Raw genomic sequence first — 43,075 nt, forward strand, 5'->3', positions numbered from 1 at the left:
CCCCCTCTCCCTCGGCCCCGAGCGGCATCACCCCCGTTGACCCGCTCGGGCCCGCGTCCCCGTCGGGGCACGTCCCCCGTCCCCCGACAGCCCCCTCGGGCCGCGTCCCCCGACAGCCCCTCGGCCGCCCCCGTCGGCCCCGGGCCACGTCAGGCCCCGGGCCACGTCAGGCCCCGGGCCACGTCACCCCCCGTCGGCCCCGTTTGGGCCACGGCCCCGTCCCCCGTCGGCCTCCTCAGGCCGTGTCACGCCAGTCAGCCCCCGTCAGCCCCCCTCGGGCCGCACCCCCGTGCGCCCCGTAAGGACCCCCGTCAGACCCTGCTCACGGGTGGTACAGCTTGACCACGGCAGTCGTGGCGGTGCGCTTGAAGTCGGCCAGCGGTGCCTGGTCGTAGCCGCCCATCTCGCCCCACGTCACGACGGTGACGGTCCGGCCGTCGCGGCCGACGCCGAAGAGGTGGATGCCGGGCTCCGAGTCCGGGTACGAGGTGTGGACGCCGTAGACATGGGCGCCGTCCTCGGCCGTCAGGGCGCCGTAGTCCCGCCATGAGGCGGTGCCCTCCGGGAACTGGCTCTCCCAGTCGGCGGCGCAGTTCCGGATCTTCTTCTCGGCCGCGGCGGCGAGCTTGCGGGCCGCCTCCACCGTGCCGGTCCTGACCACGATCTGGGTGGCGCCGGTGTCGTACTCGGTCCAGAAGGTGCGGTGGGTCGCCCCGGCCGACGGGAAGGTCTTCTCCACGCAGAACGGAGGGGTCTCGGGCAGGCCCTTGGTGACATCACTCGCGTACCAGTCGGAGCTCGGATGCGGCGGGAGCTCCCTCGGCACGAGGTGGCCGGGGGTGCGCTGGGGCACCGCCGCCTGGGTCTGGGCGTGGGCGTGGGCCTGGGCCTGGGCCTGCGGTGCATGGGCCAGGGCCGGACCGGTCCCGGCCACGGCCATGATCGCGGCCGCTGCCACGACGCCGGGCGCGGCGCCGCGGAATGAGTGCGTGGGCTTGCGCATGAGGTGTTTCCCCGTCTCTTCCCGATCTCAGGGTTTCAGCATGTCGCCGTCGCACCTGGAGGTCGCGGCGGCAGGACAAGCGTGTGCGCCACCTGGCCGTGGCGGCTACGACCGGCGGGGCATTCGGGACGCTGGAACGCCTGCACGTACGCTGACTTGGGGGTATGACAACACCCTGGAACGCGCTCGTGGGACGCCCACGGAACGACTCGCGGTGCCGGGGACGATATTGGGGGGTGGTGGGCGTGGGGAACGCCAAAGAGGTCGAGGATTTCGCCGAGAGACTGCGGGCGCTGAAGGAGCGCTCGGGCCGCAGTTACGGCTCGCTGGCCACACGACTGCACGTCAGCACGTCCACGCTGCACCGCTACTGCAACGGCGACGCGGTCCCGGCGGACTACGCCCCCGTCGAACGCTTCGCCCGGCTGTGCGGCGCCACCCCGGAGGAGCTGGTCGCCCTCCACCGCCGCTGGATCCTCGCGGACGCCGCGAAGCGCCGCGCGCGCGAGAGTGCGATGTCGGCTCCGCGCGGGGGCGAGGACGCGGCCGACGGCCCGGCCGCGGACAGCGCGGTGCGAGGGAGGAACGCCCGGTCCGGTGACGGTGCGCCGCGGCACTCGGCCGACGTACGAGGCACCGACGCCGCGTCGGACGCGTCCGGGACCACCACGGCGCCCGCCGCCTCGGGGCCCGCCGCGCCCTTGGCCGCCGACCGCCGGGAGGCGGGCGTCGCCACGTCCGGCTCGGGCCCGGTGACCGACCCTCACCCGGATGCGGCCACGACCACCGGCCCGGCCGGAGACAGCGGTAGCGGGCCGGAGGCCGGTGCGCGCTCGCGCGACGCTCAGCCGGGCGCGGCAGCCGATGAGCGACCAGAGGAGCGACACGACACCGCCAGCCCGGCCGACGCGTCGAGGGCCGCTCCGATGCCCGACGCCCACCCGGCCGCACAGCACGCGTCCGCCGTGGCCGACCCCGCACCGGGCCGCCCCGGAGGCGACACCGGCTCGGACCGGTCGGCACAGGCCCGTGACGCCACGCACCGCGGGTCGGCCGCGCACCAGGACGGCAACCCCCACCAGCACGGCGACGCCACCGACCAGGACGACGGCGACCGGACCGACGGCGACCGGGCCCAACCGCCCGGCGCGCTCACGGCCGAGGCCGGGTTAGCAGCCACGGCCAAATCCGCACCCACAGCCAAGGGCGAACGCACGGCCACCGGCAAGACCGGACCCACGCCCACAGGCAAAACCGACCCCCCGCCCGCCAAGCGGGCCCGTTTGCGGGCCGTGGCGGCAAGCGCCACGGACGCCGCCACCGCCACAGCCTCACGCGCACGGCGGCCGTGGGCGCTGCTCGCCGGGGCCGCCGCCGTTGTCGTGCTCGCCGTTACGGCGGTCGAGGTGCGGCCGCCCGGGGAGGACGGCCGTAAGGACACCGCGGCCGTGCCTCCCTCCGCCGCGCCCACCTCCACCCCGCCCGCCGGGCCGACCGCCCGAGGCCATCTGGACCGTCAGAAGACGGACGGCGACAAGGAGTCCGGCGCGCCGCGCGGCGACGACGGGAAGGGCGAACGCGGCGGTAAGGAGCAGAGGGCCAAGGGGGACGCCTCCGGCTCGCCGACGCCCGGCGCGACCAAGGGGACGGACCACGGCGGATCCACCCAGGTCCCGCTCACCCTCTCCACCCGTTCCCATGTCTGGGAGAACGGCTGCGGCCACCGCTATCTCATCGACCGGCCCCCGACCCAGGTCGCCCCGCCGCCCACCGAGCAGGACGCCCCGACATGGGCCGCCGCCCATGACGCGGTGCACGGCGGGACCACCAATGTGGAGGTCACGGTGCAGGGCCGGGCCTCGTCGGCCGTCGTCCTGCAAGCCCTGCACGTACGGGTCGTGGGCCGCCACACCCCGCTCGCGTGGTCGTCGTTCGCCATGGACAACGGCTGCGGGGGCTCCCTCACCCCGCGCGCCTTCGCGGTGAATCTGGACGCCGCCCGTCCGCTGGCCCGCCCCACGGACGGCAATGACGCGGGCAAGCCGATCCCCGCCGTCCACTTCCCCTACCGCGTCTCGGCCTCGGACCCGGAGGTGCTGCTGGTCAACGCCCGGACGGCGGGCTGCGACTGCAGCTGGTACCTGGAGCTGGACTGGTCGAGCGGCGGCCGCTCGGGGACGGTGCGGATCGACGACCACGGCTCGCCGTTCCGCACCAGCAGCGTCAAGGGGCGCCCGGCCTACGCCTACGACTACACCAACGGCACCTGGCACAAGAGCGACTGACCCCTGGGGCCCCGGGACCCCCGGACCCCAGGCCCCGGGGCCCCGCGACCCCCGGACCTCGGGCCTCCCACGCCCCCGCGCCCCCGGCCACACCGCCGTCTCACTCCACCGCCGTCGTCAGCCGCAGCGCCGCGTCCCGCACATCCGCGTGCGGATGGCCGCGCAGCGTGCGCAGCCGCTCCCGCCAGGGCTCCGCCCATTCCGTACGGGCCCCGGCCACCTCCGTAAGGGTCGCGGCGAACAGCCCGGAGGCGTGGCCGCCGTCCTCGTCGAGCTCCCGCGCGGCGCGCATCAGGGCCGCGTCGGAGCCCGGCCGCATGGCGGTGTTCAGCCGTCGGCGCAGGGCGTCGGCGGTACGGACGGCGAGCGCGGGGCGGGTGGTGTGCAGCCGGGCGAGACGGGCGAGGGCGGCGGTCAGCGGGCCGGGGCGGGAGTCCAGGTCGAGGGCGTTCACCAGCACATGGGCGGCCTCCTGGACGAACGTCTCGTATCCGGCGAGGAGTTCACCGGCGGCCCGCGCGGTGCGCCGGGTCACCCGGGGCCGCATCCGGGCCCGGGTGGCGAGCCGGTCGGCGAGGTGCCGGATGCGGCGGTGCGCGGGGCGGTCCCGGTCCGGTTCGGCGTCGGGGCCGCCGGGCCGGGCGTCGGCGGTGGCGAGCGCGGCGAGCGCCCAGGCCAAGGGGTTGTCACCGGGCGAACCGTCAGGCGCCGCGGCCATCAGGTCCAGCAGGGCGTCGGCGGCGGGCCGCCAGCTCGCCCGGTTGCCCAGGTCGGTGACGGCCGCCACCAGCACGGCCGCCGCGTCCGGCGCCCACGGCGACCAGCGGGCCAGCGCCCCGTACCCGGCCGCCGCCACCTCGGGGTCGTCGGTGTCGCAGACGGCGCGTATGAGCTGGGCGTAGCGGCCGCGGTGGGGCTCGGGGAGGTCCAGCGGGCGGGTGCGCAGCACGGCGTGGCGCAGCTCGCGCCGTCCGCTCGCGGCGGCGGTCAGCAGCTCCCAGGCGCGTTTGGTGTCGAGCAGCCCGGTGGCGAAGGCGACACAGGCGGCCTGCACATCGGGGTGCTGGCCGGGCAGTTCGAAGGCGTCGGCGAGCAGCGCGGCGGCGTCGGCCACCGGGAGCAGGGTGGCGGCGAGCCGGACGGCCTCCTTACGGCTGGTGACCTTCGCGGGGACGGGCGGTACGGCGGTGGCGACCCCGTCCGGGGCGAGCACCCCGCGCACCAGCCGTCCCAGCCGCGACGGCTCGACGTACCGGGACGCTCGGGTGGCCGCGTACATCGCCACCCGGGCCCGGTCGTCGCCCGCGTGGGCGAGCAGGGCGGGCAGGGCCTCGCCGGGGCGGTCGGTGCGGGCGAGGGCGGCGAGCGCGGCCTCGGCCAGGACCACATCGTCGGTGTCCGTCCAGGTCCGGACGGTGGCGGCGCCGTGGCCGGGGATCGGCGCGGCGTCGGCGACGGCGGTCGCCCGCTGCCCCGGCCGCAGGGAGGTGTCGGCGGCGGCCCGGTCCAGGACGCGGGCGGCGGCGGCCTGCTGACGGGGCAGCCAGCGGCCGGTGTCCCGCCCGGTGGGCGGGGTCCAGTGGGTGCCGGGGGTCAGAAAGCGCCCGTACGGCGGGGTGTCGCCGAGGACGAGGTCGAGCAGATCGGTGCGACGGCGGGTCAGCACCGCCAGGACGGGCGGCAGCACGGCCGCCGAGGGCTCGTGCGCGAGCAGCTCGGCCACGCGGGCGTCCCGCTCGGCCGGTGGTTCCAGCCACAGCCCGATGGCGGTGCGGGCCGTCGTGTCGCTGCCGAACGAGATGGCCTGCCAGAGGAGTTCCTGGAGCTCGGGGAGGGTGTGGGCGCGCCGTCCGAGGGAGCGGGCGAGGGCGAAGGTCAGCTCGTGGTCGACCCGCTCGGCGCCCGCCTCCAGCCAGGGCCGCAGCGCCTCCAACACCGCCTGCTCCTGGCCGCGCCGCAGCTGATGGTCGAGGCGGCCCAGGTCGGCGGGGCCGACACTGCCCGCGAGCCGGGTGAGGGTGCGCAGCGCCCAGCCCAGCAGCTGCCGCCGCCCGGTGACGGCGTGTTCGCGCAGCAGCGCCACGGCCAGCTGGCGCAGCGCCTGGCGGGTGGCGGCGGACGAGTCGCGGGCGGAGATCGCGTCGGCGGCGATCCGGTCCAGGTGCTCGGCGGCGTCGTCGGTGAACAGCGCGGGATGGGTGTGGGCGAGCGCGCCGAGCGCCGCGGAGCGCACCGGGTCCTGCTCGTTGCGCAGCCGCTCCAGCAGGCGCAGCAGCTCGGTGAGGGCGTCCGGGTCGGCGGAGCGGGCGACGCACCGGATCAGCAGCGGATGGGCCAGGGCGCGGTCCTCGGCCGAGGAGCGGCGCACGGCGGCCCCCAGCTCCTCGCGCGCCTCCTCGACCGGCAGATGGGCCACCGACTCCAGCACGGTGGTCCAGGGCGCGCCGCGCTCACGCGCCTGGGCGGCCATCCGGCGGGCCTCGGCCTGGCGGCGGGGGCGCGGCAGGACCTCGAGCACGGCGGGCTCGATGACGGCGTGGGCGGCGTGGGCGGCGTAGGCGGCGTCGCGTCCGCCGGTGGCCTGGTCGTGGGCGGCCTGGCCGTACGCGGCCTGGCCGTACGCGGCCTGGCCGTACGCGGCCTGGCCGTACGCGGCCTGATCGTCGGTGGCCCGGTCGCCGGTGGGCTGGCCGTACGTGGCCGGGTCGTACGTGGCCCGGTCGCCAGTGGCCTGGCCGTACATGGCCCGATCGCCGATGGCCCGATCACCGGTGGCCTGGCCGTACGTCGCCCCATCGCCGGTGGCCCGATCGCCAGTGGCCCGGCCGTACGTGGCCTGATCGCCGGTGGCCCGGCCGTACGTGGCCCGATCGCCGATGACCCCATCGCCGATGGCCCGATCGGCGGTGGCCCGATCGGCGGTGGCCTGGCCGTACGTGGCCCGGTCACCGGTGGCCCGGTTGCCAGTGGCCTGGTCGTACGTGGCCCCATCGCCGGTGGCCCGATCGCCAGTGGCCTGGCCGTACATGGCCCGATCGCCGGTCGCCCCATCGCCGATGGCCCGATCACCGGTGGCCTGGCCGTACGTCGCCCCATCGCCGATGGCCCGATCGCCAGTGGCCTGGCCGTATATGGCCCGATCGCCGGTCGCCCCATCGCCGATGGCCCGATCGCCAGTGGCCCGGCCGTACGTGGCCTGATCGCCGGTAGCCCGGCCGTACGTGGCCCCATCGCCGGTGGCCCCATCGCCGGTGACCCGGTCGCCAGTGGCCCGGCCGTACGTGGCCCGATCGCCGCTGGACTGGTCGTACGTGGCCTGATCGTAGAACGCTGAGCGGCGGGCGGGCGGCAGTGCGGCCAGCAGGCGGGCGAGGGCGTCGGGGTCCGCGTCGTGCCGCAGGGCCCGGCCCAGTTCGGCGAGCTCGGGCGGGTCGGCGCGGACGATCCGGCGCAGCACGGCCCGGTCCAGCCGCCGCCGGGTGCCGCTGTGCTCGGGGGCCAGCAGCAGCCGCAGCGTACCGCTCGGATCGGCGGCCACCAGCGCGGACAGCCGGGCCCGTACGGGGGTCGGCAGCGGGCCCTGGACGTAGTCCTCCAGCAGCTCCAGCACCCGCTCGGGCTCGACGGGCGCGGCGAGCGCGACACAGGGCGCGTAGCGGGTCCACCAGTCGGCGCGCAGCGGCGCGGGCAGCGCGGCGAGCTGACGCGCCGCCTCGTCCAGGACGGCGAGGGGATGCCGGGAGACGAGGGACCGCCAGCCGCGGACGGCGTGGAACAGCCCCGGCAGCAGCCGCACCACGGTCTCGGCGCCGCATCCGGGAAGCAGTCGGGCGGCCTCGCCGTCGCCCCAGCGCTCCCGGAACGGCTCGATCAGCCGGTCCGCGAGCGCGGTGCGCCGCCCGGCCACGACGGTGCGCGCCAGTTCGCGCCGTACGGTGGCGGGCGCGTCCTCGAAGGCCGCCTCCAGCGCGTCGTCCGGGACCGCGCCGGGGCCGCCGCGGCGTGCGGTGTCGAGGGCGCGGTGCCGCACCACGGGGTCCGGGTCGGCGAGCCGCGCCGCGAGATGACCGGTGCGCCCGCCGGCGGCCGCGGCCACGGCCGCCAGCCGCCGCTCGTACGTCCCGCGCCGCTCCAACTCCTCGATCAGCGCGCCCAGCCGCCCCTGGGCACTGGCCGCCCGCGCCCGCCCGGCCAGCTCGCGCATCCGGCGCGGAAAGGGCAGCGGATCGAGGGCGGCGAGCAGCTCGTCGGCGAGGGCCCGGCGGGGATCGGGGACACCGTGGGCTTCGGAGCCGCCGTCGGCTTCGGGAGCCCCGTCGGCTTCGGGAGCCCCGTCGGCTTCGGGAGCCCCGTCGGCTTCGGGAGCCCCGTCGGCTTGGGGAGCGCGGGGAGGCTCGGGGCCGCTGTGGGCTTCGGGGCCGCGGTGGGCTTCGGACGCGTTGACCATGCCAGGGATTGTGCCGCTCACACGTCCGGTCACACGTCCCGCCGCAAGAAGGTTTCCCGGGACACCCATCGCCCCGGCCCCTCGCGCCCGGCCGCGCTCGCTCGCGTCCCACCGCGCCCGCTCGCATCCCCACCCCACCCCACCCCACCCCACCCCACCCCCTCGCGTCCCCGCCACGCCCACGCCCACCCGCACCCCACCGCGCCCGCGCCCTCCCCACGCCGTGCGAGGGGGACCGGCGCCGCTTACGCTCGGTGTGTGGGCCGGACGGGTGCGTCGATGGATCCACTCGGGACCGTCCCTGTCGTCCGAGCCCGGAGGAACCCATGCCGGAGCTGTTCATCGGCGGCCACTGGACGACCGCCCTCGACGGACACAGCCGCGAGATCCGCTGCCCGGCGGACGGCTCGCTGGTCGCGGTGGTCGACGAGGCGGGGCCGAATGACGCCGCCGCGGCGGTGGCGGCCGCCCGGGACGCCTTCGACCGCGGATCGTGGCCCGGTACCCCGGCCGGTGACCGGGGCGGGGTGCTGCTGCGGGTGGCCGAGCTGCTGGAGCGCGAGAAGCCGACGCTCGCCCGCGCCGAGTCCCTGGACACCGGGAAGCGGCTGGTCGAGAGCGAGTACGACCTCGACGACATCGCGAACTGCTTCCGCTACTTCGGCACCCTCGCCTCCTCCGGGAGCGGCGGCCGCGTGGTGGAGGTGGGCAGTCCGGAGATCGACAGCAGGGTGGTGCACGAGCCGGTCGGGGTGTGTGTGCTGATCACGCCGTGGAACTACCCGCTGTTGCAGACGGCCTGGAAGGTGGCGCCCGCGCTGGCGGCCGGGAACACCTTCGTCCTCAAGCCCAGCGAACTGACCCCGCACACCGCGATCCATCTGATGCGGCTGCTGACCGAGGCCGGGCTGCCGGGCGGGGCCGCCAATCTGATCCTGGGCTCGGGGGCCACCGCGGGCGCGCCGCTGGTCACGGACGAACGCGTGGACATGGTGTCCTTCACCGGCGGAGTGGTCACCGGCCGCTGGATCATGTCGGCCGTCGCGCCCACGGTGAAGAGGCTGGCCCTGGAGCTGGGCGGCAAGAACCCCAATATCGTCTTCACCGACTGCGATTTCGACACCGCGGTGGACTACGCGCTCACGGCGGTGTTCCTGCACTCCGGGCAGGTGTGCTCGGCCGGTGCCCGGCTGCTGGTCCAGGAGCAGGTGCATGACGCGTTCGTCGACGAGATCGTTCATCGGGCCCGGAACATCCGGCTGGGCGGGCCGTTCGACGAGAACGCCCGCGCCGGGCCGCTGATCTCCGCCGAGCACCGCCAGAAGATCGCCGACTATGTGGCGGCGGGGGTCGACGAGGGCGCGGTGCTGCGCTGCGGCGGGACCCCGCCCGACGACCCGGACCTGGCGAAGGGCTTCTACTACCTGCCGACGGTGCTGGACGACTGCACCCCGGACATGTCGGTGGTGCAGGACGAGTCGTTCGGCCCGGTGCTCACCGTGGAGCGGTTCCGGGACGAGGACGAGGCGGTGGCGCTCGCCAACGACACGGTGTACGGCCTGGCGGGCGGGGTGTGGACGCAGGACACCGAGAAGGCGCACCGGGTGGCGTCCCGGCTGCGGGCCGGGACCGTATGGATCAACGACTTCCATCCGTACGTCCCGCAGGCCGAGTGGGGCGGGATGAAGCAGTCCGGTTTCGGCCGGGAGCTGGGCCCGTCGGGGCTGCACGAGTACCAGGAGCTCAAGCACATCTGGCGCAACACCGCGCCCCGTCCCCAACGGTGGTTCGATTGACCGCTCCCTTCCCTGATGGGAGGGGATTCCTGGCTCAGGCTGCCTCCGGGAGCAGCGCACCCGGAGGTCTTACGCCCTCGGCACCAGCCGGGTTCAGACCTGCCCGCATCACGTGGGCGGAGTTCTTGTCTCTGGGAGAAACAGCTCCGCACACGGTGCAGGTGTAGATGCGTTCGGACAGCGGCAGTGCGTGCTTGGTTCTCGCTCCGCACGATGCGCAGTCCATGGTGGTGTGCGCGGGATGCACCAGACGGATGTCCCGCCCGTGCTTGCGGCCCATCTCGATCAGAGCCCTCTTCGTGGCGCTGATAGCGGCGTCCGCCGCCTTACGCGCCATCGAGGACCTGGCCAGAAACCTCGGTTCGAAGTCCTCGACGGCAATGGCATCGTGGTCGGTCACCACCTTCTTCGCCCACTTGCGGCCGGTCTCCTGCCGCTGCCGGGCGATCTTCGCGTAGGTCTTCGCCCGCCACGTCTTCGCCTCGCGGTAGCCCTTCGAGGTGGCCTGCCCCTTCCTCGGTCTGCGGCGGGCCATCATCCGGTCGTACCGGGTCAGCCTGGCCCGGGCCTTGCGGCCGTGCTCGACGTGCGGCAGCCGCTCCCGGATGTCCTTGGACGCCTTGGCACGGGACCTGCCGAAGTCCCGGATCACCTGCTGCTGCGGAACACTGGAACCCTCCCGCAACCACGGCGTACGCTCCCGCGCCTCAGTCAGCATCCCGTCGAGCTGCGCCGGGCCACACGTCCGCTTCTCACCCGTGCTGTTGTTGCGCAGGTGAATGGCCTTGGACTTGGCGACACACTCGTTCCAGATCCACCGGCACCGGTCCCATTCCGCCAGCAGCGCCGTACGGGCGGTCGACGACACGCGAAGCCGGTACGTGTACCGGGCGCGCCCGGCCTCGTCGGCTTCACTTGGTGTCATCATGTCGACAACGTAGCGTCATCGTTCGTACCTCACTTCGTGATCCGGCAGACCCACCCGAACGGGTGACCGCCCAAGCCACCGCGGACCGGCGGCCCCTCAACTCACCGCAGCCCTGGTATCTGTGCTGCGGCGCGGTCCTGTTCCTCGGCGCGGTCGCGCTGGGCGGCTTCACCTACTACTGGTTCGTCCAGCGGGCCCGTACGGGTGTGCTCGCCGAACACGCGGCCGCCACCGCCCCGTGAGGACGTGAGGAGAGGCCCGTGGACCAGTTCGACTACGTGGTGGTCGGCGGTGGTACGGCCGGATCGGTGGTCGCGTCCCGGCTGTCCGAGGACCCCTCGGTGAGCGTCTGTCTGCTGGAGGCGGGCCCGTCGGACGTCGGGGACGACAACGTGCTGCGGCTGAACCGCTGGATGGGGCTGCTGGGCTCCGGCTACGACTGGGACTATCCGGTCGAACCGCAGGAGAAGGGCAACAGCTTTCTGCGCCACGCCCGCGCCAAGGTGCTCGGCGGCTGCTCCTCGCACAACTCCTGCATCGCCTTCTGGGCCCCCGCCGAGGACCTCGACGAATGGGCCGCCATGGGCCTGGACGGCTGGTCGGCCGCCGACTGCCTCCCGCTCTTCCGGCGCCTGGAGGACAACGACGCGCCCGGCGACCACCACGGCCGCGGCGGCCCGGTCCGGATCCGCACCGTGCCGCCCGAGGACCCGTGCGGCAGGGCGGTGCTCGCGGCCTGCGAGGAGGTGGGCATCCCCAGCACCCCGTTCAACACCGGGACGACGGTGGTGCGCGGAGCCCACTGGTTCCAGATCAACGCCCGTGAGGACGGCACCCGCTGCTCCGCCTCGGTGGCCTATCTCCACCCCGTCATGGACTCCCGGCCCAATCTGGAGGTGCGCACCGAACTCCAGGCCAGACGGCTGGTCCTGGACGAGGACCGGCGCTGCACCGGGGTCGACTACCTCTCCCCCGATCTGATCCACACCCTCACGGTGCACGCCCGGCGCGAGGTCATCGTCTCCTGCGGCGCCATCGACACCCCGAAGCTGCTGATGCTCTCCGGGATCGGCCCGGCCGGGCATCTGCGGGAGACGGGGGTGGAGGTGGTCGTGGACTCCCCCGGAGTCGGTGGCAACCTCCAGGACCACCCCGAGGGCGTCATCATGTGGAACGCCGAGCAGCCCATGATCAGAAGCTCCACCCAGTGGTGGGAGATCGGCATCTTCACCGCCACCGAGCCCGATCTGGACCGCCCGGACCTGATGTTCCACTACGGCGCGACGCCGTTCGACCTGAACACCTACCGCCGTGGCTACCCCACCTCGGAGAACGCCTTCTGCCTCACCCCGAACGTCACCCGGGCCCGCTCCCGGGGCACCGTGCGGCTGGCCACCCGCGACTTCCGCGACAAGCCGCGCGTCGATCCCCGCTACTTCACCGACCCCTACGACATGGACCTCATGACCCGCGGTCTGCTGCTGGCACGCAAGATCGCCGCCCGGCCCGCGCTGGCCATGTGGGCGGGCGCCGAACTGGCCCCCGGACCCGATGTGAACAGCGGCGCCGAGCTGGCCGACTACGTCCGCGCGACCCACAACACCGGCTACCACCCAGCGTGCACCGTGCGGATGGGCGCGCCCGACGACCCGGACGCCCCGCTGGATCCGCGGCTGAGGGTCAAGGGGGTGACGGGGCTGCGGGTGGCGGACGGCTCGGCGATGCCGTATCTGATCGCCGTCAATCCGTGCATCACGACGATGATGATCGGTGAGAAGTGCGCGGACATGATCAAGCAGACATGACCAAGCAGGCATGATCGAGCAGGCATGATCGAGCGGCACCACCCCCGACACACCGCCGCACTCCCCTGCTGTTCCCCAACTCCTGTGGCCATTCAGGGCATTGGCACGCCCCGGCCACAGGATTCCCTTGAGCACATCCGCTCGCGGCCACCACTCTGATCGCACCTTCCGACAGGAGAGTCGGATGCGATGAGGGAGGAAGCCAGCCGATGCGAAGATTGCGTCGCTTCTTGGCTGTGGTGGGCGCCGCCGGTGTGATGGGCGCCATGGCCGCCCCGGTGGCCAGCGGGCGGCCGGCCCAGGCCGCCGCGGAGGCCCCACCGGTCCGTACGCAGCAGCACACGGTCACCCTGATCACCGGCGACACGGTCAGCGTCACCACCGGCGCCGACGGAAAGTACGCCGTGGAGGTGCAGCGGGCGCCGGGCCGCGAGTCGGCGGAGTTCGTGACCACCCAGCAGGACAAGGAAATCAGCGTCGTACCCGTGGACGCGCTCCGGCTGATGTCCAAGGGCCGGGTCGACGCGGGCCTGTTCAACATCACCCAGCTGGTGAAGCAGGGCTACGACGACCGGAAGACCGACTCGATCCCGGTCATCGCCACCTACCGCGCCGACGGCGCGCACCCGACCCCCGAGGGCGCGCGCAAGACCCTCGCCCTCACCAGCGTGGACGGTGCGGCGCTCAGCGCCAGGAAGGCCGACGCGGCGGACTTCTGGGCCGACGTCAGCCGCGACAAGGGGTTACGGAAGCTCTGGCTGGACCGAAAGGTCAAAGCGTCGCTCGACGTCAGCGTTCCGCAGATCGGCGCCCCGGAGATGTGGAAGGCCGGACACGACGGCAAGGGCGTCAAGGTCGCCGTGCTGGACACCGGCATCGACGCCACGCATCCGGACGTCAAGGACGCCGTCGCCGACTCCAAGAGCTTCGTCCCGGACCAGACCGTCAAGGACGGCCATGGCCACGGCACCCATGTGGCCGACACCATCGTGGGCAGCGGCGCCGGGTCCGACGGAAAGTACAAGGGCGTCGCGCCGGGCGCGAAGCTGCTGGTCGGCAAGGTGATGAACGACGCGGGCGAGGGCTACTCGTCGTGGATCATCGAGGGCATGGAGTGGGCCGCCGCCTCCGATGCCAAGATCATCTCCATGTCGCTCGGCGGCACGGCGTCCGGCCCCTCGGATCCGCTGAGCGAGGCGGTCGACCAGCTGTCGGCGTCCTCCGGGGCGCTGTTCGTGATCGCGGCGGGCAACTCCGGCCCGTTCGAAGGGACCGTGGAGACCCCCGGCATCGCCGACTCGGCCCTCACCGTCGGCGCCGTCGACAAGTCCGACAAGTGGGCGACCTTCTCCAGCCGCGGGCCGCGCGCCGGGGATTACGCGATCAAGCCCGACATCACCGCGCCCGGCGTGAACATCACGGCGGCCCGTGCGGCCGGTACGGCCATGGGCACCCCCGTCAACGACCTGTACACCACGTCGAGCGGCACCTCGATGGCCACGCCGCATGTCGCGGGCGCGGCTGCGATCGTCGCGGAGGTCCACCCCGACTGGACCGGCCGGCAGATCAAGGACGCCCTGGCCAGCACCGCGAAGACCAGCGCGGCGGACGGCCCGTTCACCCAGGGCGACGGCCGGGTCGACGTGCCGCGCGCGGCCACCCAGAACGTCTTCGGGACCCCGGTCCTCAACTACGGCCAGTACGCGTACGACGCCGACAAGGCCGACCCCAAGGCCATCAAGTACACCAACGCCACCGACAAGCCGGTGACGCTGAAGCTGGCGTCCTCGGTCGGCGACGACTCCCTGACCCTCGGCACCGACACCGTGACCGTGCCCGCGAACGGCGAGGTGAAGGCCCTGGTCACCGTCGACCCGGCCAAGGCGAAAGCGGGCCGCCACGCCGGATACATCACCGCCACCGGCGACGACGGCGCGGGCGGCACGGTCAAGGTGACCACGGCCGTCGCCTACGAGAAGGCCGAGAAGCTCTACGACCTCAAGGTCACGCTGCTGGATCGGGAGGGCAACCAGGCGCCGAGCGCGCTCTACACCCTCCAGGAGCTCAGCGACGCCAGCCAGAACCAGTTCGGGTACCTGCTCGGCTCCGACTCCTTCCAGCTCCCGGCCGGCACATACTCCCTCGCCACCTGGATCCCGGTGCTCGACAGCGGGAAGCACGAGATCGCGACGAGCGTCGTCGGCGATCCGGAGATCGAGCTGACGGGCGACACCTCCCTCACCCTCGACGCCCGCAAGGCCGTCGAGATCAAGCCACAGACGAAGGAGAAGGACCCCGAGCCCCAGGGCGTGATCACCTCCTGGCACCGGGAGCTGAAGGGCGGCAGCTCCTTCGGCCTGACCTACTCCATGGGCAAGTGGAGGAAACACATCTACGCGGCGCCGACCGAGAAGGTCACCAAGGGCTTCTTCGAGTTCTACAGCCGGTGGCGGCTGGAGAAGACGAAGCTGACCGCGAGCGTCACCAGTCCCGAGCGGGTCGCGCTCAGCCCGCAGTACGTGGACACGTACACCGGCTGGCCCGTCAAGATCGACGGTAAGCGGAAGGTGCGGCTGGTGTCCGCCGGGGCCGGTACGCCCGAGGACTTCGAGGGCCTGGACGTGAAGGGCAAGGCCGTGCTGGTGGGCCTCGAACCCGACGGATGGCCCGACGAAGCGGTCATCAACGCCACCAAGGCGGGCGCCGCCTACGTCCTCGTCTATCGCAAGACCACGCTCGGCCTGTGGCTCACGGCGGTCGACAGCGCCACCATCCCGGCCATGTCCGTACCCGGCGAAGAGGGCGACAAGCTGCTCAACCTGCTGGACGGCCAACCCAAGGGAGTGACCATCGAGCTGGGCGGCTCGGCCGACAGCCCGTACCTGTACGACGTGGTCCTGCCCGAGCGGGACGCCATCGGCGAGGACCTCACGTACCCCATCAACAGCCGCACCACCCACAAGGTCACCGCCCGCTACCACGGCCCCGCGAAGGAACACCTCGGTGCCGAGGCCACCCACACCTTCCGCCCCTACCAGCTGTTCTCGGTGGAACAGAAGGCCGAGGTGACACTCGGCACCCAGCGCACCGAGTACTACAGCGCCGACCCCGACACCCGCGTCTGGCGCACCGCGATGCAGGACTACGACGGCGCCGGACGGCAGTGGTCGCCGCTGCGGACCTATGCGCCCGGGACGAAGGAGACGGTGGACTGGCTGTCGCCCGTCATCCGGCCCACCACCGCCGCCGAGTTCGGCACCTCGGAGCGCGAGGGTGACCAACTCTCCGTCGCCATACCGGAGTTCTCCGACTCGGGCACCGGACACTACGGCTCCGCGGGCGCGGCCAAGGACGGCATCGACGCGGTGAAGACCAGCCTGTACGCGGACGGCAAGCCGGTCGGCGAGGCCCCGTACGGCTCCGGCACCTTCCAGGTGCCCGCCGAGAAGGCCGCGTACCGGCTGACGATCGACGCCCGGCGAAAGGCCGACTGGTCGGCGTACTCGACCAGGACCACGACACAGTGGGACTTCGCCTCCGCGCACACCGCACAGGCGACGGCCCTCCCCCTGCTCTCCATCGACTACGACCTCGGCGTGGACCTGCTCGGCCAGACCAAGGCAGGGCGAAAGTTCGGCTTCGGCCTGACCCTTCGCCACCAGGAGGGCGCTGACGCCGCGAAGCTCACCGGGGCGAAGGCATGGGCGTCCTACGACGACGGCACGACCTGGAAGAAGGTCGAGCTCACCCGCTCCGGCACGGGCTACCGGGCCGCGGTCGGCCATCCCCCGCTCGGCGCCACCAACGGCTTCGTCAGCCTGCGCGTCCAGGCCGCCGACGCGGACGGCAATCGAATCGATCAAACGGTCATTCGCGCATATGGCCTGAAGTAGGCCGAAAGCCTTCCTTCGGCGGTAACGAACAACGTCTAGCGTGCCGTTGATCGCATCGTTGCATCGACGCGCTGGAGTCGCCGCCAGTGGACAGCAGAGCATCCGTATCCGCATCCGACGAGACCCCTGCCACGAGCCCGAGCCCCTGGGCCGCGGCAGGGGTCTCCGACTTCGACGAAGCGCTGTACCACGCGATCCTCCACCAGCCCGAGGCGGGCATCACCGGCTGGTCGCGGCTGCTCGGCGCCTCCCCGCCGCGGGTACGCCGCGCCTGCGCCCGGCTGCTCCGCCTCGGCCTGATCCAGGCCCCCGACTCCACCGGGGGACTGCGGCCCGTCGACCCCCGTATCGCCGTACGGGCCCTCATCCGCAAGCGCGAGAGCGAATCCGACCTGCTCGCCGCCACCGCCGACGACATGGCCAAGATCTACGCCGCCGGGCTGCTGCGCGCCGAGCCGTCCTCGCTCGTCGAGGTCGTACGCGGCGAGAGCGCCAACGCCGCCCGGCTGGAGGAGCTGTACGCCCGCGCCGAACACGAGGTCTGCCTCTTCGACTCCCCGCCCTACCTCGCCCCGCTCACCCCACAGCTGGACCTCCAGAGCGAGGTGCTGCGCCGTGGGGTCGCCTACCGCACCGTGTACTCCGTCACCTCGCTGGAGTCCCCCGACCTGCTGGCGTACGCGGAGGGCATGGTCGCGCTCGGCGAACAGGCCCGGGTGCTGCCGACCGTCCCCATGAAGCTGCTGGTGGTCGACCGCCGCACCGCGATGCTGCCACTGACCAGCGCGGACGCCGGTCCGGCCTACTGCGCGGTGATCGTGCGGCACTCCGCCCTCACCGACGCCCTCCAGACGCTCTTCGAGACCTTCTGGCAGCAGGGGACCCCGCTGAGCGGTACGCCGGACGACGGTGCCGAGGAGCTCAGCGCGGCGGACCGCCGGCTGATCGGCCTGCTGGCGGCGGGCATGAAGGACGAGGCCATCGCCCGTCACCTCGGTGTGAGCCTGCGCACCCTGCGCCGCCGTGTCAGCGACCTCCAGCTCCGCCTCGCCGCCGCCGGGCGCTTCCAGGCGGGCGTCCGCGCCGCCCAACGGGGCTGGGCCTGACGCGGTGCGGAACCGGGGCCTGACACCGCGCGGACCTCGGGCCTGACACCGCGCGGAACCGGGGCCCAACACCGCGCGGAACCGGGCCTACGGGCGCCACTGCGGCCCCGTGCCGCTCCCCCTCGGCACAACCGCCTCGATCTTCGCCCGGATCTCCCGCATCACCGCGACGATCCGCTCCTCCCGCCCCTCCGTCAGCCGGGCTGTCGGCACCGAGCAGCTGATCGAGTCCATCGCCGGAACGTCGTACCGCAGGGCGAACCCGAAGCCCACGATGCCCAGGACCCCCTCCTCCCGGTCGATGGCGTGGCCCCGCTCCCGCACCCGCTTCAGATCGGCCAGGAGCGAGGCGCGGGTGCGGTGGGTGTTGGGCGTCGCCTGCTCCAATACCTCGCTCATCAAGGGGAGTTCACCGTCGATCCGCTCGGCGAGCAGCGCCTTCCCCAGGGCCCCCACATGGGCCGGGAGCCGCCGCCCGACGCGGCTGAAGGGGCGCAGGTACTCATGCGACTCCCGCGTGGCGAGGTAGACGACATCGCCGCCGTCCAGCCGGGCGAAGTGAATGGTCTCGCCCAGCGCGTCGGACGCCTCGTCCAGATACGGCCGCGCCGCCCGCACCCGTGGATCGCTGTCCAGATAGCTGGTGCCGGTGAGCAGCGCGCGGATGCCGATGCCGTACAGCGAGCCGGTGACGTCGGTGCGCACCCAGCCGCGGTCGATCAGGGTCTTGAGGAGGGCGTACATACTGCTGCGCGGGACGCCGAGCTCCTCGGCGAGCTCGCGCAGCCGGGCCGGCTGGTCGCCGCGCGCGGCGAGCAGCTCCAGCAGTTCCACGGTGCGGCCCGCGGACTTCACTTCGCGCACCCCACCGGTTTCCGCCATGGCTCACATCGTAACTGTCGCCGCACACCTTGACGTTGAACCGATTCAAGGCTTCCATCGTGGGGCCACGATGCCTGGGAGCGCTCCCAGACCCTTCCCGGACCCCACTCAGGCATCCACTCCCTCCCCCGAGAGGACCCCCATGCGATCGATCCCGCATTCCTTACGCAGACTCTTCGTTCTTGTCATGGCCGCGTCGCTCTGCGCGGTGGGGCTGAGCCTCGGCGTCACCTCCGCCGCACGGGCGGCGGCCCCGGGGAACGGCTCGGTGACCGACCCCAACATCGTCTACACCGGCCGCTGGGACCTCGGATCCGCCACCGCCGCCGTCCCCAACTGGACCGGCGGCTACCTCCAGACGGCGTTCACCGGCACCACCGTGAAGGTCAAGGCCCGGGAGGCGGTGAACTTCTACGCGAGCGTCGACGGCGGCCCCGATGTCTTCTACGCGGGCGTCAAGGGAACCGTCACCCTCACCCCCCAGCCGCTCCCCCAGGGCACCCACACCCTCCGCGTCTCCTACCGCTCCGGCGACACCGTCTTCCAGGGCCTGGTCCTGGACGCGGGCGCGGGCACGGTCGCCCCGCGCGTCCCGTCCGGGCTCATCGAGTTCGTGGGCGACTCCATCACCGCGGGCGCCCTCACCGACCGGCTCGCGCTGGACTCGTACGGCTGGAAGACCGGCGAGCGGCTGGGCATGCTCCACACCCAGATCGCCCGCTCGGGCTACTGCCTGGTCGGCAAGGACGGCTGTGCGGGGCTGGCCACGCAGTTCTTCAAGACCGCCTCGACCGGCGACCAGAACTGGGACTTCTCCCGCTACCAGGCCAGTGCGGTGGTCATCAACCTGGGCACCAATGACGTCGGGCACGGCGTCACGGGGCCTGAGTTCCAGTCCGCGTACACCGGTCTCCTCCGCGACATCCGCGCGAAGTACCCGAACGCGGCGCTCTTCGCCGTCCAGACCCTCAAGAAGCGCTATGTGACGGAGACCAAGGCGGCCGTGAGCGCGCGCAACGCGGCCGGTGACGCCAAGGTGAGCTACGTCGACACCACCGGCTGGCTCACCGACGGAACGGACTACGAGGACGGCAACGGCCACCCCAACGAGGCGGGGCACACCAAGTTCGCCGACCGGCTGGCCCCGATCATCGCCGCGAAGCTCGGCACCGCGCTCGGCTCCACGCCCCTCAAGGCCGCCACGCCCCTCAAGGCCGCCACGCCCCTCAAGGCCGCCGCGCCCCTCAAGGCCGCCGCGCCCCTCAAGGCCGCCGCGCCGCTGAAGGCCGCCGCGCCCGGCCAGCCGGGCGACCCCAACATCCGGTTCACCGGCCGCTGGGACACCGAGAGCTCGGCCACCGCCTACACCCCCTACTGGGCGGGCGCGTACTTCCGCACCGGCTTCACCGGCCGCACCGTCAAGCTCAAGCAGCGCAACGCGATCGACCTGTGGGCCAGCATCGACGGCGGCCCCGCCACCTTCTACGACGAGGCCAAGGGCACGGTGAACCTCACCCCGGCCCCGCTCGCCGCCGGAAACCACACCCTCCAGGTCAACTACCAGGTGATCGCGGGCTCCTACCACGGTGACGCGGTCTTCCAGGGCCTGACCCTGGACAGCGGCGCCACCACCTTCACCCCGCCGGCCCCGAAGAACCTGATCGAATTCGTCGGCGACTCGATCACGGTCTCCACCACCACCTCGCAGAACGCCCGCACCGCCTACGGATGGCTCATCGGCGAACGGCTCGGCGCCGACCACACCCAGATCGCGCAGGGCGGCGCGGCTCTGGTCGACACGGCGGACGACCGGATGAGCCTGGAGCAGCAGTTCACCAAGCTGAACCCGAACGCCGCCACGCCCGACTGGGACTTCTCCCGCTACCAGGCGAACGCGGTGGTCATCAACCTCGGCACCAACGACGTGGGCCGCGGGGTGACCCCGGCGCAGTTCCAGGCGTCCTACGCGAGCCTGCTGCGCAAGGTCCGCACCGCCTACCCGAACGCCTGGATCTTCGCGCTGCGCACCTTCAGCGGCCGGTTCGGCACCGAGACCAAGACCGCCGTGACCGCCTCCGGCGACGCCAGGGCCTCCTACGTCGACACCACCGGCTGGCTCGCCGCCGACGACCTCTCGGACTCGGTCCACCCCAACGACAAGGGCCACCGCACCATCACCGACCGCCTGGCCCCGGTCATCTCTGCCAAGCTCCGGACATGACCACGTCTCATTCCGTCGACCATGACCTCGTCCAGGCCGCGACCCGGGTGACGGCCGCCCGCAGCCGGGGTGACAACCACACCGTGGCGGCGGCGGCCCGCGACCGGGACGGGCGGATCGTCACCGCGATGAACGCCTACCACTTCACCGGCGGCCCCTGCGCCGAACTCGTCGTCATCGGCGCGGCGGCCGCCCAGGGCGCGTACGACCTGGTGACGATGGTCGCCGTGGGCGACCGCGGTCGCGGGGTGATCCCTCCCTGCGGCCGGTGCCGCCAGATGATGCTCGACTACTTCCCGGACATCCGCGTCATCGTCGGGACGGGTGAGCGGCTGCGCGCCGTGCCCGTCGCCGATCTGCTCCCGGAGAGCTACCGCTGGGCCGACCACCAGGAGGAGAACGACGGCGGCCCTACGCCCTGACCGCCTCCCCTGGCCTACCGCAAGTGAGCCGCCACGACCCACGGTGACCAGCCGTTTGTCCCGTTTGGACGACGTGGGGAACGGTACTCGGGGGTCATGGTTCGATGGGGATACACGATGATGACCGAGCAGGCCGGTCCACGTCAGCTCGTCGACGACGTGGTCCGGGCCGAGCAGGTCGGGTTCGACTTCTCGGTGACCTCCGACCACTACTTCCCGTGGCTGGACTCCCAGGGGCACGCCCCGTACGCCTGGAGCGTGCTGGGCGCCGCCGCGCAGGCCACCTCCTCGATCCCGCTGACCACGTATGTCACCTGCCCCACCGTGCGCTACCACCCGGCGGTGGTGGCGCAGAAGGCGGCGACGCTCCAGCTGCTGTCCGAGGGGCGGTTCCGGCTGGGGCTCGGGTCCGGCGAGAACCTGAACGAGCATGTGGTCGGGCAGGGCTGGCCGTCGGCGGAGGTGCGGCACAAGATGCTGGAAGAGGCGATCGAGATCATCCGGGCGCTGTTCGGCGGTGGCTATATCAATCACCACGGCACCCACTACGACGTCGACTCGGCGAAGCTGTGGGATCTGCCGGACCAGCCGCCGCCCATCGGCGTGGCCGTCTCCGGACCGCGGTCCTGCCGGCTGGCCGGGCGGCTGGCCGACATCCTGATCGCCACGGAGCCCAAGTCCGAGCTGCTGGCGGACTTCGAGCGCAACGGCGGCGGCGGGAAGCCACGGATCGGCCAGATCCCGGTCTGTTACGACCCCGACCGGGACGCGGCGATCGCCCGCGCCCATGACCAGTTCCGCTGGTTCGGGGGCGGCTGGAAGGTCAACTCGGAGCTGCCGGGGCCCGCCTCCTTCGCGGGCGCCACCCAGTTCGTCCGGCCCGAGGACGTGGCCGCGTCCATTCCGTGCGGCGATGATGTCGGGGAGTTCACGGAGCTGATCCGGCCCTTCGTGGACGCGGGCTTCACGGATGTGGCGCTCGTCCAGATCGGCGGCGACCATCAGCGGCCGTTCCTGGACTGGGCCGAGAAGCGGCTGCTGCCCGCGCTCAGGGAGCTGTAGCCCGGGGAGTTCCAGGAGTCTCCGCGCACCGTACGAAGAGCTCATGCAGATCGCGTACGGCGCGCGGTACGGAGCCCGAGCGGCGGCGCTGGATCATCAGCAGCACCTCGGTGGCCTCGCCGTCCGCGAGCGGCCGGTGGGTGATCGCGCCCCCGCGCTCCAGGGGGTCGCCGATAACGCTGAAGTCGGGGAGCACGGTGACGCCGAGCCCCTCGGCCACCATCAGCTTGCCCATCTCGGCCCCGTCGGTGGAGTACGAGAAGGACGGGGTGCGCCCGGCCAGCAGCCGGTGGATGAAGCGGTGCATCAGATAGCCGGAGCGCATCACGATCAGTGGCTCCCGCCCGTCCAGCAGATCCGCCGCGCTCACCGTCGGCCGGGCGGCCAGCGGGCTGTCCGGACGCAGACAGACCACCGGGCGGCCGCGCAGCAGCACGGTGGTCTCCAGGGTGGGCGGAACGTCGTCGCCCTGGAGGCAGTTGACCAGCCCCAGGTCGAAACTCCCCTCCAGCAGCGCCCGGTGGATCTCGGCCTGCTGCGCGCCCACCACCTCGACCTGGGTCACCGGGTGGGTGGCGCGGAACTCCCGGACGGCCGGGATCAGCAGCGGGACGGTCGCGGTGTTGACCGTGCCCAGCCGGATCATCCGGCTGACCCGGTGCTGGTCCCCGGCGGCGTCGCGCAGTCGGTCGACGGCCTCGATGACGCCCGCGATATGCGGCAGCAGTTCCCGTCCCTCCGCGCTGATCGTCGCGCCGGAGCGCTTGCGCTCCAGCAGATCCACGCCGAGTTCGCGTTCGAGATTGCGCACCGTCTCGCTGAGCGCGGGCTGGGACAGATGCAGTTCCTCGGCGGCGCGGCGGAGCGATCCGAGGCGGGTGACGGCGGCGATGTATTCCAGCTGTTCAATTCGCACACTGCGCACCCTGCCCGCGCGGGCCCGCCCGCTTCAAGGGAAACCCTGTCACGGTCTCATGAATACCGACTCACGCCCCGGTCCGCCTCCCGGGTAATCTCGAAGCGGGCGCCGCGGAATTCCACGGCCCGGCCCGCGCGTCCGGGATATGGAATGACACCCGGGCCTTCTTGACCGGCAGGACTTCCCCCTGGTTGGATCGGTGACATGAAGCGACAGGACCTCACGCGGCGACGCCACGTCGACCTCGCGCGTGTCTCCAGCGCGTCCTGTTGCTGTCCGGCCTGACCCGCCGTACGGGTCCGAGCGAGCCCTGAGGGATCGCCTCCGCTTCGCTCCCCGTCGCCTCCCATGATCGGGAAAGGCTTCTAGCCGCCGCCACCGAAAAAATGCGGCCGCGCTGTCCCGCCTTTGCGCCCATTCGCGCTGCCCGGTCTTTCCGCGCCCCGCCCCGGATGAATTCCGCTCGACGCCGGGGCGCCGATTCGCCATGCCCGTATTCGTTCCACCGGGAGTTCCTCATGCCCGCAGAACCCCTCCGTTTCGCCTATTGGGTACCCAATGTCAGCGGCGGACTGGTCACCAGCACCATCGAGCAGCGCACCGACTGGGGCTACGACTACAACCGCGATCTGGCCGTGCTCGCCGAGAACAACGGCTTCGACTACGCCCTCAGCCAGGTCCGCTACATGGCCAGCTACGGCGCCGAGTACCAGCACGAGTCGACCAGTTTCAGCCTCGCGCTGCTGCTGGCCACCCAGCGGCTGAAGGTCATCGCCGCCGTCCACCCCGGACTGTGGCACCCCGGCGTCCTGGCCAAGCTGGGCGCCACCGCCGATCATCTCTCCGACGGGCGGTTCGCGGTGAACGTCGTCAGCGGCTGGTTCAAGGGCGAGTTCACCGCGCTGGGCGAGCCCTGGCTGGAGCACGACGAGCGCTACCGCCGCTCCGAGGAGTTCATCCGGGCGCTGCGCGCCATCTGGACCGAGGACCACGCCGAACTGGCCGGGGACTTCTACCGGATCCGTGACTTCTCCCTCAAGCCCAAGCCGCTGAGCAGCCCCGGGCGCCCGCATCCGGAGATCTTCCAGGGCGGTAACTCCACCGCCGCCCGCGCCATGGCGGGCCGGGTCTCGGACTGGTACTTCAGCAACGGCAAGGACTTCGACGGCGTCACCGAGCAGCTCAGGGACGTCCGCGCCTCCGCCGCCACCGTCGGCCGCCCCGCGCCCGGCTTCGCCCTCAACGCCTTCCTCATCGCCCGCGACACCGAGGCCGAGGCCCGGGAAACCCTCCGCGAGATCGTCGCCAAGGCCGACACCGAGGCCGTGGACGGCTTCCGTGGCGCCGTCCAGCAGGCGGGCCAGTCCACCGCCGACGGCAAGGGCATGTGGCAGGACTCCTCCTTCGAGGACCTGGTCCAGTACAACGACGGCTTCCGTACGGGGCTGATCGGCACCCCCGAGCAGATCGCCGAGCGCATCGTCGCCTACAAGCGGCTCGGCGTGGATCTCTTCCTCCTGGGCTTCCTGCACTACCTGGAGGAGGTCGAGTACTTCGGCAAGCGGGTGCTGCCGCTGGTCCGCGAACTGGAGGCGGAGCTGCCGGAGCCCGTGCCCGCGCTCACCTGACCGCCACCGTTCCCACCCCACCGCCACGACCGCATCACGAAGGGTTGCTCATGGCCACCGTCCTGTCCCTCTCCGGGTCTCCCTCCGCCACCTCCCGCACCGCCCGGCTGCTGCGCCATCTGGACGCCCGGCTGACCGCCCAGGGCCATCAGGTGGTCCCGCTCGACGTCCGTACCCTGCCCGCCACCGCGCTGCTCGGCGCGGACTTCTCGCACCCGGCCATCGTCCGGGCCAAGGCGCTGGTCGAGCAGGCGGACGGGCTCGTCGTGGGAACACCGGTCTACAAGGCCGCCTACTCCGGGCTGCTGAAGTCCCTGCTGGACCTGCTGCCGCAGTACGCGCTCGCGGGCAAGACCGTGCTCCCGCTGGCCACCGGTGGCACCACCGCCCATGTGCTGGCCATCGACTACGCGCTGCGGCCGGTGCTGTCCTCCATGGGCGCGGCCCATATCGTCCAGGGCTGGTTCACCCTGGACAAGGACATCACGGTCGAGCCGGACGGCGGGGTGAGCGTGGCGGCCGGGGCCGCCGAAGCGCTGGAGCAGGTCGTCGACCAGTTCTCGGCGGCGCTCGGCCACACCACCGTACTGGCCGCGGCGAGCTGACCGTGTCGTCCCTGCCCGAGCCCGCCCATGTCATCGCCGATGACGCCGAGGCGCTGAAGGTGGCCGCGGCGCTGGCCGAGGAGTTCCGTACCGGCGCCGCCGAGCGCGATGCGCGGCGCCGGCTGCCGCGTGCCGAACTGGACCGGCTGTCCGCGTCCGGGCTGCCGGCGATCACCGTCCCCGCGGAGTACGGCGGGGCGGACGTGTCGGCCGTGACTCTCGCCGAGGTGTTCCGGCTGCTCGCCGCCGCCGACGCCAGCCTCGCCCAGATCCCGCAGAGCCACTTTGTGTACGTCAATGTGCTGCGCCGTCAGGGCACGCAGGCGCAACAGGCGTTCTTCTTCGGCGAGGTGCTGGCGGGGAAGCGGTTCGGCAACGCCCAGTCGGAGGCAGGCACCACACACATCCAGGACATCCGCACGCGCCTCGCCCCGGCCGCCGACGGCTCGTACACCCTGACCGGTGTCAAGCACTACTCCACCGGCGCGCTGTTCGCCGACTGGATCCCGGTGCTGGCCCGGGCGGAGGACGACGACCTGTACGTGACCTATGTCCCGCGGGACGCGCCCGGTCTGACCGTCGTGGACGACTGGGACGGCATGGGCCAGCGCACGACCGCGAGCGGCACCGTCCGGCTGGAGGCCGTGCCCGTCCCAGCCGACCGGGTCGTACCGCACCATCTCACCTTTCGCGGGCCCCAACTGCACGGCGCGGTAGCGCAGTTGCTGCACGCGGCCATCGACGCCGGGATCGCCTCGGGGGCACTGGCGGAGGCGGTGGCCTTCGTCCGCACCAAGAGCCGCCCCTGGTTCGAGAGCGGCTTCGAGACCGCCGCCGAGGATCCGCTGCTGATCCAGCGCTTCGGCGAGCTGGCCCTCCAGGTCCGGGGCGCGGAGGCGCTGCTGTCCGCCGCCGCCCGGGCCGTGGACACCGCCCGTGGCCACCTCGACGAGGACACCGCCGCCGAGGCGTCGATCGCGGTGGCCGCGGCGAAGGTGGCGGCGGCCAACGCGGCCGTGGAGACGGGCAGTTCGCTGTTCGAGGTGTCCGGCACCCGCTCGGCCCTGGACGCTCTGGGCCTGCACCGCCACTGGCGGGACGCCCGTACCCACACCCTGCACGACCCGGCCCGCTGGAAGGTCCAGCACATCGGCCGCTATGTGCTGAACGGCACGAAACCACCCCGCCACGGCCTTCTGTAGCCCCCACCCCCGCACACCCCTGAACGGAGCCGCACCATGTCCCTCACCTTCCACTGGTTCCTGCCCACCAACGGCGACAGCCGCCATGTCGTCGGCGGTGGCCATGGCACCCCCGTCACCTCGGCCGGAGGGGACCGTCCGCCATCCGTCGGCTATCTCTCCCAGATCGCCCGCGCCGCCGAACACCTCGGCTTCGCCGGTGCGCTGACCCCGACCGGCGCCTGGTGCGAGGACGCCTGGCTGACCACCGCGATGGTCAGCCAGCACACCGAGCGGCTGAAGTTCCTGGTGGCGTTCCGCCCCGGCTTCCTCTCGCCCACCTTCGCCGCCCAGATGGCCTCCACCTACCAGCGGCAGACCGGCGGACGGCTGATGCTCAACGTGGTCACCGGCGGCGAGAGCCAGGAGCAGCGCGGCTACGGCGACTTCCTCGACAAGGAGGCCCGCTACGCCCGCACCGGCGAGTTCCTGGGCATCGTCCGCGACCTGTGGGACGGCAAGACCGTCGACCACACCGGCGAACACCTCCATGTCGAGGGCGCCAAGCTGGCCCGGCTCCCCGACCCGGTCCCGGATGTCTACTTCGGCGGCTCCTCCCCCGCAGCGGGCCAGGTCGCCGCCCGCCACTCCGATGTCTACCTCACCTGGGGCGAACCCCCCGCCCAGGTCGCGAAGAAGATCACCTGGATCCGCTCCCTCGCCGCCGAGCAGGGCCGTACGATCCGCTTCGGCATCCGGCTGCACGTCATCACCCGCGACACCGCCGAGCAGGCATGGGCCGAGGCAGGCCGACTGCTCGACGGCTTCGACCCGGAGACCGTGCGCTCCATCCAGACCGGCCTCGGCCGCAGCGAGTCCGAGGGCCAGCAGCGCATGCTCGCCCTGCACGGCGGCAGCCTGGACAACCTCGAGATCTACCCCAACCTCTGGGCCGGTGTCGGCCTGGTCCGCGGCGGCGCGGGCACGGCCCTGGTGGGCAGCCACGCCGAGGTCGCCGAGCGGATCGCCGAATACCACCGCCTCGGCATCGACGAGTTCATCCTGTCCGGCTATCCGCATCTGGAGGAGGCGTACTGGTTCGGCGAGGGCGTCCTGCCCCTGCTGCGACGGCAGGGCCTGTGGTCCCACCCCTTCCAGCCCGCCGCCCCGGAACCGGCCACCGTCCAGGTCCCCTTCGCGGCGGCCGGGAGCTCCTGATGACCCGGTGACGTCGGGTGGCGTGCCCGCGGTTGAGTCCGCGGGCGCGCCTCCGGCTCAGCCGTGTGCGGCGAACCGTACGAACTGCGCCCAGCCGTCACGGCTGACGGCAAGACCGGGGCGCGCCGTGTCCTTGGAGTCCCGTACGTGGACGGCCTCTTCGGTGACGGCCACTTCCACGCAGCTGTCACCCTGACTGCCGCTGTAACTGGACTTGAACCAAGCAAGTTCCGTCGCGCTCATAGCTCTCCTCGCAGTCGCTCCAGCAGGCCACGAGAGTCTTGGGGTGTCAGGGCCTGCGAGCGCAGTGTGTCATAGCGCTGACAGAGCAGGCTCACCTCTTTCCGGTCGGCGATCAGCCGTCCGTTCTGCTGCCCTTCGGAGTACGCGAGGCGCCGCCCCTCCGACGTTTCCAACAGCTGTACCGGACCGTCCAGGCACGCATGCAACTCCGCTTCCAGCGGTACCACTTGCAGCTTCACATTGCGCAGTGCGCTGCGCTCCAGCACGTGGTCGAACAAGGCCCGCCTCTGCTCCCTGTTGCCGAACCCGCGCCGGAACACGGACTCCTCCACGATGAAGCTGAACGGGACGTGCGGCCGCTCGTGCAGCATTTTCTGCCGCTCGGTCCGCGCCACAAGCTGGGCCTCCAACTGCTCATCCGTCAGCAGAGGGATGGTGCCCTCGAACACCGCCCGCGCGTAGTCCTCCGACTGCAACAACCCCGGCACCAGCCGACACTCATACGTGTACAGGCTCACCGCCACCCGCTCCAGCCGCGCCCACCGCCGGAACCACGCCGCCAGCCCCGGCTCACCCCGCGCGAGGAATCGGGCCGCCTTCCGCAGCGCGCCCGTGTTGCCCAGGACCTCCTCCGCTCGCTCCACGAACGACTCGTCCGGCATGCGCCGCCCCAGTTCCACCGACGCCACGGTGTGCTTCGAGAACCGGACCAGCTCCCCGAACTGAGCCCGCGTGAGGCCCGCGTGTTCGCGGAGGGCCTGGACCACGGCCCCGAAGGTCCGCAGACTGTCGGAGGGGTCGGGCTCCCGTTCCCCGTCACCGTCCCCGGCCATACAGGTGTTGTCGGTCGTCATACGCGGACACCTCCAGGTGCGTACGTGCGAGGGCCCCCGCGCTCGACTCACCCAGGGTGACGGATCAACGGGTGTACCGTCCACCGAACGCGCATGTACGCTGACGCTGCGTACGCGGCGCGGTGCTGGCCAAGGTCGACGATCACCCGCAACCGTGGCCCCCATGAACGCAAGCACGCCCCAACTCCCCGCCACGAGCTGGACCTTTACCCAACGCCTGTCCTCCACGCGGCGCGGGGCCCGGCTGGCCCGGCTGCTCGCCGTGGAGCAGCTCCGCGCCTGGCCCCTGTCACCCGCCGTCGCCGACCGCGCCGTGGCGATCATCGCCGAGCTGAGCGCCAACGCGGCGCTGCACGGTCGTGTGCCGGGCCGCGACTTCCGGCTCGGCCTCGTCTTCGACGGCGCCACGGAAACCCTCCGCATCGAGGTCACCGACACCCGGGGCGAGCGGCAGCCCGTCCTCCAGCCGACCGCGCCTCCCCCGGACCGTGAAACCGGCCGCGGCCTGCTGCTGGTGGACACGCTCGCCGACCGCTGGGGCACCGAGCCGTACCATCCGGCGGGCAAGACGGTGTGGGCGGAGCTGGACTCGCGCCCCCGCTGCCGGTCAGTGCCGTAGGTCCTCGGGGCGCAGGGGTATGCCCCGCAGATGACGGCCCTGCTCCGTCATGGCGTACAAGAGGCGGTGTCCTTCGTGCGCCACGACCAGTTCCTCGGCCACGGCCTTCCGGACGAGGTCCACGGTGTCCATAACCGTGATCGCCTTGCGCCGGGCGAAGCGGCCGGCCTCCCCGTCGTCGGTGATCCAGACCGAGTTCGCGAATTCCGGCCGGTTCTGGATCAGCGTCAGGGTCTCCGCCTCGCCGAGGTGCTGGAGGGGGCGTGCCGGGTCGCCCGCGAAGACCAAGCGCCTCAAGCGGTCGACGAGTTCGGTCTCATGGGGGTCGTCGATCTCGATCGGTGTGCCGAGCCAGCCGTCGGCGGCGACCGTGCGGAGCCGGGGTAAATGGCGCGCTGAGCGGGTGGCCTCGTAGGCGACGGCCTGGGTCCAGCGGCCCCGGCTGTCGAGGACCTTTTCCAGCAGGCTCAGCCGGTCGACGGCCGCGAAATTGCACAGGACCGTGTTGTCGGGGAACCACCAGGTGCGTTTCGTGGCCGTCATGGCTGGAAGATCAGGTCGCCCTTCTCGGTGTCCGCGGCGGGGACCGTAACCGCGGGCAGCCCGGGTTCCAGGGCGTCGCGCAGTTCATCGGGGTCCATGCCGAAGTAGGCCGCGAGCGGGCGCAACGTGGTGTCACCGGCGAGATAGCCCTCGTAGAGACCACGGGCAGGGCCCAGCGGGAGGCGTCTGGCCTGGGCGGCGGCGACGCGCTTCTCATGGAGATCCGCGCGCTGGGTCAACAGGTGGCACATCTCCGTCGTCACGCCGCGCAGGCGGTTCCTGGCATCGGGGGTGACCAGACCGAGCTGGTGCAGGCGGGCGGCGAGAGCGCTCGGAGAGACCTTGAACCGGACGACCAGAGCCCGGAAGGCATCATCGGACAGCCCGGATTCGGCCGACTCGGCGTCCACTTCAGCATGGATCTCTGCCTGCGGCATCAGGAAGTTCGCCGCGAAGACATTGGCACGGATCTCCGTATGGTCCTTCTGCCTGCCGGGAGCCAGATGGGTCTCGGTGCGCATCTCCTGCGCGTCACGGGCGAGGATGTGGCCGAGTTCATGGGCCAGGGTGAAGCGCTGCCGGGTCCACACACCGGTGCGTGCCAGCAGCACCAGCCTGAAGTGGTCCGTCTGCCAGGCCGCCCCGTCGAGGCCGTGCGGGAGGTCCGTCTGCGCCACGTCGATTGCGAAGTGCTCTTCGAGGGCATGGGCGAGATCGGAGGTCTCGCACGCGGCCACTGACGCCACTCCGTGGGCGGAAAGCGCCGTCAGGGCATCCAGGGCCAGCTCTTCCCCCTGGTCGACATACCGCTCCAGGTCCGCCTTGGGACGGGGCAGGGCGGGCAGCGAGCGGGAACGGCCCATCAGGTCGAGCACGTCGTACGCGGTGGTGAACCGGTGGACGAGATCCTTCAGGGCGAGCCCGTCGTCGGAGTCGGAGAAGGGACCGCTGGCGCGTGCCGCGAAGGCAGGGCGCTGCGGCTCACGGCCGGTGAGCAGCCAGTCCACCGTGGTCCGGCCCAGCTCCGCGATGCGGGCCAGGTCGAGCGAGGTGAAACGGCGCCTGCCGCTCAGAGACTTGGACAGCTTGTCGGGGGTGAGCCCGACCCGCTCCGCGAACGCGGCCTGCTGGAGGGAGGCCGCACCCATGACCTTGCGCACACGGTCGGTCACAGTCTCGTTCATGAGGACAGCCTAACCGGCACTTGCGAAAATCGCAATCGATGAGCGAGCCCCTGGGGAAGCGGGGGCTCGCTCATCGCTCACCTCAGTCCGGCAGGCCCCACGGCTTGGCGTCGCCGACGGCCGGGACATCGCGCGGGGCCGGGTCCGGGCGGTGGCCCCGGGGGGTGACGAGGGCCGTCTCGTCGCGGGCGAGGGGGATCTCGATACGGCCGGGGCCGGTGGTGCGGTAGCGGAGGGGGCGGCCCCGGTGGTCGCGGACGTCGATCGGGCCGGGGATGCCGTGGTGCAGGACGAGGGGGGCACCGGCCTCGCTGTGGACGCGGACCCAGCGGGTGCGCCCGGCCGAGCGGTCCGCGTCCACGAGGAAGGCACCCTGGGTGCGCAGGGACTGGACCGAGAGGTCGGGCCAGCGGCGGGAGACGGACGGGAAGACCCGCACCACGCCGTTGTGGCTCTGGACGGCCATCTCCAGGACCGACTGGGCCGCCGTCAGGGGGCTCTCGGTGGCGAGGTTGCCGCCCTCGACGTACATGGTGTTCGGGGTGATCCAGGCGTTGTTCACCTTGTTGCCGCCGATGAGGAAGGTGAGGTGGTCCAGCGCCTCCTCGGGCCGTTCCATGCGCGAGGCCATGGAGGAGGCCACCGCGTAGCTGTAACCGGCCCACAGGCTACGGTCCTTGACCCAGTGGTCGAAGGTGGTGCGCATGATGTCCCGGTCGGCCGGGCGGTCCCAGTCCAGCTCGTGCAGCGGGTAGAGCCAGAGCATATGGGAGAAGTGGCGGTGGGACTCGGTCAGCGGCTTGTCCGCGCCGATCATGATGCCGGTGGCATCGCGGGGGTAGGCCACCAGGCGGTCGAGGATCTCGCGCCAGCGCCGGGCCCGGGGGTGGTCGGTGCGCAGGATCCGCAGACAGTCCAGGAGGGTGGCGCAGCCCCAGCGGAGCAGGGAGAGGTCGTAGGTGCAGTCCTCGGCGTCCGCCCACTCCGGTGAGCGGGTCAGCGGCAGATGCAGCTTCCCGTCGCCGCCCTCGTACAGGAAGTGGTCGTAGAAGTTCACCGCCTTGGCGAGGATCGGGTAGAGGACGTCGCGCACGATGCGGATGTCGAGGGTGTGGCGGTAGCTGAGCCAGACGTTGTGCATGGCCCAGATGAGGTTGCCGTTGTTGTCGGTCTTGGTGGAGGTGCCGGGGATGCCGACGGTCTTGGCGCCGGGGCGCAGCAGCCAGTCGGAGGGGTGGGCGAGGGCGTAGGTGTTCCCGTCCTGGTACTCCGGGGGGACGGACAGCGGCAGGTTCTTCTCGAAGTCCCGGAAGGTGGAGGTGACGGAGTCGAGTTCGAGGTGGTTGGCGCCCTGGATCAGCCAGGTGGCGATCTGGACGTTGAGGTTCCACCACACCGCGGTCCAGCTGCCGCCGGTCTCCGGGTACCACGGCCCCCATTCGGACATCGAGGGCCCGTCGGCGCGGGTGGCGCAGGCGGCCTTGTAGAGCTGGATCCAGTAGAAGTGCTGAAGGCGCTTGTCGGGTACGGAGAGCAGGCTGCGCCGGTAGTAGCGGTGCCACCAGGCGCGGTGTGAGCGCACCAGGTCGGCGGGGTCGGCGGCGAGGGTGCGGGCCACCTCGGCGACGGCCAGTTCGGTGGTGCGCGACAGGTCCCCGGGGTGGCGGTAGACGATGTGGGCGGCCAGCAGTCTGCCGGTGCCCACCCGCCGTTCGCGCCAGGCGGTGGTCCAGCCGCCGCCCGCGATCAGCGGCTGCTGCACATAGTGGGTGTCGCCCGCGGAGCCGGTGCGGGGGTCGGGGTTGCCGGTGTAGTCGGCGGGCTTGTCCTTGGTCCGGGGGGAGGTCGCGGGCATCCATGTGAACGACCAGGCCGCGCCCTCTTCGCCCGCGCTGGGCCGGGTGGAGATCAGCAGCGCGGTACGGGCGTTGTGCACCAGCATGGTGAAGCGGACGCTGCCCCGGGTGGTGGTGACGGTGCCGCGCAGTTCGGCGTCCCACAGGTCGAGGGTCCAGTCGATCCCGGTCACCTCTCCGGCGAGGGTGAGGTCGAAGTGGCCGATGGGCAGTCGGGAGTAGCCGTACGGGGCCCGCCACTGGGGGCGCTGGTCCTGCACCTGACTGTGGCTGAGCATGACTTTCACGGAGTTGGGTGTGGCGCCCTGGTACACCACCGCGCCGAGCAGGCCGTTGGCCAGGAAGGGACCGTCCTTCCAGTCGCCGGGCATCCGCCGCCACCGCGGGGGGGGGGGCCGCGGCCGGCGGGCGGGGGGGGGCCCCCCGCCCCCCCGCGGGCGGGGCGGGGGGCCCCGGCCCCCCGCGGGGGGCGGGGGCCCGGCCCAGCGGTTGGGGCGGGGCCGCCGCTCCGCCGGAGGCCTGGGGCGCGGCCCAGGCGGTGCCGGATCCGGCCAGCCGGCCTCCGGCGCCGACCACGGCCGCGGTGCCGAGCACACCTCTTCGAGAGATCCCGTTCCCTGTTGGCGCGGTCACGTATGTGCCTCCCATATCCGGTGGTGAACTACCGGCATGGTGCAGGGCACTTGGGCACCTGGGAATACCTCCGACGTATGGAAATTCATATCGTCACGTATTCGCAGATGAGATGGGCTCAGCTCCTCACATTGAGTCGTCGAATGCCAGAGTGAGCCGATGTCTCGCCTTCAGTAGCCACGGTCACAGCTCGGCGAGTTCCGCGCGCAGCCGTACCGTCTCCGCCGGGTCCCAGCCGTCGTGCGGCACCGACGAGAGCAGCAGCCGGGTGTACGGGTCCTCCGGGGTGTCCAGCACCCGGGCCGTCGGGCCCGTCTCGACCGCGCGGCCACGCCGCATCACCAGCGTGTCGTCCGTGATGTGCCGTACGACGGCCAGGTCATGGCTGACGAAGACCAGGGCCACACCGGTCTCCCGGCGGATGTCGGCGAGCAGCCGGAGGATCTGCGCCTGGATGGACACGTCCAGCGCCGCCACCGCCTCGTCCAGCACCAGCACCTCGGGTTCCACGGCGAGCGCACGGGCGATGGCCAGCCGCTGGCGCTGCCCGCCCGACAGACCGCGCGGGCGGGCGTCGCCCTCCCGCTTGCCGAGGCCCACCTGGTCCAGCAGCTCCTCGATCCGGCCGGCGACGGCCCGCCCCTCGTGCCGCCCGTGCAGCCGCAGGGCGGTGTGCAGGCACTGACGCGCGGTCAGCCGCGGATCGAGCGATACGTACGGGTCCTGGAAGACGATCTGGATCTCGCGGGCGCGGCCCAGCCGTGCGGCCCGGCGCGCGCCCGGTCCCCGTAGCCAACCGCCGCCCCGCCGCCCCGGTGTGCGCTCCCTCCCGTTCACCGTGATGGTCCCCGCGTCCGGGCGTACGAGGTCCACCAGGATCCGGGCCACCGTGGTCTTGCCGGAGCCGGACTCCCCCACGATGCCCAGCGAGCCGCCGGCCGGGACGGTGAACGAGACGTCGTCCACGGCCGTGGTCCGGCCGCCGCCCGGGAGCGCATAGGTCTTGCGCAGCCCCTCTACGACGAGTGCGGGCTCGGTCATGCGCTGCTCCTCGATACGAGTTCCAGTCGGCGGCAGGCCGCGGAGCCGTCCGCATCCGATCCGTCGCCGTCGCCGCCGTCGCCGCCGCCGAACGGGACGGCCACCGGCGCCCAGGTCTCGCACTCCGCCTCGGCCCGTGCGCAGCGCGGGAGGAAGGGGCAGCCGGTGAGGGCGTCGGACAGGGAGGGCGGGCGGCCGGGGATGGGGAGCGGTTCACGGTCGTCCCCCAGGCTGGGCGAGCATTCCAGCAGACCGCGGGTGTAGGGGTGTTTCGGGTCGGCGAACAGCCCGTGGGCGGGCTGCTGCTCCACCACCCGGCCCGCGTACATCACATACACGCGGTCGCAGTAGGCGGCCGCGAGCGGCAGGTCGTGGGTGATGAAGAGCGTCCCGAGGCCGCTTCCGGCCCGCCGCCGCTCCTCCTGGATGGACCGCAGCAGGGCCAGGACCTCCGCCTGGGTGGTCGCGTCCAGCGCGCTCGTCGCCTCGTCGGCGAGGAGCAGGTCGGGGTCGGTGGACAGGGCGGCGGCGATCACGACCCGTTGCAGCATCCCGCCGGACAGCTCGTGCGGGCGCTGCCGCATCCGGCGCTCGGGGTCGGACAGCCCCACCGAGGCCAGCAGCTCGGTCGCCTTCACCACCGCGTCGCGCCGGGACAGGCCCAGGACCCGGGTGAGCGGATCGGTGAGGAAGTCGCCGATCCGGCGGACCGGGTTCATCGCCGAGCGCGGGTCCTGGAAGATCATGGAGACGGTGCGGGACCGGTGCCGGCGCAGCCGGGCCGGGTCCATGGCGAGGACGTCCTCGCCGTCCACCCGTACCGAGCCGGAGGCCCGCGCCCCCTCGGGGAGCATGCTCAGCACCGCCCGCGCCGTGGTGGACTTGCCCGAGCCGGACTCGCCCACCAGGCCGACCACTTCGCCCCGGCCGACCCTCAGCGACACCTCCGCGAGCATCGGCCGGGCGGCGGCACCGGCCGGCAGTTCGATGGTGAGATCCTCGATGTCCAGCAGCATCGCCGCCTACCTCCCCTTGCCCAGCCGGTCCGAGACCCAGACCCCGACGATGTTGAAGGCCACCACGACGACGGCGATGGCCGTGCCCGGTACGAGGGAGGGCAGCAGCGCCCCCTGCACCACGGCGTCCTGCCCCTCCTGCACCATCAGCCCCCAGTCGATCGAGGGCGATCCGGCGCCGAAGCCCAGATAGCTGAGGGTGGCCAGGCTCATCAGCCCCTCGCCGAAGAGCACCACGAGATAGCCGACGATCGCCCCGGCCAGATTGGGCACCAGGTGGCGTACGCAGATCCGGGTCCCGCTCATGCCCTGCACCCGATAGGCGTCGATATACGGCTTGGACCGCTCGGCGAGGGCGAGGCTGCGGGTGTACCGCGCGATGGTGGGCGCGTACGCGAGCCCCAGCGCGATGATCGACGTGGTGAGGCCGTCGCCGAAGACCGCGATCACCAGGACCACGAACAGCAGGCCCGGGAAGGCGTACATCACATCGGTCACCCGGGAGAGCAGGGTGTCCACCCAGCCGCCGCGCCACGCCGCGACCGTGCCGATCGTGACGCCGAGCAGCGCGGCCAGCGCGAGCAGCGCCAGGGGTGCCAGCAGGCTCGACCGGGCGCCGTACAGCACCCGGGAGAGCAGGTCCTGCCCCGAGGCGTCGGTGCCCAGCGGATGCTGGGAGGTGGTCCCCGCGAGCGAGGCGGACAGGTCGACCGCGTCGGGCGCGTGCGGGGCGATCAGGGGTGCGCACACCGCCGCCACCACGACCAGGGCGAGGAAGCCGCCCGCGATCAGCACCGGCACCGGGCGCCGGGCCCGTACCCGCACCGGGATCAGTGCCCCGGCCGTCACCGTCGTCATGCGGTCTTTCCTTCCGGCTTGCGTCCGGGCTTCCCGCCCGGCGCGACCCGGGGATCGATCAGCGGATGGACCAGGTCGACCAGGGTCGTCACCACGACATAGCCGATGACCATCAGCAGCAGCACCGCCTGGGTGACCGGGAAGTCATGCGTGGTGATCGCGCTGACCAGCAGTGAGCCGATCCCGCTGAGCCCGAAGGCGGTCTCGACCACCACCGTCCCGGCGAGCATGCCCGCCATGACGAGCCCGCACATGGTGACGATCGGGCCGAGCGCGTTGCGCAGCACATGCTGGACGACGATCTGGCGCTCCGACTGTCCGGAGGCGCGGGCCGCCTCCACATGGTCGGAGGCGTACGCCTCGGCCATGGCCTGCCGGGTGACCCGGCTGATCACGGCGAGGGCGCTGAGGGCGAGGGCGAACGCGGGGAGCGTGAGATGGTGCAGCCGCCCGGCGAGCCCCTCGCCCTGGCCCGTCACCGGGAACCAGCCAAGCCGCACCCCGAACAGGGAGACCAGCGCGATGGCCGCCACGAAGGCGGGCACCGAGGCGGCGAGCGTGGTGCCGCCGACGACCGCCGAGTCCACCCAGCCGCGGCGCAGGGCCGCCAGCACTCCGGAGCCGACGCCCAGCACCACGAAGAACACCGTGGCGTAGGCGACGAGTTCCAGGGTGGTCGGCAGCCGCGCCCCGATCAGGTCGGCCACATGGTCGCGGTACTGGAACGACCGGCCCAGGTCGCCCTGGAGGCCGTCCCACAGCCACCGGCCGTACTGGACGACGAGCGGCTCGTCGAGGTGGTGCTCCGCGCGGACCGCCGCGAGCTTCTCCGGGGTGAGCTCCTGTCGGCTGCCGGAGAGGAGGACGGCGGGGTCCCCGGGGGCCGCGTAGACGGCGGCGAAGATGATGAACGAGGCGGCGAGCAGCGTGGCGAACAGGCCGGCGATCCGCCGCGGCAGTCCGCGGATCATGGCGTCAGCCCTTCTTCGTGCCGAGGTCGGCGGCCCACGGGTAGTACATCGACACCATGGACGCCGGCGGGCCGGTGTACTTGTCGCCGAGCACCATCACCGACGGCACCTGCACCAGCGGGATCCACACCGCGTCGTCGGCGAACTTGGTCTGCGCGTCGATGACCAGCTTCGCGCGCTCGCCGTCGTCGATGGTCTGCTGTGCCTTGCCGACGAGGGCGTCATAGCCCTTGTCCGAGTAGCCGAGCCAGTTGTTGGCGTTGCCGGATATACCGTTGTCGTAGAAGCCCGCCGGGTCGGCCTTGGAGATGTACCAGTCGACCGGGATCAGGTCGAAGCCGTCGCGGGACTTGGGGTCGGAGAAGAACTCGTCGTAACGGCTCGACGCGATCGTCTTGACGGTGACCTTCAGCCCGATCTTCTGGGCCGCGCCGCGCACCGCGTTGGTGATGACCGTCTGGCTCTCGCTGCCGTCGCTGGAGACGACGATCGGCTTCGCGGGCGCCCCGGCCTGCTCGACCAGCTTCTTCGCCCGGTCGATGTCGTCCGCGGAGGGCGAGACGGTGTAGGCGGTGGAGTGCTCGAGGTCCTTCTGCGCCTTCTGGAACGCGGCCTTCTCATAGCCCCAGGCTCCGGGGCCCACCGGGGTCGCCCAGGGTTCGGCGAGGCCGTTGAAGCCGGACTTGGCGATGCCCTCGCGGTCCATGGCCAGCGACAGCGCCTTGCGCAGCCGGGCGTCCTTGAGGGCGCCGCTGTTGGTGGGGCTGAGCGACCAGGCGGTGGTGGACTGCCCGTAGTAGGCGCGCACCCCCTTCTTCTTGGCCAGCACGGCGGCGGGGCCGGTGGCGGTCAGATAGGCGCCGTCCGCGGCGCCCGTGGAGATGGAGTTGACCAGGGCGCTGCCGGAGGCCCAGCGGAAGACGACCTCCTTGGTCAGCGGGCGGACGCCCTTGTCCCAGTAGTCCGCGGAGCGCTCGATGGTGAGGGCGGAGCCGGAGTTCCAGCTCTTCAGCCGGTACGGGCCGGTGCAGGCGTCGGGGTGGCCGGGGGTGCCGAAGTCGTCGCCCTGCTTCTCCACCGCCTTGCGTTCCATGATGATCCCGGCGTCACCTGCGAGGGCCTTGGTGAACAGGGCGCTCGGCTTCTTGAAGGTGACGGTGACCTCGTTCGCGCCGGTCTTGGCGATCGTGTCGACGTCCTCGTACTCGTCCGACTCGTTCATCTCCGGCTGGGCGTGCCGCTTGAGGCTCCACACCACGTCGTCGGCGGTCATCCGGGCGCCGTCGTGGAAGGTGACGTCGTCGCGGAGGGTGAGGACGAGCTTCTTGTCGCCGGTGTACTCGGCCTTCTCCGCCAGTCGCGGCGCGGTGGTCATATCGGGCTTGAGCAGGAGCAGCCGCTCGCAGATGTTGGCCATCACGGTGCGGGTGCTGCTGCCGCCCTGGGCGTCCATGTCCAGGGTGGCGGGTTCCTGCTCCACGAGCCAGTTCACGGTGGTGGCCGCGCCGGATGCCTTGGGGGTGGTGTCGGTGAGCTTGAGCTTCGCGGGGTCGACGGACGCGCCGCCGGACCCGGAGGTCGCCCCGGAACACCCTGCGGTGAACAGCAGGGCACCCACAAGGCCGACAGCGGTGGTACAGAGCTTGGTTCTCATGGCAGGCTCTCTGGTCGTTCGAGCGGACGTGAGGGGGGCGTCAGTTGGGGGCGTGCGGACCGTCGTAGAGGTTCCAGGGCAGATGCTGGTACTCGTGGTCGCAGGGGGTTCCGGGGGTCACGTGGTAGTCACCGGTGGTCAGGTCCACGCAGGAGGACAGCAGCGTCGTCCACCACTTGACCTCGGGCCGCCGGGGGTCGGGGTGGGTGCACAGGCCCTCGGGGTGGCCGAGGTGGTCGGACATGGCCTGGCGGATCAGCTTGCGGGACTCGTCCGGCGCGCCGGCCTCGCGCAGCAGGCGCAGCCCGGCCTCGGCCCGGGGCACCCGGATCAGGGAGTCGGAGGACTCGGGGCGGTAGCGGGCCGCGAGCTGGACGGGGACGGTGGTCTGGTAGTGGTTGCCGTGGACGAGCAGCCCCTGCGTCGGATACATCCAGCCGTGTGCGCCCGGAGTGGTCTCCAGGTCGAGGGCGAAGCCCTCGCGGCAGGTCAGCAGGGCGTTGCTGGCGATGTGGCCGCGGGTGCGGCACAGCACGTCGACCGCGTCGCTGATCGACTGACTGTCCAGGACCCGGCGGCGGATCACGGTCTGGGGCAGCCCCACGGCGTCGTCGAACCGGCCGCCGAGGCCGTTGGCGTTGAGGGCGATGCCCGCGGAGTTGGCGCCCTGGCGGCCGATCTGCCCGGCCTCCACCTGCATGATCACGGTGGGGCGCGGGGGCTGGACGATCCGGAGCATCAGGACGGTGTCCGCGACGCCCGCCCGCCAGTCCCAGTTCTGGCCGCAGTAGACGTGGCCGTCGCCGCTCGCCTCGCCCAGTACGGCGAAGGACGTGCAGCCGTCGGTCACCTCCCGGTCGTCCGTGACGTCCGCGGCGGCGTCCGCGCGGGCCCGCATCCGGGCGAAGGTCTGGTCGTAGATGATCTCGCCGCGGGCGTTGAGCGCGAGCACGTCCAGGAGCCCGACGCCCGCCCCGTCGGCGATCCCGCCCATCTCCTCGACGAGTTCGGGGGCGTAGGCGCGGACCGGCTCCAGCCAGCGCTCGGCGCGCGCGGTGACCTGGTCCCAGGTGAGCCCCGAGGATTCGCCGAACGCCTGCTCGTAGTAGGCGAGCGCCCTGCCGATGCTGTCGCGCGCCGCCTCGCCGTACTGGCGGCCGCGCTCGGCCGGCGGGCCGGAGATCTCGACGGTGGGGAGGGTGGCGGCTGTCATGGCACTCCTGTGTTCCGAGGCCCGGGCCCGCGAGGGGCTGTAACGTGTGTTTCAGAAATCAGCGTTCTTGAAACGATGAGCCCAGATCGTAATGTCCACCACAGGGAAGTCAATAGCTGTAATGAGCGAACCGAAAAGCGTTACCGGGACGACACGGCTGGCCGCCGCGGTCCGGGACATGTGGGGTGAGCTGTCCGCTTCCGAGCGGGTGGTGGCCCAGTACCTGGTGAGCGCCCCGCCGGAGAATCTCCTCTTCGCGAGCGCACAGGAGCTGGGCGCGGCCAGTGGCACGAGCAACGCCACCGTCGTCCGCGCCCTCCAGCGCCTCGGCTACGCCGGGCTGCCCGCGCTCAAGAGGGAGCTGGCCACGGGCTTCACCTCCGAAACCGCCCCCGAGGAGCGGCTCAAGCAGCGCATCGCCCGCGTCGGCCACGACCTGGACGAGATCAAGGACCGGGTCTTCGACGAGGCCGCCGAGCGTCTCGACCAGTGCCGCCGGCTACTGGAGACAGATGTGCTGAAGCAAGCGGTGCAAACGCTGGCGGACGCGCGTGAGGTGGTCGCCTACGGCGTCGGCGCCTCGGAGCTCGCCGCCCGGCATCTGGTGCTGAAGCTGCGCCGGGCCGGCCGCCGGGCGCGCTTCGTCGGCGCCACGGGCTTCACCATGGCCGACGAACTGCTCAGCCTCGACCGCGGGGACGCGGTGGTGATCCTCCAACCCGGCCGCCGGCTGCGGGAGTTCACCGTGCTCACGGATCGGGCACGGGCGGTCGGCGCGGGCGTGGTGCTGGTCACCGACATCCCCACGGGGCCGCTGGCCACCCAGGCCGATGTGGTGATCAGCGCCCCGCACACGCCCACCGGCATCACCGCGGAATCCCTGGCCGGGATCGTCGTCATGGACACCCTCGTGCTGGCGCTCGCCTCCCTGGACGAGGCACGGGCGGTCGAAGCGTCCCATCAACTGACCGTGTTGAGGGGGCAGTTGATCGACCGGCCCGAGCCGCGGCCGCGCAAAGGCTGACCGGGCGCACGGGGCTTCTCACCGGGAGGGCGGGCCCACCGGAGAGCCCGCCGAGGAGCCCGCCGGGGAGAGCAGGGTGCCGAGCGGGCCGAGGTCGAGGTTGAGGTCCTCCATCCGCAGGTCGTGACGGGCGCACATCTCCTCCATGCGCTGCTGGAGGATCATCAGCGTCATGCCGACGCGCTCCTCCTGCGCCTCCGTCAGATCGCCCTTGTCGACGCGGTGGAGCGCCTGGCGCTCCATCAGCTGACGCAACAGCTCGACCACGGTCAGCACCAGCTTGGCGAGATCGCGCTCGACCGTGTCCGCGTCGGTGCGCAGCCGCTGGGCGGTGGCGCCGGAGGGGACGCCGGAGGGGGCTGACATACGCGGGTTTCCTTTCGTCGGGGCCTTGTGCGTCAGGGCCTCTCGTCAGGGCAGCAGCGGGGCGGGGTGTTCGGCGTCGACCGGGGCGATGACCGCGCGCAGGTCGATCCGTACGAGGTCGACGTCCGCGATGGACAGGACGAGGTCACCGGCGAGCACGACCCCGCCCTGGAGCAGCCGGTCCAGCAGGTCGATCAGGGCGACCTCGCGGCCCGCGAGCGCCCGTGCGTCCTCATCGTCCAGCGCCCCGCTCATACGGCCTCTTCCAGCGCCCCGCTCACCCGGGTCCCGTCCAGCGCGCCGCTCATACGGGCTCCGGCCGGGCGGCCGGGTCGGGCGGAAGGGCGAAGGAGTACGGCGCCCAGGGACCGGTCACCTCGACGCGCACCCCGGGCTGTCCCTCGGCGGCGGCCAGGACGCGGGAGCGGAACTCCTCGGCGCGATCGGCCGGCACCAGATACGCGTCGTTGGCGATGTTCTCACCACCGGGCTTCCCGCCACCCGCCGTCCCGCCACCGGCCACCTGGGCGAGTTCGCCGCGCTGCGGCCGGTGGGCGACCCTGCCCACCGCCAGGCCCCCGGCCTCCTCGGCGATGCGCGCGGCCGTCCGTGCCGCCGTCTGCCAGAGTTCCTCAGCGCCGCGCCGACGCCGGCGGCGGGCGGCGAGATAGGCCCGGCCCGGGCTGAGGGCCGCCTCCCCACCCGTGGCCTCGGCGGGCACCGCCGCGTCGCCCGCCAGGGAGTCCGTCGGGTCGGTGTAGACCTTGACGCCCCATTCGACATGCCCGGCGAGCCGTTCCAGCAGCGGCAGGAACTGGTCGCGGCGCTCCTGGAGGACCTGCCGCACCCGGTCCTCGTCCCGGTAGACGGTGGCCAGCCGCAGCGGCAGTACGGCGCCCAGCGGGGCCAGCCCCGCCACCACCCCGTGGTGGCCGCGGGCCAGCGCCTCCAGCCGGGGCAGCTCCTCCAGGCCCGTCTTCAGCGCGCCCTCCTCGAACTCCTCGGCCGGGACCGGGCCGACGGCCGCGGCCAGGTCCCCGGTCTCCACGAGTCCCACCTGCTCGTCCGCCACCCCGCGCAGTACGGCCGCCGCCCGCGCGGCCTCCGGGGTGGGGCGCAGTACCGCGTAGGCGTACACCATGTGCTGTCGCCGTGTTCTCTCGGTCAACCGTCCACGCTCCTGTCCTCGGCCCGTGCCCGCAGCGCCGCGATCTCGGCGCGCAGCCGGGCGTTCTCCTCGGTGAGGGACCGCTCCGCGTCGTCGTCCGGTACGGCCCGGGGGCGGGCGCGGGAGGACAGCGACGGATCGTGCTCCCACCAGTCGATGCCCATCTCCTTCGCCTTGTCGACGGAGGCCACGAGCAGCCGGAGCTTGATGGTGAGCAGCTCGATGTCCAGCAGGTTGATGCGGATGTCGCCCGCGATCACCACGCCCTTGTCCAGCACCCGCTCCAGGATGTCGGCGAGCGACGTGGCGCCCTCGGCGCCCTGGCCGTACGGGGTGGCGGGCGCGCCGGGGGGGGGGCGGCCCCGCGCCCCCCCCGCAGGTCGGAGGTCGTGGGGGCGGGCGCGCCCGCGCCGCCGCACCGCCCGCGCGCC

At 72.3% G+C, this 43,075-nt stretch carries 35 protein-coding genes; 15 read left to right on the forward strand and 20 right to left on the reverse strand.

Going from position 1 to position 43,075, the window contains the following annotated elements; genetic code table 11:
• Positions 1-322: 322 nt before the first annotated feature.
• Complete coding sequence (locus ACFXB5_RS25870) at positions 323-1,003, reverse strand: hypothetical protein (protein ID WP_385211925.1); 681 nt, start codon at positions 1,001-1,003, stop codon at positions 323-325.
• Between the two features lie 245 nt (positions 1,004-1,248).
• Between ACFXB5_RS25870 and ACFXB5_RS25875 the strand changes: the two genes are divergently transcribed.
• Positions 1,249-3,288 carry a helix-turn-helix domain-containing protein gene (locus ACFXB5_RS25875; protein ID WP_385211927.1) on the forward strand — a complete coding sequence of 680 codons (2,040 nt, stop codon included), beginning with the start codon at positions 1,249-1,251 and terminating at the stop codon, positions 3,286-3,288.
• A gap of 100 nt (positions 3,289-3,388) precedes the next feature.
• Here ACFXB5_RS25875 and ACFXB5_RS25880 read toward each other — a convergent pair whose 3' ends face one another.
• Positions 3,389-7,735, reverse strand: a complete 4,347-nt coding sequence (locus tag ACFXB5_RS25880; RefSeq protein WP_385211929.1) for a hypothetical protein — start codon at positions 7,733-7,735, stop codon at positions 3,389-3,391.
• 326 nt (positions 7,736-8,061) lie between these two features.
• Between ACFXB5_RS25880 and ACFXB5_RS25885 the strand changes: the two genes are divergently transcribed.
• A complete protein-coding gene (locus tag ACFXB5_RS25885; RefSeq protein ID WP_385211931.1) occupies positions 8,062-9,531 on the forward strand; it encodes an aldehyde dehydrogenase family protein in 1,470 nt (489 codons plus the stop codon).
• A gap of 34 nt (positions 9,532-9,565) precedes the next feature.
• Here the strand turns inward: ACFXB5_RS25885 and ACFXB5_RS25890 are convergent, their stop codons facing one another.
• A complete protein-coding gene (locus ACFXB5_RS25890; RefSeq protein WP_385211933.1) occupies positions 9,566-10,459 on the reverse strand; it encodes an RNA-guided endonuclease InsQ/TnpB family protein in 894 nt (297 codons plus the stop codon).
• Between the two features lie 62 nt (positions 10,460-10,521).
• On the opposite strand from ACFXB5_RS25890, the gene ACFXB5_RS25895 reads away from it, so the two are divergent.
• The 4 genes from ACFXB5_RS25895 (at position 10,522) to ACFXB5_RS25910 (ending at position 17,263) form a co-directional block, all read left to right on the forward strand.
• Positions 10,522-10,701, forward strand: a complete 180-nt coding sequence (locus tag ACFXB5_RS25895) for a hypothetical protein (RefSeq protein WP_385212000.1) — start codon at positions 10,522-10,524, stop codon at positions 10,699-10,701.
• Positions 10,702-10,719: 18 nt separating this feature from the next.
• Positions 10,720-12,264: a GMC family oxidoreductase gene (locus ACFXB5_RS25900; RefSeq protein ID WP_385211935.1), complete on the forward strand. Its 1,545-nt coding sequence runs from the start codon at positions 10,720-10,722 to the stop codon at positions 12,262-12,264.
• A 209-nt stretch (positions 12,265-12,473) separates the two neighbouring features.
• A complete protein-coding gene (locus tag ACFXB5_RS25905; RefSeq protein ID WP_385211937.1) occupies positions 12,474-16,157 on the forward strand; it encodes a S8 family serine peptidase in 3,684 nt (1,227 codons plus the stop codon).
• An 86-nt stretch (positions 16,158-16,243) separates the two neighbouring features.
• Positions 16,244-17,263, forward strand: a complete 1,020-nt coding sequence (locus ACFXB5_RS25910) for a helix-turn-helix transcriptional regulator (protein WP_385211939.1) — start codon at positions 16,244-16,246, stop codon at positions 17,261-17,263.
• Positions 17,264-17,350: 87 nt separating this feature from the next.
• On the opposite strand, the gene ACFXB5_RS25915 is transcribed toward ACFXB5_RS25910, so the two are convergent.
• The gene (locus ACFXB5_RS25915) at positions 17,351-18,145 is read right to left on the reverse strand and encodes an IclR family transcriptional regulator (RefSeq protein ID WP_385211941.1); all 795 of its coding nucleotides are present in this window, start codon (positions 18,143-18,145) and stop codon (positions 17,351-17,353) included.
• A 142-nt stretch (positions 18,146-18,287) separates the two neighbouring features.
• Between ACFXB5_RS25915 and ACFXB5_RS25920 the strand changes: the two genes are divergently transcribed.
• The 3 genes from ACFXB5_RS25920 to ACFXB5_RS25930 all read left to right on the forward strand — a co-directional run bounded on the left by ACFXB5_RS25920 (position 18,288) and on the right by ACFXB5_RS25930 (position 21,850).
• Positions 18,288-20,366, forward strand: coding sequence for a GDSL-type esterase/lipase family protein (locus ACFXB5_RS25920; RefSeq protein WP_385211943.1), 2,079 nt, complete (start codon positions 18,288-18,290; stop codon positions 20,364-20,366).
• Complete coding sequence (locus tag ACFXB5_RS25925) at positions 20,363-20,788, forward strand: cytidine deaminase family protein (RefSeq protein ID WP_385211945.1); 426 nt, start codon at positions 20,363-20,365, stop codon at positions 20,786-20,788. The genes ACFXB5_RS25920 and ACFXB5_RS25925 overlap by 4 nt, the downstream gene beginning before the upstream one ends.
• Before the next feature lie 96 nt (positions 20,789-20,884).
• Positions 20,885-21,850, forward strand: coding sequence for an LLM class F420-dependent oxidoreductase (locus tag ACFXB5_RS25930; RefSeq protein WP_385211946.1), 966 nt, complete (start codon positions 20,885-20,887; stop codon positions 21,848-21,850).
• On the opposite strand, the gene ACFXB5_RS25935 is transcribed toward ACFXB5_RS25930, so the two are convergent.
• Complete coding sequence (locus ACFXB5_RS25935; protein WP_385211948.1) at positions 21,837-22,766, reverse strand: LysR family transcriptional regulator; 930 nt, start codon at positions 22,764-22,766, stop codon at positions 21,837-21,839. The genes ACFXB5_RS25930 and ACFXB5_RS25935 overlap by 14 nt on opposite strands.
• Before the next feature lie 521 nt (positions 22,767-23,287).
• Here ACFXB5_RS25935 and sfnG point away from each other — a divergent pair.
• Genes sfnG through ACFXB5_RS25955 form a run of 4 tightly spaced genes read left to right on the forward strand, consistent with a single transcriptional unit; the run spans position 23,288 to position 27,401 of the window.
• Positions 23,288-24,397, forward strand: a complete 1,110-nt coding sequence (gene sfnG / locus ACFXB5_RS25940) for a dimethylsulfone monooxygenase SfnG (RefSeq protein WP_385211950.1) — start codon at positions 23,288-23,290, stop codon at positions 24,395-24,397.
• Between the two features lie 50 nt (positions 24,398-24,447).
• On the forward strand, positions 24,448-25,002 hold the full coding sequence (gene ssuE / locus ACFXB5_RS25945) for an NADPH-dependent FMN reductase (protein WP_137968171.1): 555 nt from the start codon (positions 24,448-24,450) through the stop codon (positions 25,000-25,002).
• Positions 25,003-25,004: 2 nt separating this feature from the next.
• The gene (locus ACFXB5_RS25950; RefSeq protein WP_385211952.1) at positions 25,005-26,204 is read left to right on the forward strand and encodes an SfnB family sulfur acquisition oxidoreductase; all 1,200 of its coding nucleotides are present in this window, start codon (positions 25,005-25,007) and stop codon (positions 26,202-26,204) included.
• Between the two features lie 36 nt (positions 26,205-26,240).
• Positions 26,241-27,401 carry an LLM class flavin-dependent oxidoreductase gene (locus tag ACFXB5_RS25955; protein WP_385211954.1) on the forward strand — a complete coding sequence of 387 codons (1,161 nt, stop codon included), beginning with the start codon at positions 26,241-26,243 and terminating at the stop codon, positions 27,399-27,401.
• Between the two features lie 57 nt (positions 27,402-27,458).
• Here the strand turns inward: ACFXB5_RS25955 and ACFXB5_RS25960 are convergent, their stop codons facing one another.
• Both ACFXB5_RS25960 and ACFXB5_RS25965 read right to left on the reverse strand, forming a co-directional pair.
• Positions 27,459-27,644 (reverse strand): DUF397 domain-containing protein, encoded by a 186-nt coding sequence (locus tag ACFXB5_RS25960; protein WP_385211956.1) that lies wholly within the window; start codon positions 27,642-27,644, stop codon positions 27,459-27,461.
• Positions 27,641-28,498, reverse strand: a complete 858-nt coding sequence (locus tag ACFXB5_RS25965) for a Scr1 family TA system antitoxin-like transcriptional regulator (protein WP_385211958.1) — start codon at positions 28,496-28,498, stop codon at positions 27,641-27,643. Before ACFXB5_RS25965 ends, ACFXB5_RS25960 begins: the two co-directional genes overlap by 4 nt.
• A gap of 163 nt (positions 28,499-28,661) precedes the next feature.
• Here ACFXB5_RS25965 and ACFXB5_RS25970 point away from each other — a divergent pair, with 163 nt between their 5' ends.
• The gene (locus ACFXB5_RS25970; RefSeq protein WP_385211960.1) at positions 28,662-29,117 is read left to right on the forward strand and encodes an ATP-binding protein; all 456 of its coding nucleotides are present in this window, start codon (positions 28,662-28,664) and stop codon (positions 29,115-29,117) included.
• Here ACFXB5_RS25970 and ACFXB5_RS25975 read toward each other — a convergent pair.
• The 9 genes from ACFXB5_RS25975 to ACFXB5_RS26015 all read right to left on the reverse strand — a co-directional run bounded on the left by ACFXB5_RS25975 (position 29,106) and on the right by ACFXB5_RS26015 (position 40,086).
• Positions 29,106-29,660 (reverse strand): hypothetical protein, encoded by a 555-nt coding sequence (locus ACFXB5_RS25975; protein WP_385211962.1) that lies wholly within the window; start codon positions 29,658-29,660, stop codon positions 29,106-29,108. The two genes, ACFXB5_RS25970 and ACFXB5_RS25975, sit on opposite strands and share 12 nt — an antisense overlap.
• Positions 29,657-30,844 carry a helix-turn-helix domain-containing protein gene (locus tag ACFXB5_RS25980; protein WP_385211964.1) on the reverse strand — a complete coding sequence of 396 codons (1,188 nt, stop codon included), beginning with the start codon at positions 30,842-30,844 and terminating at the stop codon, positions 29,657-29,659. The genes ACFXB5_RS25975 and ACFXB5_RS25980 overlap by 4 nt, the downstream gene beginning before the upstream one ends.
• Positions 30,845-30,926: 82 nt before the next feature.
• Positions 30,927-33,071: a glycoside hydrolase family 95-like protein gene (locus ACFXB5_RS25985; protein WP_385211966.1), complete on the reverse strand. Its 2,145-nt coding sequence runs from the start codon at positions 33,069-33,071 to the stop codon at positions 30,927-30,929.
• Positions 33,072-33,516: 445 nt separating this feature from the next.
• The gene (locus ACFXB5_RS25990; protein WP_385211968.1) at positions 33,517-34,374 is read right to left on the reverse strand and encodes an ABC transporter ATP-binding protein; all 858 of its coding nucleotides are present in this window, start codon (positions 34,372-34,374) and stop codon (positions 33,517-33,519) included.
• The gene (locus tag ACFXB5_RS25995; RefSeq protein WP_385211970.1) at positions 34,371-35,390 is read right to left on the reverse strand and encodes an ABC transporter ATP-binding protein; all 1,020 of its coding nucleotides are present in this window, start codon (positions 35,388-35,390) and stop codon (positions 34,371-34,373) included. Before ACFXB5_RS25995 ends, ACFXB5_RS25990 begins: the two co-directional genes overlap by 4 nt.
• Positions 35,391-35,396: 6 nt before the next feature.
• Positions 35,397-36,248 (reverse strand): ABC transporter permease, encoded by an 852-nt coding sequence (locus ACFXB5_RS26000; RefSeq protein ID WP_385211972.1) that lies wholly within the window; start codon positions 36,246-36,248, stop codon positions 35,397-35,399.
• Positions 36,245-37,219 (reverse strand): ABC transporter permease, encoded by a 975-nt coding sequence (locus ACFXB5_RS26005; RefSeq protein ID WP_385211974.1) that lies wholly within the window; start codon positions 37,217-37,219, stop codon positions 36,245-36,247. Before ACFXB5_RS26005 ends, ACFXB5_RS26000 begins: the two co-directional genes overlap by 4 nt.
• Positions 37,220-37,223: 4 nt before the next feature.
• Positions 37,224-38,873, reverse strand: a complete 1,650-nt coding sequence (locus tag ACFXB5_RS26010) for an ABC transporter substrate-binding protein (RefSeq protein ID WP_385211976.1) — start codon at positions 38,871-38,873, stop codon at positions 37,224-37,226.
• Positions 38,874-38,913: 40 nt separating this feature from the next.
• Positions 38,914-40,086: a C45 family autoproteolytic acyltransferase/hydolase gene (locus tag ACFXB5_RS26015; RefSeq protein ID WP_385211978.1), complete on the reverse strand. Its 1,173-nt coding sequence runs from the start codon at positions 40,084-40,086 to the stop codon at positions 38,914-38,916.
• Positions 40,087-40,207: 121 nt separating this feature from the next.
• Here ACFXB5_RS26015 and ACFXB5_RS26020 point away from each other — a divergent pair, with 121 nt between their 5' ends.
• The gene (locus tag ACFXB5_RS26020) at positions 40,208-41,110 is read left to right on the forward strand and encodes a MurR/RpiR family transcriptional regulator (protein WP_385211980.1); all 903 of its coding nucleotides are present in this window, start codon (positions 40,208-40,210) and stop codon (positions 41,108-41,110) included.
• Positions 41,111-41,128: 18 nt separating this feature from the next.
• On the opposite strand, the gene ACFXB5_RS26025 is transcribed toward ACFXB5_RS26020, so the two are convergent.
• Genes ACFXB5_RS26025 through ACFXB5_RS26040 form a run of 4 tightly spaced genes read right to left on the reverse strand, consistent with a single transcriptional unit; the run spans position 41,129 to position 43,063 of the window.
• On the reverse strand, positions 41,129-41,476 hold the full coding sequence (locus ACFXB5_RS26025) for a gas vesicle protein K (RefSeq protein ID WP_385211982.1): 348 nt from the start codon (positions 41,474-41,476) through the stop codon (positions 41,129-41,131).
• Positions 41,477-41,521: 45 nt separating this feature from the next.
• Positions 41,522-41,731 carry a gas vesicle protein gene (locus ACFXB5_RS26030; RefSeq protein ID WP_385211984.1) on the reverse strand — a complete coding sequence of 70 codons (210 nt, stop codon included), beginning with the start codon at positions 41,729-41,731 and terminating at the stop codon, positions 41,522-41,524.
• Between the two features lie 49 nt (positions 41,732-41,780).
• The gene (locus tag ACFXB5_RS26035) at positions 41,781-42,644 is read right to left on the reverse strand and encodes a GvpL/GvpF family gas vesicle protein (protein ID WP_385211986.1); all 864 of its coding nucleotides are present in this window, start codon (positions 42,642-42,644) and stop codon (positions 41,781-41,783) included.
• Positions 42,641-43,063 (reverse strand): gas vesicle protein, encoded by a 423-nt coding sequence (locus ACFXB5_RS26040; protein ID WP_385211996.1) that lies wholly within the window; start codon positions 43,061-43,063, stop codon positions 42,641-42,643. The genes ACFXB5_RS26035 and ACFXB5_RS26040 overlap by 4 nt, the downstream gene beginning before the upstream one ends.
• Positions 43,064-43,075 lie beyond the last annotated feature (12 nt).

The organism is Streptomyces sp. NPDC059455 (assembly GCF_042750115.1).
GTDB classification, from domain to species: domain Bacteria; phylum Actinomycetota; class Actinomycetes; order Streptomycetales; family Streptomycetaceae; genus Streptomyces; species Streptomyces endocoffeicus.

Excerpts from the sequence above, each read along its gene's own strand:
- ACFXB5_RS25870 (WP_385211925.1), bottom strand. The coding sequence starts at position 1,003 with ATGCGCAAGCCCACGCACTCATTCCGCGGCGCCGCGCCCGGCGTCGTG.
- ACFXB5_RS25880 (WP_385211929.1), bottom strand. The coding sequence starts at position 7,735 with ATGGTCAACGCGTCCGAAGCCCACCGCGGCCCCGAAGCCCACAGCGGC.
- ACFXB5_RS25885 (WP_385211931.1), top strand. The coding sequence starts at position 8,062 with ATGCCGGAGCTGTTCATCGGCGGCCACTGGACGACCGCCCTCGACGGA.
- ACFXB5_RS25890 (WP_385211933.1), bottom strand. The coding sequence starts at position 10,459 with ATGATGACACCAAGTGAAGCCGACGAGGCCGGGCGCGCCCGGTACACG.
- ACFXB5_RS25905 (WP_385211937.1), top strand. The coding sequence starts at position 12,474 with ATGCGAAGATTGCGTCGCTTCTTGGCTGTGGTGGGCGCCGCCGGTGTG.
- ACFXB5_RS25915 (WP_385211941.1), bottom strand. The coding sequence starts at position 18,145 with ATGGCGGAAACCGGTGGGGTGCGCGAAGTGAAGTCCGCGGGCCGCACC.
- ACFXB5_RS25920 (WP_385211943.1), top strand. The coding sequence starts at position 18,288 with ATGCGATCGATCCCGCATTCCTTACGCAGACTCTTCGTTCTTGTCATG.
- ACFXB5_RS25925 (WP_385211945.1), top strand. The coding sequence starts at position 20,363 with ATGACCACGTCTCATTCCGTCGACCATGACCTCGTCCAGGCCGCGACC.
- ACFXB5_RS25930 (WP_385211946.1), top strand. The coding sequence starts at position 20,885 with ATGGTTCGATGGGGATACACGATGATGACCGAGCAGGCCGGTCCACGT.
- sfnG (WP_385211950.1), top strand. The coding sequence starts at position 23,288 with ATGCCCGCAGAACCCCTCCGTTTCGCCTATTGGGTACCCAATGTCAGC.
- ssuE (WP_137968171.1), top strand. The coding sequence starts at position 24,448 with ATGGCCACCGTCCTGTCCCTCTCCGGGTCTCCCTCCGCCACCTCCCGC.
- ACFXB5_RS25955 (WP_385211954.1), top strand. The coding sequence starts at position 26,241 with ATGTCCCTCACCTTCCACTGGTTCCTGCCCACCAACGGCGACAGCCGC.
- ACFXB5_RS25960 (WP_385211956.1), bottom strand. The coding sequence starts at position 27,644 with ATGAGCGCGACGGAACTTGCTTGGTTCAAGTCCAGTTACAGCGGCAGT.
- ACFXB5_RS25965 (WP_385211958.1), bottom strand. The coding sequence starts at position 28,498 with ATGACGACCGACAACACCTGTATGGCCGGGGACGGTGACGGGGAACGG.
- ACFXB5_RS25970 (WP_385211960.1), top strand. The coding sequence starts at position 28,662 with ATGAACGCAAGCACGCCCCAACTCCCCGCCACGAGCTGGACCTTTACC.
- ACFXB5_RS25975 (WP_385211962.1), bottom strand. The coding sequence starts at position 29,660 with ATGACGGCCACGAAACGCACCTGGTGGTTCCCCGACAACACGGTCCTG.
- ACFXB5_RS25980 (WP_385211964.1), bottom strand. The coding sequence starts at position 30,844 with ATGAACGAGACTGTGACCGACCGTGTGCGCAAGGTCATGGGTGCGGCC.
- ACFXB5_RS25985 (WP_385211966.1), bottom strand. The coding sequence starts at position 33,071 with ATGCCCGGCGACTGGAAGGACGGTCCCTTCCTGGCCAACGGCCTGCTC.
- ACFXB5_RS25990 (WP_385211968.1), bottom strand. The coding sequence starts at position 34,374 with ATGACCGAGCCCGCACTCGTCGTAGAGGGGCTGCGCAAGACCTATGCG.
- ACFXB5_RS25995 (WP_385211970.1), bottom strand. The coding sequence starts at position 35,390 with ATGCTGCTGGACATCGAGGATCTCACCATCGAACTGCCGGCCGGTGCC.
- ACFXB5_RS26000 (WP_385211972.1), bottom strand. The coding sequence starts at position 36,248 with ATGACGACGGTGACGGCCGGGGCACTGATCCCGGTGCGGGTACGGGCC.
- ACFXB5_RS26005 (WP_385211974.1), bottom strand. The coding sequence starts at position 37,219 with ATGATCCGCGGACTGCCGCGGCGGATCGCCGGCCTGTTCGCCACGCTG.
- ACFXB5_RS26010 (WP_385211976.1), bottom strand. The coding sequence starts at position 38,873 with ATGAGAACCAAGCTCTGTACCACCGCTGTCGGCCTTGTGGGTGCCCTG.
- ACFXB5_RS26015 (WP_385211978.1), bottom strand. The coding sequence starts at position 40,086 with ATGACAGCCGCCACCCTCCCCACCGTCGAGATCTCCGGCCCGCCGGCC.
- ACFXB5_RS26020 (WP_385211980.1), top strand. The coding sequence starts at position 40,208 with ATGAGCGAACCGAAAAGCGTTACCGGGACGACACGGCTGGCCGCCGCG.
- ACFXB5_RS26025 (WP_385211982.1), bottom strand. The coding sequence starts at position 41,476 with ATGTCAGCCCCCTCCGGCGTCCCCTCCGGCGCCACCGCCCAGCGGCTG.
- ACFXB5_RS26030 (WP_385211984.1), bottom strand. The coding sequence starts at position 41,731 with ATGAGCGGGGCGCTGGACGATGAGGACGCACGGGCGCTCGCGGGCCGC.